This window comes from Flavobacterium sp. (assembly GCF_046293665.1).
In the GTDB taxonomy this organism is placed as follows: domain Bacteria; phylum Bacteroidota; class Bacteroidia; order Flavobacteriales; family Flavobacteriaceae; genus Flavobacterium.
In genome coordinates, this window is sequence record NZ_JBKBOL010000008.1 from 1 (window position 1) to 57671 (window position 57671).

47 protein-coding genes and 1 tRNA gene (1 of these 48 running past the window's edge) are annotated in these 57671 nt (G+C 35.8%); 15 read left to right on the forward strand and 33 right to left on the reverse strand.

Annotated features, from left to right (window positions below):
* Positions 1 to 619 precede the first annotated feature (619 nt).
* Complete coding sequence (locus ACK4R1_RS11375) at positions 620 to 1291, reverse strand: DUF4294 domain-containing protein (RefSeq protein WP_409686889.1); 672 nt, start codon at positions 1289 to 1291, stop codon at positions 620 to 622.
* Positions 1292 to 1371: 80 nt separating this feature from the next.
* On the opposite strand from ACK4R1_RS11375, the gene ACK4R1_RS11380 reads away from it, so the two are divergent.
* Complete coding sequence (locus ACK4R1_RS11380; protein WP_409686891.1) at positions 1372 to 2460, forward strand: M42 family metallopeptidase; 1089 nt, start codon at positions 1372 to 1374, stop codon at positions 2458 to 2460.
* A 69-nt stretch (positions 2461 to 2529) separates the two neighbouring features.
* Here ACK4R1_RS11380 and ACK4R1_RS11385 read toward each other — a convergent pair whose 3' ends face one another.
* The 4 genes from ACK4R1_RS11385 to ACK4R1_RS11400 form a co-directional block, all read right to left on the reverse strand.
* Positions 2530 to 3009, reverse strand: coding sequence for a hypothetical protein (locus ACK4R1_RS11385; protein ID WP_409686893.1), 480 nt, complete (start codon positions 3007 to 3009; stop codon positions 2530 to 2532).
* Positions 3010 to 3201: 192 nt separating this feature from the next.
* Positions 3202 to 3576 (reverse strand): ankyrin repeat domain-containing protein, encoded by a 375-nt coding sequence (locus ACK4R1_RS11390; RefSeq protein ID WP_409686894.1) that lies wholly within the window; start codon positions 3574 to 3576, stop codon positions 3202 to 3204.
* Between the two features lie 150 nt (positions 3577 to 3726).
* Positions 3727 to 4674 (reverse strand): phosphoribosylaminoimidazolesuccinocarboxamide synthase, encoded by a 948-nt coding sequence (locus tag ACK4R1_RS11395; protein WP_409686896.1) that lies wholly within the window; start codon positions 4672 to 4674, stop codon positions 3727 to 3729.
* A gap of 138 nt (positions 4675 to 4812) precedes the next feature.
* The gene (locus tag ACK4R1_RS11400; RefSeq protein WP_409686899.1) at positions 4813 to 5766 is read right to left on the reverse strand and encodes a PhoH family protein; all 954 of its coding nucleotides are present in this window, start codon (positions 5764 to 5766) and stop codon (positions 4813 to 4815) included.
* A gap of 123 nt (positions 5767 to 5889) precedes the next feature.
* On the opposite strand from ACK4R1_RS11400, the gene ACK4R1_RS11405 reads away from it, so the two are divergent.
* The 5 genes from ACK4R1_RS11405 to dnaN all read left to right on the forward strand — a co-directional run bounded on the left by ACK4R1_RS11405 (position 5890) and on the right by dnaN (position 10797).
* Positions 5890 to 6714, forward strand: coding sequence for an S-adenosyl-l-methionine hydroxide adenosyltransferase family protein (locus tag ACK4R1_RS11405; RefSeq protein WP_409686903.1), 825 nt, complete (start codon positions 5890 to 5892; stop codon positions 6712 to 6714).
* A gap of 30 nt (positions 6715 to 6744) precedes the next feature.
* Entirely contained in the window at positions 6745 to 7041 is a 297-nt protein-coding gene (locus tag ACK4R1_RS11410) for a putative quinol monooxygenase (protein ID WP_409686906.1), read from the forward strand.
* 64 nt (positions 7042 to 7105) lie between these two features.
* On the forward strand, positions 7106 to 7831 hold the full coding sequence (gene gldF, locus ACK4R1_RS11415) for a gliding motility-associated ABC transporter permease subunit GldF (protein WP_409686909.1): 726 nt from the start codon (positions 7106 to 7108) through the stop codon (positions 7829 to 7831).
* On the forward strand, positions 7831 to 9513 hold the full coding sequence (gene gldG, locus ACK4R1_RS11420) for a gliding motility-associated ABC transporter substrate-binding protein GldG (protein WP_409686912.1): 1683 nt from the start codon (positions 7831 to 7833) through the stop codon (positions 9511 to 9513). The genes gldF and gldG overlap by 1 nt, the downstream gene beginning before the upstream one ends.
* A 165-nt stretch (positions 9514 to 9678) precedes the next feature.
* Positions 9679 to 10797: a DNA polymerase III subunit beta gene (gene dnaN, locus ACK4R1_RS11425; protein ID WP_121314402.1), complete on the forward strand. Its 1119-nt coding sequence runs from the start codon at positions 9679 to 9681 to the stop codon at positions 10795 to 10797.
* Between the two features lie 55 nt (positions 10798 to 10852).
* Here dnaN and ACK4R1_RS11430 read toward each other — a convergent pair whose 3' ends face one another.
* Positions 10853 to 11686, reverse strand: a complete 834-nt coding sequence (locus tag ACK4R1_RS11430; RefSeq protein ID WP_409686915.1) for a universal stress protein — start codon at positions 11684 to 11686, stop codon at positions 10853 to 10855.
* 178 nt (positions 11687 to 11864) lie between these two features.
* On the opposite strand from ACK4R1_RS11430, the gene mnmE reads away from it, so the two are divergent.
* Together mnmE and ACK4R1_RS11440 are read left to right on the forward strand one after the other, a co-directional pair.
* Positions 11865 to 13274, forward strand: a complete 1410-nt coding sequence (gene mnmE, locus ACK4R1_RS11435) for a tRNA uridine-5-carboxymethylaminomethyl(34) synthesis GTPase MnmE (protein WP_409686918.1) — start codon at positions 11865 to 11867, stop codon at positions 13272 to 13274.
* Positions 13275 to 13371: 97 nt separating this feature from the next.
* Positions 13372 to 15339 carry a PAS domain S-box protein gene (locus ACK4R1_RS11440; protein ID WP_409686921.1) on the forward strand — a complete coding sequence of 656 codons (1968 nt, stop codon included), beginning with the start codon at positions 13372 to 13374 and terminating at the stop codon, positions 15337 to 15339.
* A 49-nt stretch (positions 15340 to 15388) separates the two neighbouring features.
* Here the strand turns inward: ACK4R1_RS11440 and ACK4R1_RS11445 are convergent, their stop codons facing one another.
* Positions 15389 to 17350: an endonuclease gene (locus ACK4R1_RS11445; protein ID WP_409686923.1), complete on the reverse strand. Its 1962-nt coding sequence runs from the start codon at positions 17348 to 17350 to the stop codon at positions 15389 to 15391.
* A gap of 205 nt (positions 17351 to 17555) precedes the next feature.
* Between ACK4R1_RS11445 and ACK4R1_RS11450 the strand changes: the two genes are divergently transcribed.
* The 5 genes from ACK4R1_RS11450 (at position 17556) to ACK4R1_RS11470 (ending at position 21305) form a co-directional block, all read left to right on the forward strand.
* Positions 17556 to 18341 (forward strand): sulfite exporter TauE/SafE family protein, encoded by a 786-nt coding sequence (locus tag ACK4R1_RS11450; RefSeq protein ID WP_409686926.1) that lies wholly within the window; start codon positions 17556 to 17558, stop codon positions 18339 to 18341.
* 64 nt (positions 18342 to 18405) lie between these two features.
* Entirely contained in the window at positions 18406 to 19818 is a 1413-nt protein-coding gene (locus ACK4R1_RS11455) for an MBL fold metallo-hydrolase (protein WP_409686929.1), read from the forward strand.
* Between the two features lie 83 nt (positions 19819 to 19901).
* A complete protein-coding gene (locus ACK4R1_RS11460) occupies positions 19902 to 20651 on the forward strand; it encodes a DUF4369 domain-containing protein (RefSeq protein WP_409686932.1) in 750 nt (249 codons plus the stop codon).
* An 11-nt stretch (positions 20652 to 20662) separates the two neighbouring features.
* Positions 20663 to 21073: a peroxiredoxin family protein gene (locus ACK4R1_RS11465; RefSeq protein ID WP_409687301.1), complete on the forward strand. Its 411-nt coding sequence runs from the start codon at positions 20663 to 20665 to the stop codon at positions 21071 to 21073.
* A gap of 150 nt (positions 21074 to 21223) precedes the next feature.
* Positions 21224 to 21305 (forward strand) — tRNA-Tyr (locus ACK4R1_RS11470).
* A gap of 273 nt (positions 21306 to 21578) precedes the next feature.
* On the opposite strand, the gene ACK4R1_RS11475 is transcribed toward ACK4R1_RS11470, so the two are convergent.
* The 11 genes from ACK4R1_RS11475 to ACK4R1_RS11525 form a co-directional block, all read right to left on the reverse strand.
* Positions 21579 to 22871 carry a DASH family cryptochrome gene (locus tag ACK4R1_RS11475; RefSeq protein ID WP_409686935.1) on the reverse strand — a complete coding sequence of 431 codons (1293 nt, stop codon included), beginning with the start codon at positions 22869 to 22871 and terminating at the stop codon, positions 21579 to 21581.
* Positions 22868 to 24427, reverse strand: coding sequence for a cryptochrome/photolyase family protein (locus ACK4R1_RS11480; RefSeq protein ID WP_409686938.1), 1560 nt, complete (start codon positions 24425 to 24427; stop codon positions 22868 to 22870). The genes ACK4R1_RS11475 and ACK4R1_RS11480 overlap by 4 nt, the downstream gene beginning before the upstream one ends.
* Complete coding sequence (locus ACK4R1_RS11485; protein ID WP_409686941.1) at positions 24409 to 24546, reverse strand: DUF2256 domain-containing protein; 138 nt, start codon at positions 24544 to 24546, stop codon at positions 24409 to 24411. Before ACK4R1_RS11485 ends, ACK4R1_RS11480 begins: the two co-directional genes overlap by 19 nt.
* The gene (locus tag ACK4R1_RS11490; RefSeq protein WP_409686944.1) at positions 24512 to 26026 is read right to left on the reverse strand and encodes a deoxyribodipyrimidine photo-lyase/cryptochrome family protein; all 1515 of its coding nucleotides are present in this window, start codon (positions 26024 to 26026) and stop codon (positions 24512 to 24514) included. Before ACK4R1_RS11490 ends, ACK4R1_RS11485 begins: the two co-directional genes overlap by 35 nt.
* Positions 26019 to 26669 (reverse strand): flavin reductase family protein, encoded by a 651-nt coding sequence (locus ACK4R1_RS11495; protein ID WP_409686947.1) that lies wholly within the window; start codon positions 26667 to 26669, stop codon positions 26019 to 26021. The genes ACK4R1_RS11490 and ACK4R1_RS11495 overlap by 8 nt, the downstream gene beginning before the upstream one ends.
* Positions 26666 to 26965 carry a TIGR03643 family protein gene (locus ACK4R1_RS11500; protein ID WP_409686950.1) on the reverse strand — a complete coding sequence of 100 codons (300 nt, stop codon included), beginning with the start codon at positions 26963 to 26965 and terminating at the stop codon, positions 26666 to 26668. Before ACK4R1_RS11500 ends, ACK4R1_RS11495 begins: the two co-directional genes overlap by 4 nt.
* Positions 26966 to 27138: 173 nt before the next feature.
* Positions 27139 to 27915, reverse strand: a complete 777-nt coding sequence (locus ACK4R1_RS11505) for a rhamnogalacturonan acetylesterase (RefSeq protein WP_409686953.1) — start codon at positions 27913 to 27915, stop codon at positions 27139 to 27141.
* Positions 27916 to 27922: 7 nt separating this feature from the next.
* Positions 27923 to 29290, reverse strand: a complete 1368-nt coding sequence (locus tag ACK4R1_RS11510; protein ID WP_409686956.1) for a glycoside hydrolase family 28 protein — start codon at positions 29288 to 29290, stop codon at positions 27923 to 27925.
* 2 nt (positions 29291 to 29292) lie between these two features.
* The gene (locus ACK4R1_RS11515) at positions 29293 to 30258 is read right to left on the reverse strand and encodes a pectinesterase family protein (RefSeq protein ID WP_409686959.1); all 966 of its coding nucleotides are present in this window, start codon (positions 30256 to 30258) and stop codon (positions 29293 to 29295) included.
* A 10-nt stretch (positions 30259 to 30268) separates the two neighbouring features.
* The gene (locus ACK4R1_RS11520; protein ID WP_409686961.1) at positions 30269 to 31234 is read right to left on the reverse strand and encodes a DUF4861 family protein; all 966 of its coding nucleotides are present in this window, start codon (positions 31232 to 31234) and stop codon (positions 30269 to 30271) included.
* Positions 31235 to 31251: 17 nt separating this feature from the next.
* The gene (locus ACK4R1_RS11525; protein ID WP_409686965.1) at positions 31252 to 32190 is read right to left on the reverse strand and encodes an alpha/beta hydrolase fold domain-containing protein; all 939 of its coding nucleotides are present in this window, start codon (positions 32188 to 32190) and stop codon (positions 31252 to 31254) included.
* Between the two features lie 403 nt (positions 32191 to 32593).
* Between ACK4R1_RS11525 and ACK4R1_RS11530 the strand changes: the two genes are divergently transcribed.
* The gene (locus ACK4R1_RS11530) at positions 32594 to 35086 is read left to right on the forward strand and encodes a T9SS type A sorting domain-containing protein (RefSeq protein ID WP_409686968.1); all 2493 of its coding nucleotides are present in this window, start codon (positions 32594 to 32596) and stop codon (positions 35084 to 35086) included.
* A 490-nt stretch (positions 35087 to 35576) separates the two neighbouring features.
* Here ACK4R1_RS11530 and ACK4R1_RS11535 read toward each other — a convergent pair whose 3' ends face one another.
* The 9 genes from ACK4R1_RS11535 to ACK4R1_RS11575 all read right to left on the reverse strand — a co-directional run bounded on the left by ACK4R1_RS11535 (position 35577) and on the right by ACK4R1_RS11575 (position 50899).
* On the reverse strand, positions 35577 to 36371 hold the full coding sequence (locus tag ACK4R1_RS11535) for a T9SS type A sorting domain-containing protein (RefSeq protein ID WP_409686971.1): 795 nt from the start codon (positions 36369 to 36371) through the stop codon (positions 35577 to 35579).
* Between the two features lie 257 nt (positions 36372 to 36628).
* Positions 36629 to 37969 (reverse strand): T9SS type A sorting domain-containing protein, encoded by a 1341-nt coding sequence (locus ACK4R1_RS11540; RefSeq protein ID WP_409686974.1) that lies wholly within the window; start codon positions 37967 to 37969, stop codon positions 36629 to 36631.
* A 25-nt stretch (positions 37970 to 37994) separates the two neighbouring features.
* Positions 37995 to 41660 (reverse strand): pectinesterase family protein, encoded by a 3666-nt coding sequence (locus ACK4R1_RS11545; RefSeq protein ID WP_409686977.1) that lies wholly within the window; start codon positions 41658 to 41660, stop codon positions 37995 to 37997.
* A 67-nt stretch (positions 41661 to 41727) separates the two neighbouring features.
* Positions 41728 to 42834 (reverse strand): pectate lyase, encoded by a 1107-nt coding sequence (gene pelA / locus ACK4R1_RS11550; RefSeq protein ID WP_409686980.1) that lies wholly within the window; start codon positions 42832 to 42834, stop codon positions 41728 to 41730.
* Between the two features lie 4 nt (positions 42835 to 42838).
* Entirely contained in the window at positions 42839 to 43012 is a 174-nt protein-coding gene (locus tag ACK4R1_RS11555; RefSeq protein WP_409686982.1) for a hypothetical protein, read from the reverse strand.
* Positions 43013 to 43047: 35 nt separating this feature from the next.
* Entirely contained in the window at positions 43048 to 44253 is a 1206-nt protein-coding gene (locus tag ACK4R1_RS11560; RefSeq protein ID WP_409686985.1) for a glycoside hydrolase family 105 protein, read from the reverse strand.
* 124 nt (positions 44254 to 44377) lie between these two features.
* Positions 44378 to 46189: a RagB/SusD family nutrient uptake outer membrane protein gene (locus tag ACK4R1_RS11565; protein WP_409686988.1), complete on the reverse strand. Its 1812-nt coding sequence runs from the start codon at positions 46187 to 46189 to the stop codon at positions 44378 to 44380.
* 20 nt (positions 46190 to 46209) lie between these two features.
* Positions 46210 to 49362 (reverse strand): SusC/RagA family TonB-linked outer membrane protein, encoded by a 3153-nt coding sequence (locus ACK4R1_RS11570; RefSeq protein ID WP_409686991.1) that lies wholly within the window; start codon positions 49360 to 49362, stop codon positions 46210 to 46212.
* Between the two features lie 112 nt (positions 49363 to 49474).
* Positions 49475 to 50899: a glycoside hydrolase family 28 protein gene (locus ACK4R1_RS11575; RefSeq protein WP_409686994.1), complete on the reverse strand. Its 1425-nt coding sequence runs from the start codon at positions 50897 to 50899 to the stop codon at positions 49475 to 49477.
* Between the two features lie 318 nt (positions 50900 to 51217).
* On the opposite strand from ACK4R1_RS11575, the gene ACK4R1_RS11580 reads away from it, so the two are divergent.
* On the forward strand, positions 51218 to 52246 hold the full coding sequence (locus ACK4R1_RS11580) for a LacI family DNA-binding transcriptional regulator (protein WP_409686996.1): 1029 nt from the start codon (positions 51218 to 51220) through the stop codon (positions 52244 to 52246).
* A 61-nt stretch (positions 52247 to 52307) separates the two neighbouring features.
* On the opposite strand, the gene ACK4R1_RS11585 is transcribed toward ACK4R1_RS11580, so the two are convergent.
* The 6 genes in view from ACK4R1_RS11585 to ACK4R1_RS11610 are tightly spaced (at most 40 nt apart) and all read right to left on the reverse strand, a layout consistent with a single transcriptional unit that may run on beyond the window.
* Positions 52308 to 53918 carry a UxaA family hydrolase gene (locus ACK4R1_RS11585; RefSeq protein ID WP_409686999.1) on the reverse strand — a complete coding sequence of 537 codons (1611 nt, stop codon included), beginning with the start codon at positions 53916 to 53918 and terminating at the stop codon, positions 52308 to 52310.
* A gap of 11 nt (positions 53919 to 53929) precedes the next feature.
* The gene (locus tag ACK4R1_RS11590) at positions 53930 to 55378 is read right to left on the reverse strand and encodes a tagaturonate reductase (RefSeq protein ID WP_409687002.1); all 1449 of its coding nucleotides are present in this window, start codon (positions 55376 to 55378) and stop codon (positions 53930 to 53932) included.
* A 21-nt stretch (positions 55379 to 55399) separates the two neighbouring features.
* The gene (locus ACK4R1_RS11595; protein WP_409687005.1) at positions 55400 to 56074 is read right to left on the reverse strand and encodes a bifunctional 4-hydroxy-2-oxoglutarate aldolase/2-dehydro-3-deoxy-phosphogluconate aldolase; all 675 of its coding nucleotides are present in this window, start codon (positions 56072 to 56074) and stop codon (positions 55400 to 55402) included.
* A 2-nt stretch (positions 56075 to 56076) separates the two neighbouring features.
* On the reverse strand, positions 56077 to 56592 hold the full coding sequence (locus ACK4R1_RS11600; RefSeq protein ID WP_409687008.1) for a LacI family DNA-binding transcriptional regulator: 516 nt from the start codon (positions 56590 to 56592) through the stop codon (positions 56077 to 56079).
* A 40-nt stretch (positions 56593 to 56632) separates the two neighbouring features.
* On the reverse strand, positions 56633 to 57655 hold the full coding sequence (locus tag ACK4R1_RS11605; protein WP_409687011.1) for a PfkB family carbohydrate kinase: 1023 nt from the start codon (positions 57653 to 57655) through the stop codon (positions 56633 to 56635).
* 12 nt (positions 57656 to 57667) lie between these two features.
* Positions 57668 to 57671 carry the 3' end of a cupin domain-containing protein gene (locus ACK4R1_RS11610; RefSeq protein WP_409687015.1) on the reverse strand. Its footprint extends 335 nt past the window's final position, so only the last 4 of its 339 coding nucleotides appear in the window; the start codon falls outside the window, past its right edge; it ends in the stop codon at positions 57668 to 57670.

The following is a 57671-nucleotide window of genomic DNA, read 5'->3' on the forward strand; positions in this document are numbered from 1 at the left end:
CTCTTACTCTCTTTTATTTGTCCCGATATCTCTATCGGAACGGCTGTCAATTCAATATGTCTATGAACGTATTCTTCTTTTCTAATTACCGCTTTCATTCTCAAAGCGGGTGCAAAAGTAAGCAACTTTTTTATTCTGGCAAGCATTTTTGAAAATATTTTTTAATCAATTTTCTTAAGGCTTGATTTTCAGAAAATCAGGGTTGCTAAGATAAAAGGTTTTATTTAGCTACACAAATTTTCTTTTGATTTTGTAAAATCTTAATCCAAAAAAGTAAAGAACTCTGCTCTAATACTTCACTTTATTCTTATTTGTTATAGGAGTTCAGTGATACGCCTTTCGGCTTAATTGCGGGTGCAAAAGTAACACTCTTTTTGGTATTCGCAAGTGTTTTGCAAGTCTTTTTTGGAAGTTTTTCGCAACTAGTTGGTTCTACGGTTTTTGCAAGTGAAAGTTTTTTTGCTTTCAAGTATTCAATACAAATTTTACTTAGCCCCGATTGTAGCAAGTATCCTTTTTTATAGCGAAGTACCTCGACTGCACTCGATGTGACAAAAAAGATACTGCGGAAAGCGGGAAAATGGATTACTGACAAAGACCCGACCATTCGCTTTAAAAACTATTTTTTTAATGCTTTCTTTTCCCAATACTCGGTTAGCTCGTCAATATCAATTGGGGTTGCGGGCTTTTGAGGCATAAGTCTGCCTCTGGTAAAAGCTCTATCGAGAATGGATTCGATTAAGAAGTCTTCATTGACCTCGTAAGGTTGGTATTTAGTTTTGAGATTGATGTCGAAAAGTTTGGCTGTGTTGTTTGACCAGAAAGCCTTCCAGCCGCTTTTATAATCTTTAATGAGCTCGAAAGTGGTGTAGCCGGTTTGTCGATGAATTAGTTTGACTAATATTTGTCCTTGTTTTCTGGATAACTTCTTTAATTGTCCGGTGAATTCATTCTCCATATAGTCTTCTACAATTTTGAAGTATTTCTTTTTCTCTTTGTTGGTTTTGAGTTTATCCATATTCTTATTCAAAACGGTTAGGCGTTCTGCGGCAGCTTTGGCGAATGGATACACTTTGTAGACTCTGTTTTGAAGTAACAGGAATTCCTTTTTTTCGACGGCCGTTAATTTATTTTTGTAGACTACGACTTCTTCTAATAGGATAGGATCTTTGACGATGGTGTCGTTTTCATCGGTTACTGTTTCTTTTTTTTTGATAGAATCTGTTGAAATTTGGGCACTTACGGGTGAAGCCATCAACAGTACAAAAACGAATAAAAGTAACTTCTTCATAAATAATAATTATTAGGGTAAAAATATAGAATATCCTTAACAACTGTGATGCCAAATTTATATTTTAGCAAAAAAAAATTATGGCAACAAAATCTATACTTACCAAATCATCGCTTGCGTTTTTAGAAAATTATTTAAATAATGCTTCTCCGACCGGTTATGAATCGAGTGGACAGAAGCTTTGGATGGATTATTTGAAACCTTATGTGGATACTTTTATCACTGATACTTATGGTTCGGCAGTTGGGATTATTAATCCTGATGCTCCTTATAAAGTAGTTATTGAAGGTCATTCGGATGAGATTTCTTGGTATGTTAACTATATTACAGACAACGGACTTATCTATGTTATTAGAAATGGGGGCTCGGATCATCAGATTGCGCCTTCTAAAAGAGTAAACATTCATACTAGTAAAGGAATAGTAAAAGGTGTTTTTGGTTGGCCTGCGATTCACACTAGAAATCGCGGTAAGGAAGAATCGGCTACTTTGCACAATATCTTTATTGATTGCGGTTGTTCTACAAAAAAGGAAGTGGAAGATTTGGGCGTGCATGTGGGTTGTGTGATTACTTATCCGGATGAGTTTATGATTTTGAACGGCAATAAATTTGTTTGTCGTGCGATTGACAACAGAATGGGCGGTTTTATGATTGCTGAAGTGGCTCGCTTATTGAAGGAAAACAAAAAGAAGTTGCCTTTTGGATTGTATATTACCAATTCTGTTCAGGAGGAAGTTGGTTTACGTGGTGCCGAAATGATTACCAAAACGATTAATCCCAATGTGGCTATAGTAACAGATGTTTGCCATGATACTAGTACGCCAATGATTGATAAAAAAATTGAAGGCGATTTGGAAATGGGTAAAGGACCGGTTATTGCTTATGCGCCTGCAGTGCACAATACTTTAAGAGATTTAATTGTGAATACTGCTCAAGATAAAAAGATTCCTTTTCAGCGACATGCAACATCAAGAGTAACTGGGACGGATACTGATGCTTTTGCTTACAGCAATGGCGGTGTTCCATCGGCATTGATTTCGTTGCCATTGCGTTATATGCATACTACTGTGGAAATGGTGCATCGGGAAGATGTTGAAAATGTAATCAAACTGATTTATGAAAGTTTGTTGAAGATAGAGAACAATGATTCGTTTTCATACTTTAAATAATAGCAACAAAAAAGCATCCTTTGCGGGATGCTTTTTGCTTTTACATTGCTGTAAAAATTAACCTAAAACTTATAATTTTAAATCTGCCGGAACAGCCATATTGTTGATACTTGGTTTATTGTTTTTTAATGAACGGTTGATTTTTTCAAAATCTAAAGGATAATACTCAGTATCAACAGTGCTTTCTACTATTTGGTTTCTTTCGGCTAGAATGTCTTCAGCAGACATTTCTAGAGCAATTGGTTGGTAACTGTCTTCACAAGTATCGGTAACCAATTTGTTTTCAGCAATTACTTCGTTTAATGTTTTAGTGTAGGTAGATTTGATTACAGAACTCGGATTAAAAATTGTAGTTTCTTCGCCGGTGTTTTCAAAAGTAATTTTTGAAACTTCTTTGTTTGCGAAAACCAATTGGTTTTGTTGCTCGTTGTCTATACTTACTGTAGCTAAATCCTGTTGAACTAAATCTTGCGTACTTAATTCGTTTGCTGTACTAATATTGTTAAAACCTATTACAGCTAGTCCTAAAAAAATGATTGTTGATTTCATAATGATTGATTTTTGATGATGATTTTTTTATTATTGTTATTAATATCCTATGCAAATATATGGCTAAAAAAAGGTATCTTGTATTACATAGTACTTAAATTTAACATAATTTTAACTTTTAAAACATCCTAACTGTCTGATTTAAAGAGAAAAGCGCCATTTTGACAATCAATGGCGCTTTGTTTTAAATGACTAAGCTTGTTTTAATAAAGCAATTGCTTCATTCGCTTTTGAGAATTCAGCATACTTTAAGGCAGTATAACCTCTTTCATCTTTAGTGTCTAATTTGGCTCCATTTTCCAATAATAGTTTTATGATTTCTACTTTATTGTAACGTGCCGCTAACATTAAAGGTGTAGTTCCGTTCTTTGATTCGTTCACATCAGAACCGTATTCAATAAATTTTTTAACGGTAGCCAAATCACCTTTAACGATTGCATTGCAAAGAGGTGTTACGTCATAGATGGTTACTTCGGTTGGATGAGAAGTTGTTGAAATGTTTGTTGCCAAAGCAACATTAGTAAAAGCTACAAGAGCTAAGCCTGCGAAAATGATTGTTTTCTTCATGATGAATGATTTAAAAAGTTAATGATTGCCTATATGACGCCATTACCCTAATTTTCGTTGCATCAAATAGTTAACTATAACAAAACTTTAACATTAGGCATAAAAAAACCACGTCTAAACGTGGTTGGTAATCTTATGTTTACTGTTGCTTTACAATTTCAAAAAATTAAGAACATGTTGTTGGATACGTTCGTTTATGTTTGAAATATCGGCTTTAACGAATTTTTCTCCTAATATGTTTTCGTATAATTCGATGTAGCGTTCTGAAACGGTTTCAATGTATTCATCAGTCATGTTTGGAATTTGTTGGCCATCTTTGCCTTGGAAACCATTCTCTATTAACCAACGGCGAACAAACTCTTTTGACAATTGTTTTTGCTCTTGATTGTTATCTTGTCTTTCTTGATAACCGTCGGCATAGAAATAACGTGAAGAATCCGGAGTGTGGATTTCATCGATTAAGACGATAATGCCATCTTTGGTTTTTCCGAACTCATATTTGGTATCTACCAAAATCAATCCGCGACTTGCTGCTATTTCCGTTCCGCGTTGGTATAAAGCTCTAGTGTATTTTTCTAATACCAAATAATCTGCTTCTGAAACGATTCCTTTTTCTAAAATAGCTTCACGCGAAATATCTTCGTCATGCGAACCGTTATCGGCTTTGGTTGTTGGTGTTATTATAGGTGTTGGAAATTTATCGTTCTCTTTTAATCCTTCCGGCATGGTTACGCCGCAAATAGTTCTTCTTCCGGTTGCATATTCACGAGCTGCATGACCGGAAAGATAGCCACGAATGACCATTTCTACTTTGAAAGGTTCGCAAAGATGTCCGACTGCTACATTTGGATCCGGCGTTGCAATTAACCAATTGGGTACAATATCCGAAGTTAAATGCATGAACTTGGTCGCAATTTGGTTTAGGATTTGTCCTTTGTATGGAATTCCTCTAGGCATAACGACATCAAAAGCAGAAAGTCTATCGGTAGCAATCATGACTAAAAGTGCATTGTTGATGTTATAAACCTCTCGCACTTTACCGCGATAAACGGATTTTTGTCCCGGAAATTGGAAATTGGTAGTTGTTATCGTATTCATGTTGTTGTGTTGTTGTGCGTGCAAAAATAGGAATTTGAGATTACTTTTTCAGGCAACTATTAAAATAAAAAAAGAAACCCTATCAAGTTTAGGTGATAGGGTTGTGATTCTTCCTTCGTCAGAATGACAAATTATTATCTAGTAATCATTGTTCTCAATACTCTTATAGGCATCAATTACTTTTTTCACCAATCGGTGACGAACGATATCTTTATCGTCTAGGTAAATGATTCCGATACCTTCAACATCTTTTAAAACGAGAATTGCTTCTTTTAGACCGGATATCGTTCGACGAGGCAAATCTACTTGTCCCGGATCTCCGGTGATGATGAACTTGGCGTTTTTCCCCATACGGGTTAAAAACATTTTCATTTGCGAATGGGTTGTATTTTGGGCTTCATCCAAAATGACGAAAGCATTGTCTAACGTTCGACCGCGCATGAAAGCCAAAGGTGCAATTTGGATGATTCCTTTTAGCAAATAGTCTTCTAAAGTTTGTGGCGGAATCATATCGCGAAGTGCATCATATAATGGTTGCATGTATGGATCGAGTTTTTCCTTCATGTCACCGGGTAAGAAACCGAGGTTTTCTCCTGCTTCTACTGCCGGACGTGTTAGGATAATTCTTTTTACTTGCTTTTCTTTTAACGCTTTTACAGCCAAAGCCACGCCGGTGTACGTTTTACCTGTTCCGGCAGGACCAACAGCGAATACCATGTCGTTTTTGGCAACATATTCTACTAACTTTTGTTGGTTGGGTGTCATTGCTTTGATAAGCTTGCCGCCCAATCCATGAACTAAAATTTTATCGCTATCGGGCATGCGTTGTTCTTCCTGAGAATTACTTTGTATGACTCGATCAATTACATTGTCGTCAATATTGTTGTAACGAGTAAAATGCAACATCAAGCGGTTGAAGCGATTTTCAAACTCATCGAGTTCTTCTTTTTCGCCAAAGGCCTTCAGGGTTGTACCACGGGCGACAATTTTGAGTTTAGGATAATACCTTTTAATGGTTTCAAGATGAGCATCTTGAGCGCCCCAAAATTCTTTGGGTGCGATGTCGTGTAATTCAATGATACGTTCGTTCAAAAGCAGTAGTATTAAATTAAAATAATTCGCTATATATTATTAGCTTTGTATCCAAATTTAATCAAATAAAAGAATAGCTTTTACTATTTTTGAACCCAATTTCCACCAAGTTATAAACAATCTATGTCAATAATTACCTTAACGACCGATTACGGATTAAAAGACCACTTTGTCGGCGCTTTAAAAGGTAAATTGTTATCAGAATTTCCCGAGGCCAGCATTATTGATATTTCACATCATATTGATGCCTTTAATATAGCGGAAGCAGCTTATATTATTGGTGCGGCTTATGGTAGTTTTCCAAAAGGCACAGTGCACTTGATTGGTGTTGATATCGAATTAAATACTGAAAACCAACACATTGCCATGCAATGGAACGACCAATATTTTGTTTGTGCCGATAATGGCATCCTGAGTATGTTGATTCAAAAAATTGTACCGCAAAAATTGGTTACTATTAACATACACGACAGATTGCCGAGTGATGCTACAGATTTAGATGTTTTTGTTAAAGTAGCCTGTCATTTGGCAAAAGGCGGATTGCTGAATGTGATTGGCAAAGAAATTTCAGCCATTAAAGAAGTAACCGAATTACAAGCCGTTGTTCAAGACAACCAAATCAAAGGCTATGTAATTTACATTGATCATTTAGGAAATGCTGTAACTAATATCTCGAAGAAATTGTTTTTAGAGATGGGTAAAAGCCGGCCTTATGAAATTAAGTTCAAAGGCCAAAGCATCAAAACCATTTTACCTAAATTCTCTGATATCGTTGTTTCGGAGAAATATTCTTGGAAGGATTATGAAGGCGAAAAGTTAGCGATATTCAACGAAGCCGGCTTTTTAGAGATTGCCATTTTTAGAAGTAATCCGGACACGGTTGGCTCGGCAAATTCGTTATTGGGATTGACTTACAGGGATTTGGTGACCATAGATTTTAAGAATTAAAAAAAGAAGCAAGAAATAAGAGAAAAGATTATGTTTGTTAGAATAGTAAAAATGAGCTTTCACGAAGAAAACATTCCAATGTTTCTGGAAAATTTTGAGAGCATTAAAGAGAAGATTCGTGCCTCTGAAGGCAATCGCTTTTTGGAACTGTATCAAGACAAAAATAACCCGTGTATTTTCTTTACCTATAGTTATTGGGAAACAGAAGAAGATTTGGAAAATTACAGAAAATCGGCTTTATTTGATGACGTTTGGACATTTACCAAAAAGCTATTCAACGATAAACCGGAAGCCTGGAGTGTGGATAAGTTAGTAAGTTTAACATAGTTGTCCGTTCTCGGTTCTCGGAAAAAAACGACAACAGACAACAGACAACAGACAACAATTAAATATGAAATCAATCGCATTAAGAGAAATAAAATCCTTTTTTGGTTCACCCATCGGGTATTTGGTGATTGCCATTTTCCTTTTGCTCAACGGCTTGTTCCTTTGGGTTTTCGACGGGGAATACAACATTTTACAAAGTGGCTTTGCCGATTTGAGTCCGTTTTTCACTTTAGCGCCATGGATTTTGATTTTCCTCATTCCGGCCGTTACCATGCGTAGTTTTTCGGATGAGAAAAAACAAGGTACGATTGAACTTTTACTGACCAAACCTTTGTCGATTTGGCAAATTGTAAACGGCAAGTTTTTAGGCTCATTTTTGCTGATTGTAATCGCCTTAATTCCAACCCTAGTTTACGTTTACGTGATTTCTAGTTTAGGTTCTCCGGAAGGCAATATCGATATGGGCAGTACGATGGGTTCTTATTTCGGATTGTTATTTTTAGTGGCGTCATACACCGCTATCGGCATTTTCACTTCTACCCTATCTGAGAATCAAATCGTAGCTTTTTTGGTTTCGGTGTTTTTGTGTTTCTTGTTTTATTACGGTTTCGAAGGCGTTTCGAATTATGTCTCCGGTTTTGAGGATATCATTTCCAAAATCGGAATGGATTATCATTTCAAAAGTATGTCTCGAGGTGTTTTAGACACTCGTGACATCTTGTATTTTGTGAGCGTAGCCTTTTTGTTTTTATCATTCACCGTGTATAAATTAAAATCTCTTAAATCGTAATGAGTGCTCAAAATAACAACTTGAAAAAGATAGCAATCACCCTACTATTTGTAGTAGTTTTAAACTTTGCCGGTCATTTTGCTTTCAAACGATTTGACTTGACGGCCGACAAGCGATATACACTTTCTGAAACCTCTTTGACTATTGTTAATGAAGTCCAAGAGCCACTTTACATCGATGTTTTTTTGGAAGGAAATTTTCCCGGTGAATTCAAAAAGTTGCAAACGGAAACCCAACAGTTATTAGAAGAATTCAAAGCTGAAAACCCTAATATCATTTTTCAATTCGTAAACCCATTAGAAGACGAGGAACAACGAGACGCCACGATTCAATCGTTTTTGGAGCGCGGTTTAATTCCGGTAAATGTAACTGTAAATAACAAAGGGCAACAAACGCAAGAAGTTGTTTTCCCTTGGGCTGTAGCCACTTGTGGTGAGCGTTCTGTAAAAGTACCGTTGTTGAAAAACATGATGGGCGCTTCAACGGCAGAAAAAGTAGTGAGTTCGGTGCAACATTTGGAATATGCTTTCGCCAATGCCATCAATACGGTAGCCAAAGCCAAACAGAAGAAAGTCGTTATCTTAAACGGAAATGGAGAAATCGAAGACCGATACATTGCCGATTTTATCAAATCAGTAAGAGATAATTATTATATCGGACCATTTACTTTGGATTCTGTTGCTAAAAGTCCGAATGAAACCTTAAAATACTTAAAAAAATATGATCTCGCTGTAATTGCCAAACCAACAGAAGCTTTCACCGATGAGGAAAAGCAAGTCTTAGATCAATTCATCATCAACGGCGGAAAAACACTGTGGTTGGTGGACCAAGTCAATATGGAAATGGACAGTTTGTACAACGAAACCGGTTCCAACTTGGCTTTCCCGAGAGATTTGGGATTGAACGATATGTTCTTTAAATATGGTATCAGAATTCGTCCCGATTTGATTTTTGATTTGCAAAATACACCTATTGCTTTGGCTACCGGCGAACAAGGAAGCGCCACGCAATACACTCAATATCCTTGGTTTTATTCACCTTTGATTTATCCAACATCAAACAATCCGATTGTGAGTAATTTGGACGGTATCAAGTTTGACTTTGCCAGTCCGATTGAACTTTTAGGGAATGATATCAAGAAAACTGTTTTATTGGAATCATCTAAAGTTTCAAGATTGGTTGGAACGCCGGCACAAGTAAGTTTAGAAGTGGTTTCCCTTCGACCTGAGCCTAAAGAATTTGCAGGAAAAGGGAATTATCCCGTAGCGGTTTTGTTAGAAGGCCAATTTCATTCGATGTATGAAAATCGCGTTTTGCCTTTTAAAGATACTGATTTTAAAAACTCAGGCAAAGCCAATAAAATGATAGTAGTTTCCGATGGAGATATCATCAAAAATCAATTGGATAAAAACGGAGTGCCACTTGAATTGGGTTATGATAAATGGACTAATAATTTGTATGCGAATAAAGAGTTTATGATGAATTGCGTCAATTATTTGTTAGACGACAACGGACTTATTAACATTCGCAGTAAAGAAGTTGATTTGCCGATTTTTGACAAACAAAAAGTGATTGACAACTATACCTATTCGCAAGTCGTAACTGTAGCAGTTCCAATCGTTATCTTATTGTTATTTGGCGTAGCCTTTACCCTTTTGCGCAAGCGAAAATACAGTAAGTAATGTTAATAAAAAACTTTTTAAAATCTGTTAGTTTAAGATATATTTGTAAAAAATAAAACAATCCGATGAAATGCTTAGCATTCCATCTTCCGAAAGAAACAAATAAAAAATTCAGATGAAACGTTCGCGTTCCATCTTCCATTAAAAAACAAATAAAAACTACGGATGAAATTCATTGTATCGAGTTCCTACTTATTAAAACAACTACAAGTTTTAGGTAGCGTTATCAACAGTAGCAATACCTTGCCAATCTTAGATAACTTCCTATTCGAATTAGACCATAAAACCCTAACTGTTTCCGCTTCTGATTTAGAAACGACTATGTCGGCTACTTTAGAAATTGATTCTACCAGCAAAGGCAGCGTGGCAGTTCCGGCGAAATTGTTATTAGACATCCTAAAAACATTTCCGGAGCAACCGTTGACTTTCACCGTAGAAGAAAACAGCACGATTGAAATCAGTTCCAACTCAGGAAAATACGCGATTGCTTATGCTCCGGGTGAAGAGTTTCCAAAATCAGTGAGTTTAGACAATCCTTCTTCTACCGTTGTGCCTTCTGAAGTTTTGGCTACCGCGATAAGCAAAACGATTTTTGCTGCCGGAAACGATGATTTACGTCCGGTAATGAGCGGTGTGTTTTTCCAGTTTTCTCCGGAAGGTTTGATTTTCGTGGCTACTGATGCACACAAATTAGTGAAATACGCTCGTACTGATGTGAAAGCCTCTCAAGTAGCTGATTTCATTATGCCAAAGAAACCTTTGAACATTTTGAAAAGTATTTTAGGAACCTCTGAATCTGATGTGACTATCGAATATAATGACTCGAACGCGACTTTCTCTTTCGACAGTTATGTATTGACTTGTCGATTAATCGATGGGAAATATCCAAACTACGAAGCGGTAATTCCAAAAGAAAATCCGAATAAATTAATGATTAACCGAGTACTTTTATTGAATTCTGTTCGTCGTGTTGCGATTTTCTCTAACAAAACTACGCACCAAATTCGTTTGAAAATCGCCGGTGCCGAATTGAATATTTCTGCCGAAGATATAGATTACTCTAACAAAGCGGAAGAGCGTTTGACTTGTGATTACCAAGGTGACGATATGCAAATTGGTTTCAACTCACGATTTTTATCTGAAATGTTGACCAATCTTCAATCAGACGAAATTATGTTGGAAATGTCAATGCCAAACCGCGCCGGAATCTTAACGCCAATTGATGGATTGGATGAAGGTGAAACCGTTACTATGCTAGTTATGCCGGTAATGTTAAACAACTAAATTAACTAACCAATTATACCAAAACCGTCTCGATTTAAAATCAGGGCGGTTTTTTTTATTCGTGTAAAGCCAAAATCGGTGTTTTCAAATAATAAGACAATTTCTGGGTGGTGGTTGTGGTAAAAAGTTCGACAAAGAAGTTTCTTTTGTAAGTCAGCATTGCCAACATGTCTGCATTTTGATTGTCTAAAAAGTCTTCAATGGTTCTTTGCACGTCTTCATCAGGTATGATAAAAAACTGGAGATTCTCCTCGTCTTCAAAGTGTGATTTCCAGCGGTTAATAGTCTCACTATTCACATCAGAATCAATAGTTTTGACATAAAGACATTTAACTTGCGCCTGAAACTTTTTAGCATAAAACAAAACTTTGTGCAAGGCCTCAATATCTTTTGGTCTAAACCGTGTAGTGAATGCGATGGTTTCAATTTTTTTATATTGGGCGTCAGCAGGAACACTTAGCACAGGAACTTCAACATTGGTGAGTACAGCACCGGTATTGGTTCCTAACAAAGTATCAAACCAACCTTCGGCTCCATTGGTTCCCATCACTACTAAATCAATATTTTCTTCGACCACTACTTTCTTGATATTATTCAGTAAATCACCGTCCATTAGGATGTGATTCATAGGTATATGGTCTAATTTTCTCTCTGAAGCCATGCTTCTCAGTTGTGGTAACTTCTCTTTAAAATGCTCGAAATTAGCCAATTCAATGGTATTGTAAATGGTTGCATAATTAAATGACATCGCTTGAGTATCAACCACAGGCAACTCAAAGGTGTGCAACAAAACCAATTCGGCTTTGAGCAGCTTTGCCATTTCCAAAGCATAAACAAACGCATTGTCTGAAGTCTCTGAAAAATCTAAGGGAATCAATATCTTTTTCATGGTGTTTCATTTTGATGTTCTCTCAAATTTACGATTATAAAATTTGAAATAAAATGATAATTGTCAGATTGTGAAATATTTAACCTAAACTCATTAATAAAAATATACTGCTATACTTTTCTTAACTTTGCGCACTCGAGACCGAAAGGTCAAACAGTACGAAGTAAAAACTTTAAAGATGATTTCACAGGAAACTATAGTGGCTTTAGCCTCGCCTTCGGGTGCCGGTGCAATTGCCGTAATCCGAATTTCGGGTAAAGACGCTATCACCATTGCCGAACAAGTATTTCAATCGGTTTCAGGGAAAGCCATCAGTAAGCAAAAAACCCATACCATTCATCTCGGACACATTGTTGATGAAGGAAAAGTATACGATCAAGTATTGCTTTCTATTTTTAAGAACCCACATTCCTATACTGGTGAAGATGTCATAGAAATTTCCTGTCATGGTTCTACTTACATCCAACAACAAATCATACAATTATTACTGCGAAAAGGTTGTAAAATGGCACAAGCGGGTGAATTTACCTTGCGTGCTTTTTTAAACGGCAAACTCGATTTATCTCAGGCAGAAGCCGTGGCCGATTTGATTTCTTCGGATAACGAAGCCAGTCACCAAATTGCGATGCAACAAATGCGTGGTGGCTTTAGTAACGAAATTGTGAAACTGCGGGAAGAACTGTTGAATTTTGCTTCCTTAATCGAACTTGAATTAGACTTTGCGGAAGAAGATGTAGAATTTGCCAATCGAACCCAATTTAAAGACTTATTAAACCGAATTGAATTTGTTTTAAAAAGACTAATCGATTCCTTTGCCGTTGGAAACGTGATCAAAAACGGAATTCCTGTAGCCATTGTGGGTGAACCCAATGTAGGAAAATCGACTTTACTGAATGCTTTATTAAACGAAGAACGCGCTATTGTTTCCGACATTGCCGGAACTACACGCGATACTATTGAAGACGAATTGGTCATTGAAGGTATTGGTTTCCGATTTATCGATACGGCAGGAATTCGCGAGACGAAAGATGTAGTAGAAAGTATTGGGATAAAAAAAACTTTTGAAAAAATTGAGCAAGCGCAGGTCGTTCTGTTTTTGGTTGACGGTTCTCGGTTGTCGGTTGAAAGTTTGACCGGCGTAAAAATTGAAATCGAAAAGATTCGAAATCAGTTTCCATTAAAACCAATTATAATCATCATCAACAAAAAAGATTTGATTGCTCCTGAAATGCTTTCGACCATTTATCAGCAACTAACAACAGATAATGGCCAACCGACAACCGTTTACATTTCCGCCAAAAACCAAGAAGGTATAGAAGACTTAAAAAAACAGTTAATGTCATTTGTCAACACCGGTGCTTTGCGCAATAACGAAACGATTGTGACCAATACACGTCATTATGATTCGTTGTTAAAAGCGTTGGAAGAGATTCAAAAAGTGCGTTTTGGTATGGATACTAACTTATCATCAGATTTGATGGCGATTGACATTAAGCAAGCGTTATATTACTTTGGTGAAATTACCGGTGAAGTCACTAATGATGAGCTTCTTGGAAATATTTTTGCTAATTTCTGTATCGGAAAGTAAACTCAGGATTATTAAAACATTCAATATGCTCTGCTTATTTAGGTAAATTTACTATATTTATACACTACTATTCGCTCTTTCAAAAATTAGATTCTCTATGAATTTCAAAGAAAATTTGAGGAAAATATCGCTTTGGTTTTTGACAAGACCAAATCGGACAGGCTTTTTAATCTTTTTGATTTTGATCGGATTATTGAGTTTTGTTGTGAAACTTCGTTACAAAGTAGTGCAAGAGAATGAGCGAAGAGAAATGTCAAATATTATTAATGTAGTACGACAAAATTTTGAGCAAGTCCTCAAAAATAGCTACACTTCTACCCTAACCTTAGCGATGACCATTAACGATGATGGTGAACCGGAAAACTTTGAAGAAATTGCCTCTCAATTGGTTAACAATAATGCTTCTGTTGATGCGGTTCAATTGGTTCCGGGAGGCGTAATTAAATATGTATATCCATTTGAAGAAAACAAAGCGGCACTCAATTACGACATTTTAAATACGCCCGGGATTAAGGAAGAAGCAGAAAAATCAATGCGGTCAAAATTAATGTTTTTTGCCGGTCCTCTGGAACTAAAGCAAGGCGGTATAGCAGTTGTTGGGAGATTACCCATTTTTAAAGACAATCAATTTTGGGGATTTTCTGCTGTAATTATCAAAATAGAAACTTTACTAAGAGAAACAGGAATCCAAACGATTGATGATTCCAAATATTACTTTCAATTCTCTAAAAAAAATCCGACTACTCAAAAAGAAGAATTCTTTCTTCCCTACAAATACAATTTAGAAAAAAAATACTATCAAACGGTTACCATACCCGATGGTGATTGGAAACTCTATTTAATCAGCAGATACAATAATAATATTTTTTACCAGCTATATACCTCAACGATATTAGGATTGTTACTTTGTATAATTTCGGCATTATGGATAACCTCAATATTGAAAAAACCAGCTAAGCTGCAACTTTTAATTGAAAAACAAACCAGAAAAATTGTAAAACGCGAAGCCGAATTTAAAGCTATTTTCACACAAGCACCTGTTGGTATTGCCAAATTAGACACCAATTCAGGTCATTTTATCACCATAAATAAAGAATATGCCAGAATTGTAGGTTATACTGAAGAAGAACTTTTGGCAACCAACTTCCAAAGTATAACCCATCCTGATGATTTAGAAAAGGATTTGAATAACATGGATAAACTCAAAAAAGGGTTGATTTCTGAGTTTTGGTTGGAAAAAAGATACCTTCACAAATCGGGACGCGTGGTTTGGGTGAATCTGATTGTTGCCACTTTAGGAAAAATAGGAGATGTTATAGAAAACCACATCGCTATTGTTGAAGACATTACCGATAAAAAAAGAGCCGAAGAGGAATTAAAACAATCCTTTGAACTTGTTTCTGAACAAAATAAAAGACTTTTGAATTTTTCCTTCATTGTGTCACACAATCTCAGATCTCATACGAGTAATATTGAACTAATTTCGAGTCTCTTAGACGGCGTTAAAACCAAAGAAGAACAAGATGAAATGGTTGATTTACTCAAACAAGTTTCCAAATCACTAGATGAAACTTTAAGAAATTTGAATGAAGTAGTTAATATCAGAACCAACATCAATTTAACGATTGAACGTTTGAATCTCAGTCACTATATAGAAAAAAGCAAAACCCTTTTGAACCGGCAAATTATAGATAAAGGAGCGATTGTTAAGAACTTGGTTCCCGATTATGTTGAGATTGATTACAATGCTGCTTATTTGGAAAGCATTATATACAACTTTATGTCGAATGCTATTCGATACAGTCATCCGGATAGAAAACCCATAGTGTCAATTTCCTATAATGAAACTGAAAAAGCACTGATCATTGCGGATAACGGTATCGGAATTGACTTAAAAAGATATGGTGACAATTTATTTGGCATGTACAAAACGTTTAACAATAATCCTGATGCCAAAGGAATAGGTTTGTTTATTACAAAAAATCAAATCGATGCTATGGGAGGCAAAATTGAAACTGAAAGTATTGTTAATAAAGGTACTACATTCAAGATTTACTTCAAATAAAAAAGCCAATCGAATTTGATTGGCTTTTTTTAGGCTTGTTTTCAAATAACTATTGAATTACTATTTTTTTGACATTAGAATTTCCATTAGCAGTTATTTTAGCCATATAAACTCCGGCTGCTACATTGGGAATTATGGTAGTTTCACCAACAAACTTTTGTTCAAAAACTCTCATCCCTAGATTGTTGAATATTTCTAATGTGGCTTCGGTATTTACTCCGGAAACTGTGAAACTATCTCTGCTTGGATTGGGATAAATAACAAAATTAACCAACTGATTTTCATTGTTAGAAAGCGAAGAAAACCATTGCTGTCCAACTTGGCTACCCCAAATATAATCGGCTAAATTAGGATAATCAATGAATGGATTTCTATTCATTTGCCAAGTATAGATATAGTTGTTTCTGTTCATTTCAAAATCGTCACTAGGATCAGAATGATTCCATACCAATAAAGATCCTAAATCGCCTAATTGACCTACAGTAGTATCCGGAATATCACCATTAACAACACTTAGAGCGTTGTAGCGAACTGCCATGTAAAATACCGATCTTGCAACATCACCTTTCCAAGAACCTTGCGTTCCATTTGGTCCGTTGTAGCCGGTTAAACCATAATCTCTATTGCCTCTTGAAGAATTTTCCGGTCCATCTTCTGCACGCAAATGATGAGCATCAGCATGACCGGCTATTATATCATCGGCACTTGTAGGTAACCAAACATTAATTCCGTCAGGTGTATCAGAAGTTGCGTTGGCAAATCCGCCACGAGATTGCGGATAAATATGCTCTCTGTTCCAAGAACCAACACTGCTGGAAGTAGTTTGAAAATCTAATTTGGCTCTGGGTGTTTCAACATACATTAACCAAACCTGATTGCTATTAAGTGGATTTTGATCCGCTACTTTTAAAATATCGGTAATATCACCATAATTGTGGGCGCGAACTGTAGCCGGGTTGGCAATTATATCCTGTAATCCTTGCTTCAAAGCTGCTCCTGACAAGCCTTCTATAGATGCATAGTAACCCACAGGTGCTGTACTGGTTACATTTCCAAAAGTTGGATTCAAAGGAGTACCAAAGGGTAATGTGGTAAAATCATTATCGATAACCCTGATTTCAACATTATCGTTTCTGCGATTGTAACCAAAAGGCAAAGTTCCTAATCTTATTCTGAGAACTTCATCACCTTCATCTAAAAGATCATCAACTAAGGTTATTGTAGTGGTAAAAGTATTGGAACCGGCCGGTATAAAAACAGAGGTATTTCCTGTAAAATCGGCTTCATTGAAAGTTCCGTTATTGAGTGTAAAAGAAAACGATAAATCACTTGTTACATTAGTTTGCGTTGTAAAAGTAATCGGAAAACTATCGCCTTCATTTTTGTGTGCTGTATTGGCTGTTATGGTTATTCCATTATAAATAAAACCACTTCCATCGTTATTGGCTCCCGGTGTTGGAGCTTTGACTTCCCAAGTTCCGTCAGTTTTACGTTGAATGGATTGTGTTGTACCTTGACTATTTGCGTTTTCGTTGATTTGAATAGGCACATTCAATAAAGTTAATAAGGAAGTGGCTTGTGCAGCTGCATTAGAATGCACCAGTGCATCAATCAAATTGGTTGTTGTTGCAGTTGTACCGACAGGAAAATCTGCTGTGGTTCCTAAATACAAGCCAACACCATCAGGACCATTTTGTATTGAACTATTGCTGAAAATTCGTTCCGGAACCGGAGAAACAAGATTATTACCAATTAAAATCAATCCATTAACATCGGTAGTTAAACCATTAAGACTGATTGAAAAATAACTCTTGTCGGCCAATGAACCGGTACCATTGAAGAAAACCAAAATATAGCCGTTAAGCGAAAAATTAGGGGTTTCCGATTTTAATTCGATAAACTCTTTGTCATCGGTACTTGGTGTGTCAGAATCGAATTCGTTTATAAGCACTTGAGATTGTACTATTGATGTGGACGCCATCAACAGACAGAAAAATAATTTTTTGAGCATTAATTGAAATTTTATCAAATTTATTGATAAGCAAACTATTAAAACTATAATTCAATTTATTTATGATATTTTAACTAACACTAAATTAGTTTTTAAAGAAAAAACTTTAAACTATTTAAATGAACGATAGAATTTTACTACATAGAAATAGTAACATTTTTTTAACATAAATAAACTATTTTTACAGTCATTATCATTTAAAACAATGCTCGAAATTTTAGGATACTTTGGTGCTTTTTTCATTGGCATCGTTTTAGGAATTACCGGTGGTGGTGGTTCTATTTTAACTGTACCGATATTGGTTTACTTACTGAATCTGAATTTTGTGATAGCCAGTGCTTATTCCCTTTTCATTGTTGGAACAACATCCGCTTTTGGAAGCCTCCAGAATTTTAAAAAAGGAGCAATCGATGTGAAAACAGCCCTTCAATTTGCTTTGCCTTCAGTCCTAGGAGTTTATTTGTCTCGAAAATTTGTTGTTCCAAACATTCCTGATCCTTTATTCTATCTTGGTTCCTTACAATTAACTAAAGGCACTTTTTTAATGTTGATTTTTGCTGTAGTCATGTTGATGGCTGCCATATCAATGCTAAAAGAAAGCAAAGTGATTGTAAAAGTGGAACCTCAAAACAAATATTGGTTGATTTTTCAATTATTTTTGGTGGGATTATTAATTGGATTGATTGGCGCGGGTGGTGGATTTTTAATTATTCCGGCCTTAATGAAATTGGCTAAATTACCAATTCGAAAAGCCATTGGAACCTCACTTTTAATCATCACTATCAATTCGTTAATAGGTTTTCTTGGCGATGTTCAAACTACAATTATAGATTGGAAGTTTCTATTGGCATTTACCTCAATATCTGTCTTTGGCATTTTTATCGGTCTGTTTATTCAAAAATACATCAATGAAAAAAGGCTCAAGAAGCTTTTTGGTTTCTTTGTTTTGGCAATGGCTGTATTCATCATTTACAAGGAGATATTTTCATAAAGTATTCTAAATTCAAATTGTTCCTACTCATCTAATCTCTAAATTTGCATAAATCTTTTCAACCATGAAAATCGAACAAATATATACCGGATGCATTGCTCAAGCAGCCTATTATCTTGAAAGCAATGGTGAAGCCGCCATTTTTGATCCGCTGCGCGAAGTACAACCTTACTTAGATAAAGCAACTAAAGACAATGCCAAAATAAAATACATTTTTGAAACGCATTTTCACGCTGATTTTGTGTCGGGCCACTTAGATTTGGCGCAAAAAAGTGGTGGTCAAATTGTATATGGTCCAACCGCTACACCTGAATTTGAAGCGATAATCGCCGAAGACAATCAGGAGTTTAAGGTTGGAAATTATACCATCAAAGCCCTTCACACTCCGGGTCATACTTTAGAAAGCACTTGTTATCTTTTGACCGATGAAAATGGAAAACAACACGGGATTATTACCGGAGATACTTTATTTATTGGTGATGTTGGCCGACCTGATTTGGCACAAGCCTTGACAGAAGAATTGACTCAGGAAAAATTGGCTTCTCATCTGTTTGATTCGTTGCGTAACAAAATTATGCCTTTGAGCGATGATTTGATTGTATATCCAAGTCACGGTGCCGGAAGTGCTTGCGGTAAAAACATGAGTAAAGAAACTACCGATACATTGGGCAACCAAAAGCGAACCAATTATGCTTTAAGAGCTGACATGACCAAAGAAGAATTCACCAAAGAATTATTGGATGGTTTAGGGCTTCCGCCTGCTTATTTTCCTCAAAATGTGATGATGAATATCAAAGGGTATGAAAGTTTAGACAATGTGATTGAGAAAAGTAACATCGGACTTTCTCCTAAGGAATTTGAAACCCTTGCCAATCAAGGTGATGTTGTAGTTTTGGATGTTCGCCATGAAAATGATTTTGTAAAAGCTCATATCCCCAATTCGATTTTTATCGGAATTCAAGGTAATTTTGCCCCTTGGGTTGGTTCTTTATTAAGAGATGTCAATCAAAAACTATTATTGGTTATTCCGCAAGGAAGAGAAAAAGAAACCATCACTCGATTATCACGTGTTGGTTTTGACCATGTTTTAGGGTATTTGAACGGCGGTATAGAAGCTTGGGTAAATACCGGATTTGAAACGGATAGTATTAAATCAATTTCTCCTGAAGAGTTTTCAGAGCAATTAACCTCAAATAGCATAGTAGTTGATGCCCGAAAACCTGGTGAGTTTGAAGCTGAACATGTAGAAAATGCTATTAATATTCCTTTAGATACTGTTAATGAAAACTTCCAAACCGTTCCAAAAGGAGATGACTTCTTTTTGCACTGTGCCGGCGGATATCGTTCTGTTATTATGGCTTCTATCTTAAAATCAAGAGGTATTCACAACCTGATAAATGTAGAGAAAGGAATGAATGGTATTAAGCAAACCAAGGTGAACTGTACACAATTTGTCTGTCCGTCCACCAAAAAATAATTTAGAGAAAAAAAACAAAAATTTCACCCTATCCTATTGCAATTTAAATACATTTGCAGTCGTTAAAAATTTAAACCAAAAAAATGAAAAAAATAATTCTTTTAGTAGCCGTAGCCCTTGTTTCATTCGCTTGTAATAACTTGGCAGAAGGTGAATACATCATCACAGGAAATATAAAAGGCATGAAAACGGGCTTAATATACCTTGAGAAACAAAGTCCAATGGGAATGGGAGCCATGGCTATTGACACTGTAAAAATTGAAGACGGAAAGTTTGAAATCAAAGGAAAAACTACAGAACCGGAAATACATTACATTCAAATTGATAAAGTAGATGGTAAAATTCCTTTGGTATTAGAAGGTGGTAAAATTAATATAGAAGTTGACAAAGACACGCTATTCAAATCAAAAATAACCGGAACTTACAGCAACGAAGAATTTACTAAATTCAATGAAGAATCAAACAAGCTTCAAAAGAAAATGCAAAGTAAAATGAAAGCGTTTGAAACTAAAAACAAAGCCCTTATAGAGGAAGTTCAAAAGACCAGAGATACAGCAATTGCCAACAAATTGAGAGCTGAATATGAACCTCTTCAAAAAGAGGCTCAAAAAAACATGGAAGACTACACTTTTGAGTATCCAAAAACACATCCGAAATCATTTATTAGTGTACTGATTTTACAAGTGATGATGAACAATCCAAAATTTACTCCAAAAGAAATTGAAGATATATACAATTCATTGGATGAATCGTTGAAAAAAACTAAACCGGGAAAAAGCATCAAAGAAAACGTTGATGCCTTAAAAAAAAAGCCAGCGACAAGTCAGCCGTAAGCCTTAATCAAATTGCACCCAATTTTAAGGCACCAACTCCTGAAGGAAAGATGGTTTCTTTAAAAGAAAGTTTAGGCAAAGTAACCTTAATTGATTTTTGGGCTTCATGGTGTCCGCCTTGTAGAACAGCTAACCCGAAGTTGGTCGCTTTGTATAACGAGTTTCACACCAAAGGTTTCAATATCATCAGTGTATCGCTAGACAAAGAGTCCGAGAAGTGGAAAAATGCTATTGTTAAAGACAAGTTGACTTGGACACAGGTTTCAAATTTAAAAGAAATGGAAGATCCTATTGCGTTGCAATACGGAATTGAGTTAATTCCGACTACTTTTTTATTAGATTCCTCGGGAAGAATTGTTGGAATTGATTTGCCACATGAAGAAATGAAAGCCAAAATCCAAATACTTTTGGGAGCCAAATAAGCCTTTTTGATATTTACACACAAAAATCTCCTTCGGGAGATTTTTTTATTGCTTTTAAAACCAATAGCTTAAAAAAAGTTACACAATTAAGTTCCGATTTTATTTGTGAAGCTCAAAAGTGTTTTTATATTTGCAATCGCTAAAGGCCATGGGGAGATACTCAAGCGGCCAACGAGGGCGGACTGTAAATCCGCTGATTACATCTTCGCAGGTTCGAATCCTGCTCTCCCCACAAGAAAAACCGAAACATAAGTTTCGGTTTTTTTATTTTGTGGCTATGTCAAAAGCTTGCTTTTGTAAGTAGTTATAAAATAAAAAAACTAACACGGCGACTTAGCCGTGTTTTAGTTTTTCTTGTCCCCATTTAATCAAAATAGGATGTTGTAAGGCAAACTCCTGCTCTCCCCACAAGAAAAACCGAAACATTAAGTTTCGGTTTTTTATTTTATGACTGCGTTAAAAGCTCTCTTTTGTAGGTAACTTTATAATAAAATATAAATTGCTATTATCGTTTTAACCACAAATCTCTAAAGATTTTATTTTTATCATAATCTGATGCTTGCTTTTCAATATTAAAATAACGATTGCCTCTTGGATCATTCCCTACGCCGGCTAAATAAGCCCAATTGCCCCAGTTGCTGCAAACATCATAATCGATAAGCTGTTGTTCAAAATAACTGGCACCATAACGCCAATCGAGTTTTAAATCATTGCAAAAGTAACTCGCTACGTTTTGACGACCTCGATTGCTCATAAATCCGGTTAATTGCAATTCTATCATGTTGGCGTCAACAAAATCAACACCGGTTTGAGCGTTAATCCAGTTTTCAAGCGCTTTTTTATCGAATTTATTTATCGACAAATCTTTATTTTGAATACCGGATTTTAGGAATATTTTATTCTGATGCTTTTTCATCATAAACCTGAAATAATCGCGCCACAATAATTCAAATACTAGCCAATAAGTCGATTCGTTGGCCCCGAATTGGGATTCATATCTCTTCAATTCCAAATGAATGAACCTCGGAGAAACACAACCCAAAGCCAACCATGCTGAAAATTTAGAGGAATAATTAGCTCCAACCATGCCATTGCGAGTTTCTTTGTAGTTTGAAATCGATTTGGTTTCGAAGAAATAATGATTAAGTCTTTTTACAGCTTCTGATTCACCACCTTTGAATCGAATAGTGGCTCTCTCGTCTATGCTTACACTCTCTAAACCTAAATCTGATAGTGTTGGTAAATCTAACATTGGAATTTCAGGAGAATTGATACTTGTGGGTTGATTAAAAGCATCTCTGATAACTGCATCTTTCTCTGTTTTTTTTCTGAAATTAGTGAACACATCAGGAATGTCTTTGATGGAAAAAGGCAAATCTTCCGCATGGTATAAAGTACTAGTGCTAAAGGTTAACAATTCACAGGACAATTTCCAGAGTTCAGCTTGGACTAATGCTTCGGTTTGTCTTTCTTCAAAAGCTACTTCGCGCTTAGCATACACTCTATGCGCTTTGAATTGTTTGGCGATTTTGGGAATTTCAACTTCGGGTTTTCCGTTTAGAATTATTAATCCCGAACCTAATGCTCTTAAACTTTTATCCAAATCGATTAACGATTCTAATAAAAATTGAGCTCTGAAATTGCCCGTTTTTTTGAATCCATAAGAAGTCATTTTAAAATGGGATTCGTCAAAACAATATACCGGAATGATAGTATCATTTTGCGAAATGGCTTTCACTAAAGTTTCATTATCAATCAATCGTAAATCGGTTTTAAACCAAACTATCGCTGTTTTCATAATTCGTTACTATTTTTCAAATAATAATCCGCTTGTTCCAGTAAGGCAACTTTATCCTCTTGTTTCATTTTTCGCCATACATTATACATCATCCCGATTCTTGGATTCTTCGCTAGTTTATCTTCGTGCTTGTCATAAAAATTCCAGTACAAACTGTTGAACGGACAAGCCTTGTCTCCTACCTTCTTCGCTTTATTATAAAAACAACTGCCACAATAATGACTCATTTTATCGATATAAGTAGCCGAACTCACATAAGGTTTAGTACCCACAATACCGCCATCGGCAAATTGACTCATGCCGCGAGTGTTGGTGATTTCAACCCATTCTAAAGCGTCAATATAAATTCCGAGATACCAAGCGTCAACTTCATCGGGATGGATTCCGGCCAAAAGCGCAAAATTCCCGGTAATCATCAACCGTTGAATATGATGAGCGTAAGCATAATTTAAAGATTGACCGATAGCGTCTTTCAAACAATTCATTTTGGTTTTTCCGGTCCAAAACCAATCGGGTAATTTTTCTTGGTGATTGAAGAAATTCATTGAAGCGTATTCAGGCATTTTTAGCCAATAAATCCCTCGCATGTATTCGCGCCAGCCGATAATTTGACGAACAAATCCTTCTAGTTGATTGTAATCAATAACTTCCGGATTGTTTTGCCATTCGGTAATAGCGCGCTCTATTACTTCCAAAGGCGAAATCATTTTGGCATTCATTGAAAAGGACAATCTGGAATGATACAAAGACCATTCATTCGGTGACATCGAATCTTGATAAGAACCAAACAAAGGCAAACATTCCGACACAAAAAACTCCAATAATTCAAGTGATTGTGTTCTGTTTATCGGCCAAATAAAATTCTTTTTATCAATAGTTCCAATGGTTTTTATATCGGTTTTGGCAATCATTTCGACGATATCAGTAACATCAGTATTAAAGACTAACGGACTTGTTGGCTTATGATTTTTGGGCAACTTTTTTCGGTTATCTCCGTCATAATTCCATTGTCCGGTGATGGGATTATTACCTTCCATGAGTATGTGATGCTTCTTTCGCATAGCGCGATAAAAGCTTTCCATGAGAAATGTCTTTTTACTTTCAAAAAAATCACCTAATTCATTTCGTGTGGCAAAAAAATGCTCGCTATCATAAACTTTGACCGGAATAGAAAGTGTGGTAGCAAAGTTTTTCAATAGTAAATCTACTCGATATTCATCCGGTAATTGGTATTCGAATTGTGTGCAATTTTCACTCTTTAAAATATGTTTTAAATTGGCTTCAAAAGATTGTACGTTGTTTTCATCGTTTAATTTTAAATAAATAACTTGATGCTTTTTGGATTGCAACTCTTCGGCAAACTTCCGCATCGATGCAAAAAAACCAACCACTTTTTGAATATGATGAACGGCATAATCGGTCTCTGTTCGAATTTCCATTAGGACATAAGTCATATCATCATTTACCGTTTCAAACCAAGAATGTCGGCTATTCAATTGATCTCCTAAAATTAATCTTAAGGTTTTATTCGCCATAATTACTTTTTCTTTCTGCATTGATCACTACAATATTTCACTTCGTCCCAAACCTTTTCCCATTTCTTTCTCCATGAAAAAGGACGATGGCAAACGAGGCATATTTTACTCGGTAGGTTTTGCTTTTTTACTTGTCGCATTGGATTTTTTATTTGATTTGGAAGTATTTACATGTTTTTTCAAAATTCGCTTACCCTCTTTTTTTACTTCCTCTTTTTTTCTGAAACTCCAAATGACATCACTCGCATACTTTCTTGTAGCTTCGATATCGACTATGGGAAACGGGTAATCTTTGCCAATTTCACAGTCGTATAATTGCTGGTCTATCAAACTCAATTTCCAAGGTTCGTGAATCAAATGTGGTGGAATATTGGCCAATTCAGGCAACCACTTTTTAATAAAAACGCCTTCGGTATCATGTTCTTCCGAATTCTTAATCGGATTGTAAATTCGAACCGTATTGATTCCGGTCACGCCGGCTTGCATTTGTAGTTGCGGATAGTGAATTCCGGGTTCATAGTCTAAAAATTGTTTGGCTAAAAAATGCAACTCGCGCCAATCTTGCCAAAGATTAAATACAAAGAAAGATACTACCATCGCTCGCATTCTGAAATTGATATAACCGGTCTCGACCAAACATCGCATACAAGCATCCACTATTGGCACACCGGTTTTGCCTTCTTGCCAAGCTTTAATGTAGGTTTCATTTTTTGGTTTTACCAATACATCAAAAGCGCGATTGATGTTCTGAAATTCCATGCGGCATTCAGTTTCAAATTTTTGAATAAAATGGCAATGCCAATGCAATCTGGAAATAAAATTAGAAAGTGCTCTTTTATGGGCAGATTGCTCATAATGCTGCATTGTATATTGGTACACCATTCGCATACTGATATTACCATAGGTCAAATAAGGAGACAATCGGCTACAGCCTTTTCTACTCAAATTGGGTTTGGAAATGTGCTTGCTGTAATTTACATACCGTTCTTTTATAAAACTGTCTAAATAGCGCCATGCCCAATATTCGCCACCTTGCTGAAAGTTTTTGTTTCTGGTGGTGATTGCTGTTGGTAAGTTTTCACCTTTTAAAACATCATAAATGGTAGTTTCTAAATTCAAAAAAATACCTTTTTTTAAGTAGGATATTTTGGGAATAGCGGTCATGGTTTGGTACCATTTTTCATCCCATTTTTGGCGACTATTTAATTTTCTAATTACACCATTGGTTTGAAATTCTTGCCAAATGATTCCTTTTTGGTTGAATAGTTTTTGAACGGCTATATCTCTATCAAAAGTTAACTGATTTCCCGTTTCCTGATGAGAAAAGACCGTATTGATTTGGTAATTATTAAATAAATTTTCGAAAACAAATTTGGCTTCCTGGTGAAAAATATACAATTGGGTGTCAACCTTATTCAGATTGTTTTGCAAATCTTGTAACGATTCATAAATAAACCGCCAATGTCTGACATCTGCATCATCATGATTCATTACCGATGGTTCAAAACAATACAGTAACAATATGGGCAAGTTTTGTTGTTGCGCCATAAATAAGGGTTCGTGATCGGTTAGTCTCAAATCCCTTTTGAACCATACAATATTGATTTGCTCTTTACTCAATTGAAAAGATTGATGTTATTTCTTTATCAGGTTTGGCGTAACTCAAACGATCTAATCGAATCGTTTTGTGATAACTGTCTAAACCGGAACATGTGATGGTATTGGCTTTTTCAATATCTATAAAACCGTCTTGAGACAAACAATCTTCAGGAACAGAAATTTGTACAATCTCGCCTATAACCATGATGGTATTGTTGATGGTTATATCAACTTTTTCTCTAAACGCTATACCTAATTGAATAACACTTTCTTTTACAAACGGTGCTTGAAAATCGTTCTTAAATTCGGGTGTTAAACCAACCGCTTCAAATTCGGACACATTGGAATCATATCTTGCTGATGTTTGGTGTGCGCTTTTATAGATAGTTTCATTGATATGATTTAAAGTATAAAAACCGGTGTTTAGTATGTTTCTTAAAGTATCACGCTCCGGCGGACTAGGTCTGAAAATCAAGGCAATTAACGGTGGATTGGCGCCAATATGAAGAACCGAACTAAAAATGGCCAAATTCAAATGGCCTGATTCAGATTTGGTTCCAACCAATGCAACACTTTTAAATCCACCAAGACTATTGATAAGATGAACCCTTTTTTGCTTCTCTAAAAGTTTGATATCTGATACATCCAAAAAAGTCTTTTTCATCTTCTTTTGGAGATTTTGTTATTTGAAATGGCTCTTTGTAAGTTGCATTTAAAACGGTCGATTCCTTCTACACGTTTGGCTAAATGCTTTGTCTTGCAATTTTCAACGCGTTCACGCCACAATTTGTAGCTACTGAACTTTAATTCTTTCTTCATCAAAGCTTTTACTTCCGCTTCTGACAAGTGAAATTGAAATTTTATAGCGTCAAAAGGAGTTCGATCTTCCCAAGCCATTTCGATAATGCGATCTATATCAATTTCAGACAGACTGTTTTTTTCTTGTTTGGTGAAGACCATATTATTATTGTTTAACATTTAAAAAATAAAGTTAAACAAAAGTATTGATTTTAAATCAATAAAAGATAAATTTAAAAGAAGATTATGAGTTTGATAACACATCAAATCATACAATCCCTATTTTATCGGAAATGAGGATTGAAAAGTAAAACTAAGATTTATTATAGGATATTTTATTTTTTCGAACCACCGGAAGCACTTTCGGGTTTGATTATTTTTTTGAGATTGTCACATAAAGGACTTTCTAATAATAAGATTTGTTTGGCTACTATTTTAGAGACTTCTGTTGCGCCTAACAAAGAATAATGAGTGTTATCTGTTTTCCCTTCCGGATAATAAGGCGTTTCTCCCGGTTTGAAATGCAGGTGTAATTCTTTAGATTTTTCAGGACCATAGGCTATTTCTAACATTTCGGTGTGGAATTCTAAATCAATGAACGGCACATCATATTCTTTGGCTATCATTCGGGCTTCTTGTGTGTATTCGACATGTGAACTGATTAGAACACCTTGTTCGTTGAAAGTCCTTCTACATACGGAAGAAAACAAAATAGGAATAGCGCCTTTTTCACGAGATTCTTTGACAAACCGAATTAAATTGTATCGGTACCTTGTATGCGGATTGGTATAGCGAACTGAATCGGTTGTTTTTCCATCATTATGACCAAATTGAATAAAGACATAATCACCTGGTTTCAGTACTTTATAAATAGAATCCCATCGTTTTTCCTGAATAAAACTTTTGGTGCTTCGACCGTTTACCGCTTTATTTATGACCTTAGCGTCATTGGTTAAAAATTTTGGAAAGACTTGTAACCAGCCGTGTTCCGGATTTTCATTTGGTTTTACTTTATCGGCCATAGTAGAATCGCCAATACCGTAAATAGTGACTTTTTGGACGAATACATTTGTTATTGTAAACAGTAATAAAATAAGAACTTTGTATTTCATAGTGTTTTTATTGATGTTGAATAGAATGGGTTACTGAAGTCGGCACTGTCGCTTTTTGACCTACAATTACATCGTTAACAGTAACATTTTCGGTATTTTGAATAGTCATGCCGTTTTTAGCAGATTTGACTTCGATGTTGTTTAAAAATACGTTACGGACTTTCTTTTGTGGATAACCTTGGATAACAATTGCCGTTTCTCTGACTTTGTTACAGGTAATATTTGAAAGATAAATATCTGAAACGTCGGATGGAAATTCAGAACCTTCGCCCATATAGTTCGCTGTGATATAAATACAATCTTCCACCTCATCTAACTGAACGTTTTTAACAAAGATGTTTTTGATAAAACCACCTCTATCCGCATTGGTTTTGAAATAAATGCCGCGCTTTAAATAGCCGGTTGTTTTGCAATTTTCGACATACACATTTTTAATTCCGGCTGACATTTCGCTGCCTAAAACTACGCCGTGCAATCCTTTAAATCTGCAATTGCGAATCACTATATCTTGACTCGGAAAAGCCGCATTCGCTCTACCTTCGTGATCTCTTCCGGCTTTGATGGCAATGTTATCATCGGCGTTATCAAAGTCGATATTTTCGATTAAAACGTCTTTAGTATATTCGAGGTCAATGCCATCGTTATTGTAATTAAAAGCACTGTATTTTAAACCTCTTATCGTTATGCCTTCAGATTTTAAAAAATGCACACACCAGAATGGCGAGTCTTCGATTTTGACATTCTCTACCAATATATTTTTACAATTCAAAAACTGAATCAATTGCGGTCGCAAATAATAGCCTTCGCCAAATTTCCGTTCTTCAATTGGAGTACTTTTGTGATTCATTTCTCGAGTTCGCATTTTTCCTGCTTTTTCTTTAGCCTTAAAACTATTCCATACTTTACTGCCTTCTCCATCTATCGTTCCTTCTCCGGTTATAGCAATATTGGTACAATTATTAGCGTAAATCAGCGGACTGTAATTGTAAATCATCGTGCCTTCCCAACTAGTTAAAACCATTGGTAAATAATAATTTGGCTTGTCGCTGAAACGAATTTTGGCGCCTTTTTCTATTTGGAGATTTACGTTACTGACGAAGTGAATGGGTCCGTTTAGCGTATAAACTCCTTTGGGAACGATGATAGTACCGCCTTTGTTTTTTTGGCACAGCGCCATTGCTTTATCGAATGCAGGTTTGTCATTGGTTATAGAATCGCCTTTGGCACCTAATTTAGTGACCAATATTTTATACGCAAAAAATTGAGGCAATTGAATTCTTTTGATAATGGCTTCAACCGAATCCGCCGGAAAAGTATTGTTTTGACCTAAAGCTCCAAACGAATGAAGGAGTAAAAGAAAGAGTAGATTTTTCATAATTACAATTGGTTGATGACTTTTGAGAATTCTGGTCCTAAACAATTTTCAATGGTATATTTTTGGGCTTCTTTTTTACTCAATTGATGCGACCAAGCTACTCTTGTTTTTGGTGAAGAACCTTCTCCGGAAGAATTGTATTCGGCATAAAAAGCGGTTTTTTCAGCTTCAGGTTTTGCCCAATTGTGCCAACCTTCGGGTAAAATATGACTGCCTAAATTACAATCGATAAAAACAGTTTTGGCATAAACACGCCAAGGTCTGCCGAGATAAACTTTGGTCACACCTTCTTTTTTAGCGGTTAGTTTACAATCCTTGAAAACATAGCCGTACAAAGTATCTTTTGGTGTTGACGCTGCCGTGATATAGGAATCTTTTTTAGCATGAATTTCGCAATTGTCAAAGAAAGCTGTGGCGCTTCCAAAAATGAAATCGGTTGTGCCTTCAATGTAACAATTTTTATAATATTGTTTGCCTTTCCCGGAAGCATAAAGCGTGTCTTGGTTTCCCAATATTCGACAATTGATAACCGCTACGTTATCTGAAAATACAGATAAGGCAACCGCTTGACCGACATCGCCTGAAGCATTTTCGACTGTGATATTTTTTAAGATAAAATCATTCGCTTCGACCAATAAAGTATAAGTGTAAAAAGTACTATTGATGCCTAAACCTATTTTGTTGAAATAATCATCATGAGTAATAATCGTGTTTTCTTTGCTTTCGCCAACCAATGAAATATTGGTATTCCATTCATGGATTTTGATTTTCTCCTTGTAGATTCCGTTCTTCACAAAAATAGTAATGCGATTATACGGAAATGCTTTGGAATCATTGATAGCTGCTTGGATTGAAGTGTAATCTCCGGTTCCGTCGAGTGCTACAATTTTATCCTTTTCATTCGGATTGGCTAAGGACAAAACCGGTAGACCAATTAAGAATACAAAAGCTAAAAAGATTTCTTTCATTGAAAATGAATTAGATTTTATTCGTTTGGTTTAGTTCAGCCAATTTTTGGTCTAAATATTGATAAAATTCTTCTTTGGTTTTGATACCGTCTTTTTCTTGTTCCCATGCGCCTAAGAAGTAAAAGGTCACCTCTTTTTTTGTGGGTTTAAAAACCAACAAATGATCATATTGAGATTCCGGTTGCGCTTCTACTGTAGCTACTTTGTAAAAAATAGCCATGCCTAAATTATCTGGAACCAATGTCTGTTTGTCATAAGTCGCGATGTAAGCCCATTTCTTGTTTTTACTTTCTTTTTTCACCAATTCAACGTCCTTAAATTTTACCATTCCGGTACAAATGCCTTTGATTTTTTTAGAAGCTTTGATGGTGTGTTTGGTATGACGCTCATTTGGTGCAATAGAAAGTTTAGACACTAAATCGATTTTGTCTTCAGCAGTTTTCCAACCATTGTAAGTTACAGTTACTGATGAAGATTTGGTTCCGTTTTCAACTTTGGCGAAGGTTGAATCTACTTCTTTGAAGTGCAAAACCTCATTTCCAGAAAATCTTCCGATAGAACCTATTCCCAGTGCTTTTCCGGCTTTTAAAATATCCATTCCCCAAGAACTCATATGGTGATACGATTCAAATCCGTCCTGTCCTACTTTTGACAACACTAAAGAATCGGTTACTTTTCCGAAAATATCGATAGCATTTCGCCAATCTAAATACAAACGATAACCCACTTTATTGGATTCCCATCCCGGACCTTCATAACGAATGAAAAAAGAATGGTCCCAATGTGATTTGGGCACTTTTAAACTGGTCACGTTTTTGAATGTTCCGCCTTCGTATTTTTGTCCGACCCATTTTCCGCCTTCTTTCACAGAGATTTCGGCATACGTTTTAGGGGTATTCGAATCGTTTTTCTCTTGCGCATACGCTGTTAATTGAAAAGCGAGGAATAATGCTGATAAGACTTTAATTGTTTTCATTAGTAGTGAGTGTTTGTTTATTTCTGTTTTAAAATTTTATCTAAAAATTGGGTAGTGCTATTGACTATTTCATCAAACCATGGATGAAAAAACCAAAAGGAATGAGGCGAATGGGTGATAGTTTTGATTTCGGTGTAAATCCCAAATTTACTAAGAATCGCAATCATATCGTCACGCCCTGCGTGAAATCGTGGCATATCGCTATTGATAAAAAGGATTGGTGGCGTGTTTTCATTGCAATGTGTCAAAGCTGACGCTTCATTCCAATTTTGTGGATTTTCTTCATAAGTTCCATCTAACCATAAAGCCGCTACTTTACCTTCTTTTGATTCTTGGTGATGAAAAGCTAAAATACCGTCGATGTTGACAATGGCTTGAACATTTGAGTTTTGTTTGAAATTTGTTTGCTCTTCAAATAGTTCATTTCCATTAGTTGTTCCAATCAATGCTGCCATTTGTCCGCCGGAAGAGCAACCCAAAACCGCAACTTTATTGATATCGATATTAAACTTACTGGCATTTGCTTTAATGTATTTTATGGCCGTTTTTACATCGATAACAGCTGCGGGATATTTTGCTTCATCAGATAATCTATATTCAATATTAAAGCAAGCATATCCTTTGGAAGCTATTTCTTGGGCTAAAAATTGCATTTGGGATTTATCGCCGGATTTCCATCCTCCGCCGTGAATCAGTAATACAACCGGTTGTAATGAATCTTGAATTTTATAATAAGCATCTAAATAAAAAGCTCTTGAATCTGTGTTTTTAAAAACCAAATCTTTTAGAGAAAGAACTTTGTCTTTATTCTTCTCCTGAACAACTTTAATGAAAGGAAACTTGACTTTTTCTTTGTTAAAAGTACTTAAAACGGTATATGAAGTATCCTTTTGAATTTGAGAAAACAAACCTTTATTGAATAGACAGAAAAAAGCAAGAATCAAATACTTTACCATAAAATTTAAAGTGTCATTAAAAAGATTAAAAAAAGGAGCTTAACTAATTAAGCTCCTAATCAACTTCTAACTTAACCATATAAAAAAAAATACTCTTTCTCAGATTTGATTTGTAGATTACTTCCAATTGTTCTCTTTTAGCTTTAGAAAATTGACTAACTGTCAAACAAAGTAAAACCAAAAAAATGTAATCGATTACACAAACGTATATAAAAAATTAGATATTGCAAAATAAATACCCTTAAAATTACATTAAGCATAAATAAAACACGGAAATATTCACAGATTAGTACTTTTTTTCCAAAAAATATCGTATTGATATAAAAATAATTTTATATTTGTGCAATCGATTACATTTTAATTAAATATTACACTTTTAAAATAAAACTATTAAACCACTATTATGAAGAGAATTTTATTTTGTTTAACAATTATGTTTGCCTCAATACAAATGTATGCGCAAACGGTAACCATTACCCAATCAACCGGTTGGTTAGAATCAGCTTATGTAAAATGGACTCCGGTTGAGGGCGCTGATAGCTACAAAGTCTACTACACCGGTGGTGGCTTTACAGATCAAATTATTGATACCCAATTGATACGCAGTTACGGCAGCTATTATCGTGCCGACGTACTTGGTTTAGCGGCAGGCTCCTACACTATAAAAGTAGTGCCGGTTACTGCTAATGTTGACGGTCCCCCAACAGTATCTGAACCAATAACCGTTTTACCACATGACAGAACCGGATTTGCTCACAGTAATGGTAAAGTTCCGGGAGCATACAACCTCAACGGGACTTTGAAAAATAACGCTGTTGTTTTGTACATTACTCAAAGTAACAAAAATACTATCTCATTAAATGTAACCGGTGCTACCACAAATCCTTGTGTGGGCTTACAAACTATTTTAGACGGATTTAAAAAAGGAAATGACACTCGACCGTTAGCCATTCGTTTGATCGGAAACATTACTGACCTCAACTATATGCTTAATGGAGATATTGTTATTGAGAATAAAAATAATGCTTCAAGTTCCATAACATTTGAAGGTGTTGGCTCTGATGCCGTTGCTAATGGATGGGGAATTAGACTGAAAAAAGCATCTAATATTGAAGTTCGTAATATTGGACTAATGTTAACTAATGCAGGAGAAGGAGACAATATAGGATTGCAACAAGACAATGACTATGTATGGATTCACAACTGTGACTTTTTCTATGGTGCGTCAGGTGGTGATGCAGATCAAGCCAAAGGCGATGGTGCAATGGATGTTAAAAGATCTAACTACGTTACTATTTCTTATAATCACTTTTGGGACACCGGAAAATCATGTCTTTTAGGTTTGAGTGAAAGTACCAATTCAGGCTTATATGTAACTTACCATCACAATTGGTTTGACCATTCAGATTCAAGACACCCGAGGGTACGTTATTTTTCAGCACACATTTACAACAACTATTTTGATGGTATTTCTAAATATGGAGCAGGTTCAACATTAGGTTCTTCTTTATTTGTTGAAGGAAACTATTTCCGCAATTGTAAATACCCAATGCTTATCTCAAAACAAGGCACCGATGTAATGGGCGGCGCACCTGGAACTTTTTCAGGAGAAGCAGGTGGAATGATAAAAGCACACAACAATTACATGATTGGTCAACAGAGTTTCATTCCATACAATGAAACAACAGCCGCTGTACACTTTGATGCTTACGTTGCTTCAACTAGAAATGAAACTTTAACCAATAGCGTTAGTGCTTTTTTAGGAGGCGCTACTTATAATAATTTTGACACTAATCCTGCCTTGTACATCAACAGTTTAGTTATTGACGAACCAACAGTTGCTAAAGATAAAGTAATGCAATATTCAGGTCGTACTTCAAATGGCGACATTAGTTATACTTTCAACAATGCTGTTGATGATACATCTTATGATGTTAATAGTGGTTTGTTAGCACTTTTAACTTCGTATACTTCTTCTTTGGTTTTGGTTCAAGGTATCAATTCTCCGACTGTGAGTACTCAATCTTTAACTATACCTAACAATAACGACCAAACGGTTACAGCTGGAACTGCTATCAGCAATATGGTTTTCACTTGGGGTGGTACAGCAACAGATGCTACTGTCACAGGTTTACCAGCTTTTGGAATTGATTTTGTTAAAAATGTAACCAACAAAACAATCACCGTTTCCGGAACACCAACTGATGATGTTAACTTTACTATCACGACCTCAGGCACGTCAGGTACGCCAGTTTCTGCATCAGGAACTATCACAGTTACTGAAGGAGGAGTTCCATCAGGAAATCAAATACATAATTTTACCACCTCTTTATTATCAAGTACTTTTTATACGTTTACTTCCGCTAATATGAATTCAACTCCGGGTGCTACAACTTATGATGGATTAACATTAACGGCACGTTTAAAAATTGAAAGTGCTACCATTATTACTTACACTACTCCGGCAGAATCTACTTTAACTTTGGTCTTTGATCCTACTTTTAGTGGTACAATCAAGCTGAATAATGTAAATTATACTGCGGTTTCAGGTGTTGTTATTATTCCAAATGTCCCTGCGGGTGTAAATACAATAACCAAAGGCAGTGTGGCCAATTTATTTTACATCAAAACAGAATACGCATTAGGTTTAGACCAAAATCTGAATCAACAAAAAGTAGTGTTGTACCCGAATCCGGTAACAAACGAGCTAAACATTACTTTCTCTAATTCCGGAGTTATAGAAAGAGTAGCCGTTTACAATCTTCTTGGTCAGCTAGTAAAAAGTGCTGTTGGTGACATCAGAACTATTGACATGAGTGATTTGAGAAGCGGAAGTTACTTTGTAAAAGTTCACACCAATCAGGGTATAATCGACCGAAAAATAATTAAGAAATAATATAAGATTTTCTCTTTAAAAAAAAACCTTCTCGCTAATGAGAAGGTTTTTTTATGCTTATAACTTTCAGAATTAGTGAATTCTTAGAGATTACTTTATCTTGAATACTTACAAAGAAGTAACCTACTATAGCTAAAAAGAATAACATGACTTAGCCCGGCAATTGTTGCAAGAGGCTGTTATGCGTTTTTTTTTCTTAAAACACTTTTCGACTGACATTAGGCTCTTTTCTGTTGCCGTTAAGTCCTTTTCGTTTTACTTCAATAAAATATTTTCATTTTCTAAATTCTCTCGTTATTATACTTCTCTGAAAAATGAGGTTTACTTCTGAATAAACAGTACAAAAACCCAGAATTAATGTGTGTTTATACTATCTTCAACTTTACTATGCAATATTTAAACAAAAAAAAACAGTAGTAAACATTGTTACTACTGTTTTAAAAATTATAATTAATCTAAAAATTTTATCTAGATTGATTTTATAAACACTTTATTGTATTGCTACTTTCACTGATTTTTGCCCCTCAGCAGATTTAACATTAACGATGTACAAACCAGCTGTATAAAAATCGAAGCTTGTATCTGAGGTCGTATTAAACGATTTAACCAAAGCACCTGTTATGCTGTAAACATCAACTTGAGTGTTTGAAATAACATTACTCACAGAAATTTGTTTCCCGTTTGAAAAAACATTTACTAAAGATTGTTGGAAATCATTGTTAGATAATGTAGTATTTACTGTAGCACCTACAACCGAAACTTTATAAAGATTACATGCAGTGTCACCATAAATATAATATCTACCGGCTGATGGAACAGCAGCTGTTAGAATAGTAGGGTCTAAATTTGCTCCAGTGTTTGAGCTTTCTTGTCCTATTGCAACAGTTCCATTAGTAACATACATAGTACGTACAGCTCCATTACTTCCTGGTCTGAACCATACTTTTATTGTACAAGCACCACTTACATCTACAAACAAATAGCGTTGCGTTGGCATTGCCTGAAAAGGTCCGCTCGGATATCCGGCTCCATTCATTTGAAAGCGATTTACAGATGTAAAACCATCAGGAAAAGTAGATGAATTTGCGGTAACAGCGCCAAAATTTGTATTTGTAGGGATTGGATATAAACCCAAATTATCAACAACCATAGGATTAATACCAATACCAGAACTTAGTGGCCAAGTTGTTGTGTCATTACCAAAATCCCATACTTTGGTTTGCGCATTTGAGATACTTGTAAAAAGTACCGTGATTAAAATTAATGAAAGTAATTTTGTTTTCATAGTTAATTGTTTTATTGTTAATTGAAAATATGTAATCGATTGCATAAAAGTAATATTTTTTTCCATACGACAAAAAAAATAATGCGTTTTTTAGCATTATTCAAAAATATTCTCTTTATTTTTTGGCTTATTAGCAATAATAACAAAGTATAGATTACATAAATCCAACGTAAAGAAGTGAAATTGCATGGCGATTATAATAAAAAATAGAGTTGTAAATTACTTTACAACTCTAAATACATTCGAATCAGACAAGATTAGTTTTTAACAAACTTCCATTGGATTGATTTACTATCTATGGTAACTCTCGCGATATATATTCCTTTTTGTAAAGCACCGATGTTCAATTCAACTACTTCATTAGTATCTGTATTTTTTGAAAAGGAATAGACTTTTTGACCTATCAAAGAATAAATCTCAAAATTTGCCTTCCCTGAAATACTATTTAACAATTCAATAGTTAAAATATTTTCTACTAAAGTTGGATAAAAATTAATGGCCAAATTAGATTGTTCATTAGTTATGCCCAAAGTACAAACACTAGGTGATACAGTTCCGTTACTGGTAACTTGTAAAGTTGCCCCTGCACCGCAAGTCGCATCTGTCAAATAACTCGCCACCTGATTAACCGGAATAGGAGTTGTGGTATAACTTGGAGCTGTCACTGTACCTATATTGGTGGCGCCATTCAAACAATTCGAATAATTTATTCCAACCGTTCCTCCATCACTACCAATATAACTTGTGTAAACATTAGTCACACCGGCAAAATGAGTGTTTTCTACATAACAAGTAGTATTGTTAGTTCCGCCTCCTAATCCAATGGCTCTTGAACTTGACACTCCGGGATTATAATAGCAACTTAAAATATGTAATTGTGCATTTCTGGCACGAGGCATTCTTTCTTTACAACCACTTGCCCAATAACAATTTTGAAATGTGATACTGTAATTCCCATCGGCAGGAGCATCTGAAGAAGAAGAGCCTACTAAATTAGAAAATCTGTGGTCATTTGAACCTCCGGAACCTCCGGGTATTGCAGGCTTTAAGTAGGTGAACTTACACCATGAAACAGTTACATTGTCTGCCAATCCTTTATTGTCAAAATTACCATCCATACCGTCTTGAAACTCACAATGGTCAACCCAAATATTAGTGCCTTCATTAGTAAGATTATCACGACCGTCAACATCATAAGCACCAGGTCCTTCAAAAATAAGATTTCTTATAATCACATTATTAGAACCCGGTTTAATGTTTAGTATTCCCGAATTGTTCGCTGAAGTTGTTGAATTACCAACAGTTATCTGAGTATTTCTTAACCTTGCTCCAGGTAAACCTATAATGGTTTTATTGTTTAATGTAACGCTCGTATAAAGACAATCAATAGTCCCAGAAACCAGAATTACCGAGTTGGCAGCAGTAGTTGATAAAAGGGCATTTCTAAAAGCCGTATAAGTGGTTACAGTTACCGGTGTTGCATTGCCACCGCCAGTTACAGTAGCCGCATATCCTTGTGGTGTGGCCATATAATAGTCTTGGCCAAATACTTTAAAAAGACTTAAAAGGAAAATACTTAAAAAGATGCTTTTTTTCATTTTATTTTTTTTTTAATTTTTAAAACTAATAAGTTATTATTTTGAATGATTGTTGTCCTTCCGCCGATTTTACCATTACTATCCATAATCCGGCAGTCATATTGAAATTGGCATCTGAATTGGTTTCGAATGATTTGATTAATGAACCATTAATAGCATAAACTTTAACTTCTGTTTTAGATTGTACATTAGAAACCACAACATTATTTTTATAGGCAAATACTTTTACTGTTGAAACCAAATGCTCATCATTTCCCAATGCTTCATTAGCAATCAATTGTGGAAACGGATCCCAATCATCATTTCCTTTGGTAAAATTGAAAGTGGTGATAGCCGTTCCGTCATTCAAAACTGGCGAAGTTAATGCGGTAGCCCAACTAGCACGATTAGGTGTGTTATTTACCCCGGAATTTTCAATAGTTCCGAATTCATACATACCACTAGATGTTCCACCCAAAGAATTCTGCCAGCCCAAAGGCAAGATTAAAGAATTACCCACAAATCCTGGATAGTTTGAAGTCTCAATCGTGGTATTGTAAAAAACAACTTCACTTGTTGTTGCTTGCCACGGACGGCCAAAATAACCCGGTTTAGAGCGATAAACAGAAGCCGTTTCCACCAATGGTTCGGCACAAGTAATCGTACATTCATACATTAAATAACCTCTGCCGGATGTTTGTTGGGCAGCAGTAATATAAGCAGTATCATTTGATTGATCACTAGTATTCATACTTAATTTTGACTGATAAAACACAACGTCCATTCCTCCAAAAATATAATCAACAGCGCCCATATAATCACCTTTGTAAACCGCTACTCTTGCACCGGTTCCTCCAAAAAATGAATCTTGACGACCTACAACCCTGCATTTGTTTAAGATTACTTTGTCGATGTTGTTTTTGATAGCAATGGCCGCGGCTCTTTCTACAAAAGTTCTATTTTGAACGCTTGTATTTCCGTAATTAGTTGGACGGGCACCCGGACTTCCGGTAGACCAAGCTTGCACCGTATCTTGAGACTCTTTTAAAGAAATATATTGATTGAAAGAGTTTTCAAAAATAATTCCTTCCGCTTCAAAACCATTGGCACCAACAACAACTGTGGCGTTCCAATAAGAACCATTGGTCGTCCCGGCACCTACATTAGCATAAGAAATATAGCCATTGGCGGTATTTACATTCAATACTTGTTCGTTCCATCTTTGATCAGATGACATACTAAAATAGTTATAGCCATGACCGTAATAAGACGTAATTCTAACTGCTCCGGGTGCGATATCAACACCAGCGTTGATGATATTTGTATTAGGCGTTGGTGATGCATTTTTTAGAGTAACATTGGCTTGATTAATCACCAACATTTCTTCGTAGTTTCCGGGATCAATCATAATGGTAACTCTTTCTGTATTGGTTCTAATCATATTTGAAACAGCCGATAATGCTTCATTGATAGTTTGATAATCTTTGTCTACACCAACAGTTATTATTGGCTCATAAGGAATACTCCCTCCGATTTTTATTTCGGTAAAATAGGACGTCAGAGTTGATAAACCTCCTACAGTTATCGTTACATAACCTGAAGTTGTTCCGAGATAATTATATTCAACAGTTTCAACGATAGAAGTACTATTCGTAGCTGTTGTGATAGTTGCTCCACCTTCAATAGAAAAATTGGCCGTGTAGTAATAAGAAACAGAAACTTTTTCCCCCGGATTAACCGGAACTTGAATAGTACTTCCTGTTTTTGCGGTTAAATGTCCGGAAGCTGTTACAGTCGTAATTTGACCGTTTAATAACATTCCTTTATAAACTGCTGTAGTCGTCGTTGAAATTGCTTGATCATTGAATGACCAAACCGTTACCGGAACAAAAGTCAGTGTTTTTGAAACATCGGCACTATTAACCACTAAATTAGAAGTTAGCCCTAATTCAACCGGATAATTATTTAAACCGCTAGCTGCAACAGTATAAGTTCCGTTACGCAACGTAATTCCTGAAATACTGCTAAAGTTGTAAACGTATCCACTTTCGTTTAAATTGGTGAACGTCAATTGTAAATTACTTTCCTGCACTGTGTTTAATCCGTTTGTATTGATGGTAACATTGTAAACCGGTTTGGCAGTAAAAACGATATCTGCTGTAGTATTTTCAGTCGGAATTGTTATTGTATTGGAATCCAATAAATAATCGTTTACGCCGTTTGCGGTAATGGTATAGGCAACATTTGCTTCTAATTGTACGGTATAAGTTCCATTAGTTGTATTGATAATTGGTGTTGGAGAATAAACACTTGCCGGAGTAGCAAAATAGTTTAAACTTAAATTAGAAATGTTGGTTCCCAATCCGGTAATTGAACCGCTAACTTGATACAATGTAACTTGCAAGATGGTTATATCACGGGTGAAAGTTGGTGTAAGTACAGTCGTTAAATCTAATGTAGTTCCATTGGTAATAATAAAACCATTAGCATTAACCAAACTGATAGTATAAGTATATCCGATTGGTAAATTAGCATTATAAGTACCATTGCCATTCATTTGAGCAGTCCATGATTTTCCGGCTTCATTAGTAAACACAACAGCATAATTTGTTGGAATTCCACCCGCTAGTGAAAGATCAATACTTCCTGAAACATTGGTATAAATAGCTGCTTTTCTGAGCATTCTGTAAAAACTAGCTTTCCCATCTGCTGAATATATTTTAAAACTTCCGGCATTTTTAGCGACAAATTTAATTTGATTGGTTGCACCACTTGCAAAAGTTAGTGGCTCCAAATCGGTTTGCAATACCGGATTTCCTTCATTCACAAAAGTTAATGAACCTGCAGCATCCGCTCTCGCAATTATAGTCACCTCATCATCTTCATTAAGTGTCATTCTCATGAACCTGTTGGTAGGAACTCCACCTGATAAATTTGGTGTTCCGTTGCAATAAACTCTCCCGGAATAATCTGTAACACTAGCTACATTGGCATCAAATCTGGTAAGATTTGTATTGGTAGTTCTCAATCTGTCTCCACTATTTCCTACCCAAGACAAAGCTCCCGCGGTAAAACTTGTTGGGAAATTAATACCCGTACTTCCGGGTGCAACCGCACCATACCATGCATTGATAATCGTTTCATTCAATAAATTATTATAGTTATTCACATCTAATTGTGTTGCTCCAAAATCCCATGCATCCGTAAGAGTAACGGTCACAGGAAGATTGGTCACCTCAATGGATGGAGTGTAAGCATTGCTACCACTGAATGTGAAATATAAAGTAGTCGCACCACCAACGTAATTAAACTCATAGTAACCCGTTTGATCAGCCATACCCGCATGAGTATCTAAATCAACATTGATAGAACCTAAATTGGTTCCGGCGAGTGTACTTCCACCATTCATAGTTCCGGCACTGTATACTGAGCCATAAAAACGAATGGTATTACTTCCGCTATTGACATCAATTTCTAATGAGTTCCCGTTTTGGAAAACTACTCCATACCCTAAACTATGCCACTTAGTTGTAGCGGCTTGCGTTCTTACTTTACCGTCAGGACTAGTTGTAGAAGTAACAGCATCCCATTGGATTCCTGTGTTGGTGAAGGTGGATTGATCTTTTAAATTATAAGTGATTGTAGTTTGCGCTTCAACCAGTGTTGTTAAAAACAACAACGCTAAAATGAGTCGGTGTAATTTTGTTTTCATAATTAAGTCATTGAAAAGTTATTTGTTTATTTCCTGTAATCGATTGCAATAATGTGTTTTAAAAAAACTATCTCAGTTTTTCTTTCCAACTTTTGTATTTTTTTAAAACTTCTTTGGGTTCATTAGAATACCAAGCATAACCATTTCGGCGCTCGTATCCAATTGCTGCCATGGAATCTTTTTTAACGCCGTCTCTATCACAAAAAAACGGTTTGTTATTTTCCAGTTCCATAAATCTTGCCCAAAGCGGTTCAGCATCGGGACTTTCAACCACTACTTTATCTTTTTCATCTCCCTTACCTGTAGCAACACTTTCTATTTTAATTCCGGTGATTTTCGTCTTTTCAAACCAAGAAACCGCTGATTCTACAGCCGTAATTACTTTTTTTGATGGATTTTCAATAGACATTAATAACAAAGTAATTTTAGCCGATTCTTTTCCGCTCAATGACTTCAATTCGAAAGCTCGAGCATCAGCCGGAAGCAAAGTCACTTCATCATGTTGGGCACACCAAGCGGTTAGCACTCCGTTTTGTTTGTATTGTGTTTTTAGAATACAGTCGATTCCTTTGTCAAAAGCACTTGCAACCATTGATTGTATTTCGGCAGAAGGAGTAATAGAGTAATAGCCTGAGTTATTTTTTATCTCCATAAATAATTTCAAGACGTTTGCCATGGCATCATCGTTGTAAGTTATGTGTGAAGCATATCCTTTTTTTAATGGAAAAAATTGCGGAAAACCACCATTGCTATATTGAGCAGAAATCAAATACATCAATCCTTTCAAAAATGCACTTTTGTATTTTTCGTCCGGTTGCTTTTGGTAGATTTTGGATAAAAAAAGCATTTCCTGAACCGTAGCACCATTGTCAATAGTACAACCTTTAGGATCTGATTTCAGACTTAAGAGCTGTTGTTTTTCATTATCCGACAGCGGATTTTGCATCTTAGTGTTTTTGGGCCAACCTCCAAAATCTCTTTGGTATAACAAAACATTTTCGGCTACAGTTTTGGCTTCTTCCGTAGCAAACCAATCGGCTTCTTTTGAAACGATGAATTTATTCCAATCGGTGATTTTTTCGTGACTTTGACTTTGCCCTTTTGCATCCTGAGCTACCGATTTACAAGAAACAGTAAAAAGCAACAACATTAAAATACACGATACCTTTTTCATCTTTTTAAATATTTTTGAATCTAATCCAGTCTATTTTTATATTTCCGGCATTGCTTTTAAATCCGTTTCGCAAAGCAACAAAACCAATTTTGGCTCCAATCCATTTGCCTTCTCTGACTTTAAACGATTGGCCTATACTATTAAAATGGGTTCCGTCTTCGTGATAAAGAAAGTACAAATGCCTTTTTAATGACTTTGACTGCCTTTTTATTACTATCTGTTTAATTCTAAAGCTGCCAAAATAAAAGGTCCGGTTGCTTTTGGATCGTTATCTTTTTTGCGTTCGTTTACGTAGTATGAATAAGAACCATCTCGGTATGGATTTCCTCCAAGTCCGGCTACGGCGCAAGCTTCGGTAATAGTAACTTCGCCATTGTTATCGACTTTTATCAATTGTGAAGTCAAACCCTCAAATGCTTTTTCGGCATTTTTTTTAAACTTTTTAGACAAATAACCTTTGTTTACACCTTTGGCAATGGCATAAGCAAACATTGAAGATCCAGAAGACTCTAAGTAGTTACCTTCGCTTCCGCCTTTGTCGGTTACTTGGTACCAGAGTCCTGATTTGTCTTGAAACTTAACTAAACTAGAAGTGATTTTATTTAAATACTTTACTAATTCTTTATGTTTTGGATGGTCTTTTGGGAAATAATCTAACACGTCCACCAATGCCATCATGTACCAGCCAATTGATCTAGACCAAAAATTAGGAGAACAACCGCTTACTCTATCTGCCCATTCCATTTGTTTACTTTCGTCCCAACCGTGGTACAACAAACCTGTTTTTTTATCGGTGGCTTTGGATTGTATTAACTCAAATTGTTTGGCTATATCATTAAGGTTTGCACCGTTTTCATATTTTACTGTATACTGAGCGTAAAAAGGTTCTCCCATGTACAAGCCATCGAGCCACATTTGATTGGGATAGATTCTTTTGTGCCAAAATCCACCGCTTTCAGTTCTTGGTTGTACTTGCAGTTGCTTTCTTAAGAGTTGAATTACGTTTAAATACCTTTCATCCTTGGTAGTTTCATATAGATTGAAAAGTATGTTTCCGGCAGCAACCATATCAATATTATAATTTTCAAATTTGTATGATTTTACAACTCCATCTTCATCAATAGTAGCATCTGCATAATTTTTTATATAGTCGTAATACTTTTTATCGTTAGTTTTTTGATACAATTTTTCAAAAGAAGTCAGTACCAATCCGTGAACATAATCCCATTTTGGTTCTTTCTTTTCGTCAATTTGATAAGCTTCCGGATGTCGTTTCATGATGGATAACGCCATTCGTTCGGACCATTTTAAATGGGTTGGGATAGCCTCTTGGTTTTGAGCTATTGCTTTAAAACCAAAAGAAGACATTACTAACAGTAAAATAATCCCAATTGAAAAAGTATACTTTTTATTTCTCATATCTATTTTATAAAAAAGAGAGGCGCATTTTACAAGGAGCCTCTCCATTTAACAATTTACTTATTGTATTGGTACAATTATTATTCCAAAACAAAGTCATCAAAAAGACTTGGGTGATTAATTATTAATAACCATAGTCATTTATCAACAAACCATTACTTGAATCAAGGAATACTTGCCATATTGGCCAAAACTGTCTGTTATCCGGATTGGCTCCAGCTCTCCAAAGACCATTTATTTTCGCATCAGTTAAGTTGGTCCAGCTAAACGATGTGTATTCGGCACCCGGATCAGTATTTTCGCCATGATTTAATCCGTATATAATTAATGAAACGTTGTCTGTATTGTATTTGAAATATAAAGTTGACGGTACATCAGCATATTCTCCTGTACGTTGTTGTAAGCGGAACATTTTTTCTTTAGCCTCGGCTAATTTTGTCCCTAATAAATTCCAACGAATAAGTGATTGTTTGCGTTCCATTTCACCGGTAAATTCAAACTTATTTTCTTCTACAATGGCATTAAACATAGCTTGTTGACTAGTTAATGCATTTACATAATTATCAACTTTAAGTGCATGAAGTGCTACGGGAAATGCTCTTCTTCGAATTTCTTTCAAATACGGCGCTGCCGCTGCAGGACCTTGTAACTCATTGGCTGCTTCTGCGGCTATCAAAAGTACCTCAGCATAGCGCATGTAAACTTTATTTACACCATCATCATTACTAGATGTAACTCTACGTGTCATCCATTCATAGCGGTATTTCCCAAAATACCATCTGTTTAGTGATCCTAACTGTTGTTTTGCAGTAGGATAACCATTAGTTAAAATGGTATTGTTTGCAGCTCCCCAAAGATAAGGAACACAAGTTACATCTCTACGAGTATCTGTAACGTCATAATCATAAAAAACATTTGGAAGTGGTCCAGCAGCACCTCCTCTATTGGCTCCATTGGCATGAAACTGATTGTCATTAGTATGTCTTACGGCGAATGTAAACAACATTCTTCCTCTACCTGCGGCAAAAGGTATTTCCCAAAGTGATTCTCCGCCAGCCATAATATTTTCTTGATTGTATTTTCTCCAAAATGTTTCAAATGAAGGTTCTAGATACGCAGAACCACTTTGAATGATTTCAACACATTCATTGAATGCCAGAGCATACATATTGGCTACAGAAAGTTCAGGATCATTACTTCTTCTAATCCCATCAGGATATTGTTGGAATCCACTGGCAGCCATAGCCAAACGAGCACGAAGTCCTTTAACAAAAGCTTTATTAATACCTTCCACTGTTGATGTAGCCGAATTTCCGTTTGGCCATGGAACTAAAGTGGCTGCTTCACCTAAATCTTGAATAAGTTGTTTATAAATTACATCTCTATTGGTCTTTGGCAAATACAATGTTGTTGATGAGATAGGTTCAAAACGAGCAGGAACATCTCCCCAAGCTTTTAATAAATCCGCATAATAAACCGCTCTTAAAGTCAAAGCTTCTCCCAGTAAATATCCCATTTCATTGCTTGCAGTCGGATTGCCATAGGTTCGCAAACCACGAATACAGATGTTGGCTCGTTCAATTCCTTGATACATCATTGCCCAAGCATTGTTAGCTGTATTCATTTGGGTGTTATTTGGTTTGGCATCATACACACACAAATCAGGACTGTCACTATTGGTAGATTCAGAAGAGTTATACCATTCAGAATCTGTGTTCAAACCATACCACGGCAAAAAACGTCCTCTGTAAGAATTGGTTTCTCCAAAAGATATTTTGATGCCATCAACTGCACCTTTGGCCAATCCTGCATTTGAAAAAATAACAGAATCATCTAAAGTTGATACCGAAGGTACTTCTAAAGATTCATCAAAGTCATTACAGGATGAAAATAGACCTGAAATAAGAATTCCAGCAATTATTAATATTTTTTTCATTTTAAAAATAAATTATTTAATTAAAAATTAAGGTTTAAGCCAAAAAGAAATTGTCTACTACGAGGGTAGGCTGAATAATCTACACCTGGTGTTAAAGGAGTTTGTCTTCTGGTAGAAACTTCAGGATCAGGCCCTGAATAGTTAGTAAGCACGAAAACGTTATTGGCTGTTACATAAAATCTCAATCTGGAAATGGCTAATTTTGATAGTAAATCTTTTGGCAAAGAATATCCTAAGGTTAAGGTATTGAGTCGTAAAAAGGAAGCGTCTTCAACTGCCCAGTCTGAGAAAACATTACGAACCATATATGGTGACCACATTGAGGTATTTGCGTTGAGAGCCGCTAAAGCAGTTGGATCAGTTACCAATTGACCCGATGCATCAATATTAGTCCATCTGTTGCCTTCAGCCATTGTAGTACTCAAGTTTCTGTATTGTCCATTGTTATTATTTGAAATAGCGGTACTAAACTCAATTTTATTGGCATTATAAATATCATTTCCGAAACTCCAGTTGAATGCAGCCGACAAATCAAAACCATAAGCATTGGCATTAATCACAAAACCTCCTGTATGTAACGGATTAGCATCTCCGATAACGGTTTGATCATCTGCATTTACTATACCATCACCATTTAAATCTTTTAATTTCATAGAACCGGGTCTAACTGTTCCAACTACTGTAGAAGCATTGGCAACTCCGGGTTTTAAAGTATATACTCCACCGTTGTAATCAAAATCATCAACCTCATAACGACCATCGTTTCTGTATCCATACATTAAGCCTATTGGATTTCCTACTCTAACAACATAATCATCCGGAATAGATGTAGAAGACCAGTTTGTTGGTTGTCCAAAGTCATCTAATTCACCAAGGGAATTAATACGGTTTTTGTTAAATCCAATATTAAACGCAAAACTTAATCCGTAATTTTTCTTTTCAATAGCCGCTATGTTTAAAGAAGCTTCAAGTCCGGTATTTTGGTTTTCCCCAAGATTTCTGTACTGAAAATCATATCCTGTTCCTGGTGTTCTAAAAGCCAATAATAAATCTTGAGTAACATTTTTATATAGTTCTACGGTACCACTAACACGACCTTTAAATAATTCATAGTCAAGTCCAATATTTTGGGTTATCATGGTTTCCCATTTTAGGTCGGGGTTAGCCATAACTCTTGAAGGAGCCCAAAAGTTTGAAACACCATTAATCCAAGCAGAGGTAGAAGGTATAAAAGTTTGTATAGTTTGACCTGTTGGAATATTATTATTTCCGGCTTGTCCATAACTCACTCTTAGTTTAAGCGCATTTAACCAAGATACATCTTTTAAAAAACTTTCTTCATTTATTTTCCAAGCGGCGGCGGCTGAGGGAAAATAACCCCATTTATTGTTCCCTAAAAACTTACTGGAGCCATCTGCACGCATGGTTGCAGTGAAAATGTAACGGTTTTTTAAGTCATAGTTGACACGACCAAAAAAGGAAATTAGCTTGTCCTCAGGGCTAACAAAATTTTCAACACTAAATGGATCTCCCAGAGAGGAAAGATTCATAGCGTCATTAAAACCAAAAAATGTTGGATAGCCATGAATTGTAGAGGTTTTATTAGTGGTTTCAAAATTTAAAGTCTCTTGACCTACAAGTAATTTTAACTTATGATCATTTCCTAAAAACTTTTTGAAATCATAATTTAAAGTATTTGCGTTTCTAAACCTTACCTCTCTTCTTTCTCGCATTACCAGAGCAGGATCTCCTTGATTATCTACTAGTGGAATATTACCAACATAATAAGTAGATCTTCCGTAAAAACGATTGTCATTATAAAAATAATTATCAAGTCCGAAATCCGACTTCAATTGAAGATTCTCCACAATCTTCCAAGAGATACTCCCTAAAATATTATAGTTTTTTCTCTGTTGTAAACGATCGTTATCCGCAACCGCAGTATATGGATAAATAAGATAACCCGAAATGGCTTCATCGGTATCATCTGTAGTAACACCTTCTAATGGTATTGGCGCATAACCTACACTATGCTTTAAGCGAGAATCTTGAGAAGAAACTTCATTTTGCTCATTGGCGCCACCACCGGTTATTTCAGTATTAGAATATCGCATAGTGAATGACAAATCAATTTTTTCATTGGCTTTACTTCTTAAGTTTAATGACAAGTTATCTCGGTCAAAAGTTGACCCCAGCATAATAGTTTTTTCATTAAATTTAGTATAATTGAAGTTGTAGTTCAATTTATCAGAACCACCGCGAATACCGATATCATTACTTTGTACAGTTCCTGTGCGACCATAAATTTCTTTTTGCCAATTGGTTCCTTTAACTCCGTCAAACTGGTTTGGCTGCCATGGCCCACCGAAAGGCACTTCATATGAAGCCAAGTTATCCCTTAAAACCGCATATTCATATTGCCAGTTGGCATAATCTTGTGGATTCAAAACCGGAATGGTATTGGCAATTGATTTAGTACCATAAAATGAATTGTAACTCACACTCACTTTACCGCCATCTTTACCGCCTCTTTTTGTAGTTATAATGATTACACCATAAGCGCCCCTGGCACCATAAATAGCTGTTGAGGAAGCATCTTTTAATATAGAGATATTTTCAATATCTGTTGGAGAGATGTCATTAATACTATTAACCGGGAAACCATCAACAATTAATAAAGGTGAACTATCTTGAGAAATAGATCCTCCACCTCTAATTTTAATATTGATCTGTGAATCAGGCGAACCCTCAGATGAGGTAACTTGCACTCCTGCCACACGACCTGTTAAAGTTTCCGCTACGTTTGCCAAACCGATTTTTTTCAATTCATCTCCTGATACAGAAGTTACTGAACCCGTTAAATCTGATTTTTTTGCGGTGCCATAACCTATCACAACTACATCCTCTAGCTTAGCAGCTTCACTTTTCAGTATGATACTGAATGTTTTTTTTGTTCCAACAACCTGAGAAAAAGTCTCATATCCAAGGTATGAAAAAACCAAAACACTCTTTGGCCCAGTCACTTTTAAACTAAATTTTCCATCAAGATCAGTACTTACTCCATTAGTGGTTCCTTTTTCAATAACATTGACTCCCGGAATACTTAGGCCGGTATCATCAATCACGGTACCACTAACGGAAACACTTGTTTGAGCATTACTTTGCATGCTCATTAACAAAAAAAGAAAAACAGCTATACTAAAACAGTAATTCTTGCCTTTTTTATGTAAACATTTAAAATTCATAATAGATTATTGGTTAATTTTTGATTAGTTACTTGAAACATTAATTGGTTGGGGTTTCTATTTGAGCTCCGTTCATCTTTGTGTTAAAGAACTGAAGGTTTTCAACATTCTGAAGAGAATATTTAGTCTCTACTTTGTCTATGGTTACATTTTTAAAAACAATATTTTTGATAGGAGATTCTTTAAGCCCTTTAGCTAAAATACCATACTTACCACCATTTTTTACTGTAACATTTTCTATGTAAATGTTTTTAACCTGCGGAATAAAGTTTCCGGTTTGATTGCCGTGAAAAGAATAAAACATATCTATTCCAAGCACAGATTCTTTAACTTGCCCTATAGTTAAATTTCTCACGAATACATTTTCAGTAGTTCCGCCTCTTCTAGTATTTGTTTTAATTCTGATGGCTCGGTCTAATTCCGGACTGTCCATTTCACAATTTTCAACATAGACATTCTTAACACCTGATGATATTTCACTTCCCATAGTTACACCACCGTGACCGTCAAACATTTTACAATTTTGAACAACTATATTTTCACTGGCAATTCCAACTCTTCTTCCGTCATTATCCCGACCAGATTTTATAGCAATACAGTCATCTCCCGTATTGAAACTACAATTACGGATAATTACATTTTTGGAATATTCCGGATCACATCCATCATTATTTGGTCCGTGACTTTGAATAAAAACACCGTCTATAATAACATTGGTCGCTTTTATTGGATGAATAATCCAGAAAGGCGCATCAACAATTTTCACTCCTTTGAGCATTACATTTTTACAATCAAAAAACTCTATGAAATTTGGTCGCAAATAATAACCTTCCCCAAACACTCTATCCTCAACCGCTACTCCTTGTTCTCCCATATCCATCAATCGCTTAACATTTTGGACCGGATCTCCTTTTTTCCAACCGTAAACATCTTTTCCGCACCATGACCACCAATTTTCATTTTTGGCTTGACCATTCAAAACTCCTTTACCAGTAACGGCTACATTACTTTTTTGGTATGCATATATTAACGGGGAATAATTCATTAATTCTGTTCCTTCAAAAGAAGTATGAACAATGGGAAAATCCTTTGGATTTGTGCTAAACAAAATCTCAGCACCTTCCTCAAGATGCAAATTTAAATTACTTTCCAAATGGATGGGTCCAGTAAAATACTTACCGGCTGGAACCAATACCATACCACCTCCATTTTGAGAACAAGCTTGAATGGCTTTTTTGAATACTTGTGTGTTATCAAACTTTCCATCAGACACTGCCCCAAAATCTGCAATCGAAAAAGTTTTATTTGGAAAAACAGGCTCTTTTACTTGATCAATAATTTTTTGCATGTTATCCCAATTTGGTTTTAATCCTTCAGACATTTGAGCCTTAGTTGCACAAGAACTGATAACTCCAAAAAGGAATAAGGATACTATTTTTACTTTAAGAAAATTGTATTTTAACATTAGTTATTTTATTAAAATTGGGCTTTTAAAATGGCGTAAGTAGCTTAAAAAAATTAATTTATGCAATCGATTACACAAACGTAAATATTAATTTTCATTTTACCAAAAAAATATCCATAAAAAAACATTTACCGTAAAAAAATACACTATTAATTGTACTAATGATAAATATAGTAAGTTTTAGTTGAACTATTAATCTATAACCACTTAGGTCAAAAAAAATAGATTCATTAAAAAAAACTTATGCAATCGATAACACAAAATTAATGTTGTAAAATAATTTTGTTACATTTACTCCAATAAACACAGATACTTACGATGGTTGAAAAATCAACAATTTATGACATAGCCAAAGAACTTAATATCTCTGCGGCTACTGTTTCTAGGGCTTTAAACAACAATCCGAAAATCAGCCTGGCAACCCGAAAACTTGTAGAAGATACTGCGGCCAAAATGAACTACAAGCAAAATAAACTTGCTTTAGCACTCAGAAGTGGAAAAAGTAATAATGTTGGCGTGATTGTCCCAAGAATAGACAGTAATTTTTTTGCTTCCGTCATTAGAGGTATTGAAGAGGAATTACACCCTGAAGGCTATCATGTCATCATCTGCCAAACACATGAGGATCAAAAAAGAGAAATTGAAAACATCAATACACTTTTAAATGCTCAAGTTGACGGAATTTTATTATCGATTTCAAATACAACCAAAGAGTACGAAAATGTAATCAAACGCGTACTGAATAAAAACAAACCCATCATCTTTTTTGATAGAAAGATGAATGTTAACGGTATCAGTTCGGTTACAATTAATGATTACGAAGGTGGATATGCAGCCACCAAACATTTGATTAACGAAGGATGCAAAAGAATTGCCCATCTTTCCGGAGACCAATCTTTAGAAATTTACCAAAACCGTTTCAAAGGATACAAACAAGCTTTATTAGATCATGGGATGAAATTCAATGAAGACTATGTTTTGAGAACCAAAAGTAGCGTTGATGCCGGAATTGCTGCAGCAAAAACACTTTTAAGTTTACCAACACCACCTGACGCCATCTTTTCTTCAAGTGATTTTGCCGGATTAGGCGCTATTCAAGAACTGAAAGAACAAGGGGTGAAAATTCCACAAGATTTTTGTGTCGTAGGTTTTGGTAACGAACCTTTTACCAAATTCATGGAACTGTCTATCTCATCGGTGGATCAATCTCCTTTGGAAATGGGAAAAATGACCGCCAAAGTTTTTTTAGAACAAATCAACAATACGGATAACTTAAGAATAGAGAAAAAAGTAATTCTAGTGCCGGAGTTACATACCAGGAAATCGTCGAGTAGACACGCTAACTAAACGCAAAAAAAGGAGCTTAATTTTGAATTAGCTCCTTTTTTTTTATAACTACTTTAATAATTTATAACGAAACGCCTCTTTTCCAAGGAATAAAATCATCTTGATTTAACAAATCAGCTTTTGTAGTAGTGCGACCGCTGGCAACTTCAATAATATAATCAATAATATCATCGGCTACTTCTTGAATAGATTTACTTCCGCTGATTACTTCTCCTGCATCAACATCAATAATGTCACTCATTTTTTGGGCCAAATGAGTATTGGATGAAATTTTCACGACTGGTGCAATAGGATTGCCCATTGGCGTTCCTAATCCTGTGGTAAATAAAACCATTGTCGCTCCGGAACCTACTAATCCTGTGGTACATTCTGCATCATTTCCGGGCGTATTCAACAAGTTCAAACCTGATTGTGTTACATATTCTCCATAATCCAAAACGTCAACTACCGGAGAAGCACCACCTTTTTTGGAAGCTCCGGCCGATTTCATAGCATCAGTAATCAAGCCGTCTTTGATATTTCCCGGTGATGGATTCATATCAAACCCGGAACCGGCATCGACAACTGATTTTTCAAAAGCTTTCATTAACGATAAAAACTTATTGGCTTTTTCTTCATCAACACAGCGGTTCATTAGTTCTTGTTCTACACCGCAAAGCTCCGGGAATTCGGCTAAAATGGTTTTTCCGCCCAAAGCTACAAGCGTATCCGAAACCACACCTAAAGCAGGATTGGCAGAAATTCCGGAAAATCCATCCGATCCGCCACATTCTAAACCAATAACCAATTCAGATAAAGGTGCCGGTTTTCTTTGAATGGCATTTGCTTTAACAATTGCCGCGTATGAATCCTTAATGATGGTTTTTAGCATATTGTCTACGGTTCCCATTTGTTGTTGTTCGTAGATTAGGATTTCTTTATTGAAACTAGGATTGATTTCTTTTAATATTTTTTTGAAGATATCGATTTGCAAATTTTGACAACCTAAACTCAAAACTGTCGCTCCGGCTACATTTGGATTGTTTACATAACCTGCTAAAAGTTTGGCCAAAACCTCAGAATCTTGACGAATTCCGCCACAACCGCCGGCATGAGTAATAAACTTAACTTGAATATTATTCAATTCCGGTCGGCCGTCTGATTTTGGTTTTTCTTCAGGTTCATCATTTCCAATTAACGACCGAAGTAGGATTTGATAATCATCTTCTTTTTTGGGCATCAATTCTTTTTCGAAAACTTCTTTTAGTTTTTCGATATTCTTGTTTTCACAAAAAACCAGTGGAAAGAACAACCAAACATTCTCTGTCCCAACTTGACCATCTTCTCTGTGATAACCCATAAAAGTTTTGTCCTTCCATTTTTCAACATTTGGTGCTGTCCAAGAAAGTGTATCAGTTTTATGAGTCACTTTTTCGCTTTGGTGTCTAACATTTAAAGTTGTTAATACCTCGCCTTTTTGGATAAACTTAGTCGCTTTTCCAATCAGTACGCCATACATAAATATACTGTCGCCTTCTTTCAAATCGAATTCGGCTACCTTGTGCTTTGCTTTAACTGCCGTTGTTGGCGTTACTATATTGCCTTCAAACGGAATTGGTTCGCCTTGTTCCAAATCGGTTAAAGCTACAATTACGTTGTCTGCCGGATTTACTTTTATTAATTTCTTTTGCATGATTTGCTGCTTTAAGATTGGTATTGTTTATTGAAATTCAAATAGCCTTTTTCCAAACCATTTGCTTCAATTTCTGACAAGGCAAAAACGATGTCTTCGCTTAAGCCATTGACTTTGGTTAAATCTTCTCCCCAAAATTCTTCATTTGATAAAACTGCTTTTACAACCGCTTCTAAATTGGATAATTCCCAAGCCGTATTGAATTGTTCTACCAATTCCGGCGTGTCTTTTATTGGCAATGCTTTTCCGTTCCAAACGCCTTTGTAAAATTGAATCAGACAAGCTAATGAGAACGTTAAGTTAGTTGGCAATTGTTGATGATCATTATAATATTGAATCAAACTTGGTAACACACGTACTTTGAATTTCGAGATAGAATTCAAAGCGATATCCGACAATAAATGCTTGATAAACGGATTTTTAAAACGATCCATTACTTCTTCTGAATAAGCCAAAATTTCGTTTTTGTCCATTTGCAACGTACCATTAATTTCGTTGATGATGCTGTTGACAAATTTTCCTGTAAAATCGCCATCTACGGTTTGCTTTACGGTTTCATTTCCGAATAACAAAGAAAACGGAACCATTGCCGTATGCGCACCATTTAAAATTCGAACTTTCAACGTTCTGAACGGTTGCATATCATCCACAATTTTCACATTCAAATTGGTTTTGTGGAAAGGCAATTTAGCTCTTAAAGCGTCATCGCCTTCTATTACCCAAAGGAAAAATGGTTCGGCTGTAACGATTAAATTATCTTGGTAATTCAACTTGCTGTTGTATTCTTCGATTTCATTTCTCGGATAACCCGGAACAATTCTGTCTACCAAAGTGTTATGGAAAGTACAAGCTTCTAATAACCATGTTTTGAAAGCATCGCCTAAATTCCATTGCGTGGCGTATTTTACTATAATTTCTTTTAACGTATCGGCATTGTGGTTGATTAATTCGCAAGGAATTATCGTTAATCCTCTGGCTGAGTCGCCGTTAAAATGTTTAAATCTTTCGTGTAATAAAACCGTTAATCGTGCAGGAAATGCAACTGGCGGACGCATTTCAGGTGTATCAGTTTCGATGTATTCGATTCCGGCTTCGGTTGTATTGGAAATGATGAATTGGAGTTCTTCTTCTTTAGCTAATGCCAAATAATCGTCGTATTCTTTATACGGATTAATTCCGGCAACGACATTGGTAATCAATTCGATATCTTGAATTTTCTCACCCTTTTTGATTCCGTTTAGAAACAAAGTATACAATCCGTCTTGCTCATTAATCAAATTCACCATGCCGTTTTCAAGCGGTTGAACCATGGCGACTCCGGCTTTGAAGTCAAGCTCTTTATTTAGCTTTTGAAAAGCATAATCAACGAAAGCTCTTAAAAAATTACCCTCTCCAAATTGTACTACTTTGATTGGAAGTTTTGTTTCTAATCCTTGACTTTTTCTATTTAATTTTTCCATTTTAGTATTGGATAAAGGTTTTTATTGATTTGAACGGATTTTTTGAATGGTGGCCAATGTGGCTTTCACTTTAGCTTCCAATCCTGCGAAATCTTTATTGTTGATTATGTCATTGGAAATCAATTGAGAACCGATTCCGACACAAGTCACGCCGGCATTAAACCACCCTTTTAGATTTGCTTCATCAGTAGAAACACCACCCGTTGGCATAATGCTCGTCCACGGACAAGGTGCTTTTATCCCTTTCACGAATTGCGGTCCGTAAACATCTCCGGGAAATAGTTTAACGATTTCACAGCCTAATTCTTCGGCGCGAGCGATTTCAGTCAGTGACGCACAACCCGGCGACCACAATACTTTTCTTCGGTTACAAACGATGGCAATGTCTTCTCTTAAAACCGGTGTTACTATAAAATTGGCACCTAATTGCATATAAAGTGAAGCCGCAGCTGCATCGGTTATTGAACCCACTCCGAGTATCATTCCCGGTAATTCGGCCAAAGCATATTTATTCAGTTCGCCAAAGATTTCAAAAGCAAAATCGCCACGACTGGTAAACTCCATTAACCGAGCGCCACCGTCGTAACAAGCTTTCAAAACTTTTTTCCCCAATTCAGCATCCGAATGATAGAACAACGGCACCATGCCGGTAGCTGCCATTACGTTTGCGACTTCTATTCGTGAATATTTTGCCATGCTTATTTGATTTGTTTTAATAAATTTCCAAAGTTTGCAATGCAATTTTCTTTTAAAACGTCATAAGATTGGCTTTTCAAAATTTGCATGTACTCAATTGGAATCGTATTGGTTTTATTGTAAGACTGTTTAATTTCATTTTCATTGATGGAAAGTACCATGGCTGCATCGATACTACCATCATTGACTTCATCTAAATATTCTATTTCTTTTGATTTGTTTTCAAAAGATTGAAAAAGCATTATTCTGTAGCCCGATTTAGAAGCCATTTTCTGCATATTGTAAAGTGCATCGCTATAAAAACTGTCATTCACTTGTGGTAGAATAACCGCCACAATATTCGATTTACTTTTTCTTAAGGCGATAGCATTTTTATTGGGCACGTAATTATTTTGGTTGGCAAACTCTTGGATAATTTTTTTGGTGGCGACATTAATATCATCCTTGTCATTCAATGCCTTCGAGACCGTAGACACTGAAAAACCAGTAACATGTGATATTTTTTTTAAGGTCATCATAACTATTAACTACTTTGCTTGCTTTAAAAATCAGTACTTTTTATCTGGAAACTTTTCCTGATGCGTCTCCGTTTACAATGTTTTCAATTTCTTCTAAAGTGGCCAAATTATAGTCGCCCACGATGGTGTGTTTTAAACAACAAGCGGCAACGGCAAAATCGACGGTTCGTTGCAAATCATTTGGGGTTACAATCAAACTATAAACCAATCCGCCCATGAAAGCATCGCCTGTTCCTACTCTATCAACAACTGGTGTTACTTCTTTTACAACGGCTTTGTAAATTTTATTGCCATCGAATAAAATGCCACCGATTCTTTGATGTGAAGCGCTAACGGAATATCTTAAAGTTGTTGCTGCGATTTTTAAATCGGGACAATGATTCAATAATTTGGAATAGTAATCGTGTAACAACGCTTCGTTAGTATAATCGGGATCGACTTTTTCTAAACCTAACATGAAATAAGCCGTATCGATATCACCTAAAATGACGTTGCAATATTGCAACATTTCGGGCATCACTTCTTTGGGTTGCTTGCCGTATTTCCATAATTTAGAACGGTAATTCAAATCGCATGAAATGGTCAATCCTAAACGATGCGCAGTTTGAATCGCAATCAAACATTCGGCTGCAGCGTTTTCAGAAATAGCGGCTGTAATACCGCTCCAATGAAACCAAGTTTTGCCCTCGAAAATTTTTTCCCAGTTGAATGCGCCTTTTTCGATAGTTGCAATGGCGCTATTGGCACGGTCGTAAACCACATTACTTCCACGATTACCTGCACCGGTTTCGAGAAAATATATTCCTAATCTATCGCCACCAAAAATCACATTTTGGGAATCGACATTCATTTTTCGGATTTCTTTTAAAGCGCATTGTCCGATTTCATTATCGGGTAAACGTGTTACAAATTCGGCTGCGACACCATAATTTGCCAGTGAAACCGCCACATTGAATTCGCCACCACCATAAGTAGCATTGAACCGTTGTGATTGTCCGAATCGCAAATGCCTTTCTGTTGAAAGTCGCAACATGATTTCACCGAAAGTGACTACTTTATTCATTCGTTTAAACTATTAT

What these genes read in the sequence shown, in the direction of transcription:
- ACK4R1_RS11440 (WP_409686921.1), top strand. Translation starts at nt 13,372, where the DNA reads ATGAATTTCAAAGAAAATTTGAGGAAAATATCGCTTTGGTTTTTGACA.
- ACK4R1_RS11460 (WP_409686932.1), top strand. Translation starts at nt 19,902, where the DNA reads ATGAAAAAAATAATTCTTTTAGTAGCCGTAGCCCTTGTTTCATTCGCT.
- ACK4R1_RS11390 (WP_409686894.1), bottom strand. Translation starts at nt 3,576, where the DNA reads ATGAAGAAAACAATCATTTTCGCAGGCTTAGCTCTTGTAGCTTTTACT.
- ACK4R1_RS11515 (WP_409686959.1), bottom strand. Translation starts at nt 30,258, where the DNA reads ATGAAAGAAATCTTTTTAGCTTTTGTATTCTTAATTGGTCTACCGGTT.
- ACK4R1_RS11510 (WP_409686956.1), bottom strand. Translation starts at nt 29,290, where the DNA reads ATGAAAAATCTACTCTTTCTTTTACTCCTTCATTCGTTTGGAGCTTTA.
- ACK4R1_RS11375 (WP_409686889.1), bottom strand. Translation starts at nt 1,291, where the DNA reads ATGAAGAAGTTACTTTTATTCGTTTTTGTACTGTTGATGGCTTCACCC.
- ACK4R1_RS11590 (WP_409687002.1), bottom strand. Translation starts at nt 55,378, where the DNA reads ATGGAAAAATTAAATAGAAAAAGTCAAGGATTAGAAACAAAACTTCCA.
- ACK4R1_RS11600 (WP_409687008.1), bottom strand. Translation starts at nt 56,592, where the DNA reads ATGATGACCTTAAAAAAAATATCACATGTTACTGGTTTTTCAGTGTCT.
- ACK4R1_RS11585 (WP_409686999.1), bottom strand. Translation starts at nt 53,918, where the DNA reads ATGCAAAAGAAATTAATAAAAGTAAATCCGGCAGACAACGTAATTGTA.
- dnaN (WP_121314402.1), top strand. Translation starts at nt 9,679, where the DNA reads ATGAAATTCATTGTATCGAGTTCCTACTTATTAAAACAACTACAAGTT.
- ACK4R1_RS11520 (WP_409686961.1), bottom strand. Translation starts at nt 31,234, where the DNA reads ATGAAAACAATTAAAGTCTTATCAGCATTATTCCTCGCTTTTCAATTA.
- ACK4R1_RS11380 (WP_409686891.1), top strand. Translation starts at nt 1,372, where the DNA reads ATGGCAACAAAATCTATACTTACCAAATCATCGCTTGCGTTTTTAGAA.
- ACK4R1_RS11565 (WP_409686988.1), bottom strand. Translation starts at nt 46,189, where the DNA reads ATGAAAAAAATATTAATAATTGCTGGAATTCTTATTTCAGGTCTATTT.
- ACK4R1_RS11560 (WP_409686985.1), bottom strand. Translation starts at nt 44,253, where the DNA reads ATGAGAAATAAAAAGTATACTTTTTCAATTGGGATTATTTTACTGTTA.
- ACK4R1_RS11605 (WP_409687011.1), bottom strand. Translation starts at nt 57,655, where the DNA reads ATGAATAAAGTAGTCACTTTCGGTGAAATCATGTTGCGACTTTCAACA.
- gldG (WP_409686912.1), top strand. Translation starts at nt 7,831, where the DNA reads ATGAGTGCTCAAAATAACAACTTGAAAAAGATAGCAATCACCCTACTA.
- ACK4R1_RS11530 (WP_409686968.1), top strand. Translation starts at nt 32,594, where the DNA reads ATGAAGAGAATTTTATTTTGTTTAACAATTATGTTTGCCTCAATACAA.
- pelA (WP_409686980.1), bottom strand. Translation starts at nt 42,834, where the DNA reads ATGAAAAAGGTATCGTGTATTTTAATGTTGTTGCTTTTTACTGTTTCT.
- ACK4R1_RS11545 (WP_409686977.1), bottom strand. Translation starts at nt 41,660, where the DNA reads ATGAAAACAAAATTACACCGACTCATTTTAGCGTTGTTGTTTTTAACA.
- ACK4R1_RS11535 (WP_409686971.1), bottom strand. Translation starts at nt 36,371, where the DNA reads ATGAAAACAAAATTACTTTCATTAATTTTAATCACGGTACTTTTTACA.
- ACK4R1_RS11595 (WP_409687005.1), bottom strand. Translation starts at nt 56,074, where the DNA reads ATGGCAAAATATTCACGAATAGAAGTCGCAAACGTAATGGCAGCTACC.
- ACK4R1_RS11405 (WP_409686903.1), top strand. Translation starts at nt 5,890, where the DNA reads ATGTCAATAATTACCTTAACGACCGATTACGGATTAAAAGACCACTTT.
- ACK4R1_RS11575 (WP_409686994.1), bottom strand. Translation starts at nt 50,899, where the DNA reads ATGTTAAAATACAATTTTCTTAAAGTAAAAATAGTATCCTTATTCCTT.
- ACK4R1_RS11540 (WP_409686974.1), bottom strand. Translation starts at nt 37,969, where the DNA reads ATGAAAAAAAGCATCTTTTTAAGTATTTTCCTTTTAAGTCTTTTTAAA.
- ACK4R1_RS11570 (WP_409686991.1), bottom strand. Translation starts at nt 49,362, where the DNA reads ATGAGCATGCAAAGTAATGCTCAAACAAGTGTTTCCGTTAGTGGTACC.
- ACK4R1_RS11410 (WP_409686906.1), top strand. Translation starts at nt 6,745, where the DNA reads ATGTTTGTTAGAATAGTAAAAATGAGCTTTCACGAAGAAAACATTCCA.
- ACK4R1_RS11445 (WP_409686923.1), bottom strand. Translation starts at nt 17,350, where the DNA reads ATGCTCAAAAAATTATTTTTCTGTCTGTTGATGGCGTCCACATCAATA.
- ACK4R1_RS11385 (WP_409686893.1), bottom strand. Translation starts at nt 3,009, where the DNA reads ATGAAATCAACAATCATTTTTTTAGGACTAGCTGTAATAGGTTTTAAC.
- ACK4R1_RS11395 (WP_409686896.1), bottom strand. Translation starts at nt 4,674, where the DNA reads ATGAATACGATAACAACTACCAATTTCCAATTTCCGGGACAAAAATCC.
- ACK4R1_RS11495 (WP_409686947.1), bottom strand. Translation starts at nt 26,669, where the DNA reads ATGAAAAAGACTTTTTTGGATGTATCAGATATCAAACTTTTAGAGAAG.
- ACK4R1_RS11455 (WP_409686929.1), top strand. Translation starts at nt 18,406, where the DNA reads ATGAAAATCGAACAAATATATACCGGATGCATTGCTCAAGCAGCCTAT.
- ACK4R1_RS11580 (WP_409686996.1), top strand. Translation starts at nt 51,218, where the DNA reads ATGGTTGAAAAATCAACAATTTATGACATAGCCAAAGAACTTAATATC.
- ACK4R1_RS11525 (WP_409686965.1), bottom strand. Translation starts at nt 32,190, where the DNA reads ATGGTAAAGTATTTGATTCTTGCTTTTTTCTGTCTATTCAATAAAGGT.
- ACK4R1_RS11430 (WP_409686915.1), bottom strand. Translation starts at nt 11,686, where the DNA reads ATGAAAAAGATATTGATTCCCTTAGATTTTTCAGAGACTTCAGACAAT.
- ACK4R1_RS11500 (WP_409686950.1), bottom strand. Translation starts at nt 26,965, where the DNA reads ATGGTCTTCACCAAACAAGAAAAAAACAGTCTGTCTGAAATTGATATA.
- gldF (WP_409686909.1), top strand. Translation starts at nt 7,106, where the DNA reads ATGAAATCAATCGCATTAAGAGAAATAAAATCCTTTTTTGGTTCACCC.
- mnmE (WP_409686918.1), top strand. Translation starts at nt 11,865, where the DNA reads ATGATTTCACAGGAAACTATAGTGGCTTTAGCCTCGCCTTCGGGTGCC.
- ACK4R1_RS11480 (WP_409686938.1), bottom strand. Translation starts at nt 24,427, where the DNA reads ATGCAGAAAGAAAAAGTAATTATGGCGAATAAAACCTTAAGATTAATT.
- ACK4R1_RS11505 (WP_409686953.1), bottom strand. Translation starts at nt 27,915, where the DNA reads ATGAAATACAAAGTTCTTATTTTATTACTGTTTACAATAACAAATGTA.
- ACK4R1_RS11475 (WP_409686935.1), bottom strand. Translation starts at nt 22,871, where the DNA reads ATGAAAACAGCGATAGTTTGGTTTAAAACCGATTTACGATTGATTGAT.
- ACK4R1_RS11450 (WP_409686926.1), top strand. Translation starts at nt 17,556, where the DNA reads ATGCTCGAAATTTTAGGATACTTTGGTGCTTTTTTCATTGGCATCGTT.
- ACK4R1_RS11485 (WP_409686941.1), bottom strand. Translation starts at nt 24,546, where the DNA reads ATGCGACAAGTAAAAAAGCAAAACCTACCGAGTAAAATATGCCTCGTT.